This window comes from Paenibacillus sp. MCAF9 (assembly GCF_052114265.1).
Classification (GTDB): Bacteria; Bacillota; Bacilli; order Paenibacillales; family Paenibacillaceae; genus Pristimantibacillus.
The window spans coordinates 1-57,671 of the sequence record NZ_JBFREL010000020.1; the positions used below are offsets into that span (position 1 = coordinate 1).

48 protein-coding genes, 1 pseudogene and 1 other annotated feature (1 of these 50 running past the window's edge) are annotated in these 57,671 nt (G+C 44.8%); of the genes and pseudogenes, 10 read left to right on the top strand and 39 right to left on the bottom strand.

Translation table 11 applies throughout. From position 1 onward, the window contains the following. Positions 1–373 precede the first annotated feature (373 nt). From tyrS to AB4Z45_RS23375, 14 genes and pseudogenes are all read right to left on the bottom strand, one after another. Positions 374–1,663 carry a tyrosine--tRNA ligase gene (tyrS, locus tag AB4Z45_RS23310; RefSeq protein ID WP_441911926.1) on the bottom strand — a complete coding sequence of 430 codons (1,290 nt, stop codon included), beginning with the start codon at positions 1,661–1,663 and terminating at the stop codon, positions 374–376. Positions 1,664–1,736: 73 nt separating this feature from the next. Continuing rightward, positions 1,737–2,801, bottom strand: a complete 1,065-nt coding sequence (locus AB4Z45_RS23315; protein WP_441911928.1) for a hypothetical protein — start codon at positions 2,799–2,801, stop codon at positions 1,737–1,739. Between the two features lie 189 nt (positions 2,802–2,990). Continuing rightward, the gene (locus tag AB4Z45_RS23320) at positions 2,991–4,670 is read right to left on the bottom strand and encodes a glutamine--tRNA ligase/YqeY domain fusion protein (RefSeq protein ID WP_441911930.1); all 1,680 of its coding nucleotides are present in this window, start codon (positions 4,668–4,670) and stop codon (positions 2,991–2,993) included. Positions 4,671–4,860: 190 nt separating this feature from the next. Then, positions 4,861–5,114, bottom strand: a binding site (T-box leader). Between the two features lie 73 nt (positions 5,115–5,187). Beyond that, positions 5,188–5,514 carry a YnfA family protein gene (locus AB4Z45_RS23325; RefSeq protein ID WP_076267312.1) on the bottom strand — a complete coding sequence of 109 codons (327 nt, stop codon included), beginning with the start codon at positions 5,512–5,514 and terminating at the stop codon, positions 5,188–5,190. Positions 5,515–5,556: 42 nt separating this feature from the next. Next, positions 5,557–6,039 (bottom strand): SRPBCC family protein, encoded by a 483-nt coding sequence (locus tag AB4Z45_RS23330; RefSeq protein WP_441911931.1) that lies wholly within the window; start codon positions 6,037–6,039, stop codon positions 5,557–5,559. Positions 6,040–6,060: 21 nt separating this feature from the next. After that, entirely contained in the window at positions 6,061–6,315 is a 255-nt protein-coding gene (locus AB4Z45_RS23335) for a hypothetical protein (RefSeq protein WP_441911933.1), read from the bottom strand. A gap of 183 nt (positions 6,316–6,498) precedes the next feature. Next, a pseudogene (locus tag AB4Z45_RS23340) lies at positions 6,499–7,646 on the bottom strand (Gfo/Idh/MocA family protein). After that, on the bottom strand, positions 7,647–8,054 hold the full coding sequence (locus AB4Z45_RS23345; protein WP_441911935.1) for a VOC family protein: 408 nt from the start codon (positions 8,052–8,054) through the stop codon (positions 7,647–7,649). Between the two features lie 2 nt (positions 8,055–8,056). After that, entirely contained in the window at positions 8,057–8,488 is a 432-nt protein-coding gene (locus AB4Z45_RS23350) for a VOC family protein (protein WP_441911937.1), read from the bottom strand. Between the two features lie 55 nt (positions 8,489–8,543). After that, positions 8,544–9,023 (bottom strand): VOC family protein, encoded by a 480-nt coding sequence (locus AB4Z45_RS23355; protein WP_441911938.1) that lies wholly within the window; start codon positions 9,021–9,023, stop codon positions 8,544–8,546. A gap of 67 nt (positions 9,024–9,090) precedes the next feature. Further along, a complete protein-coding gene (locus tag AB4Z45_RS23360; protein WP_441911940.1) occupies positions 9,091–9,969 on the bottom strand; it encodes a carbohydrate ABC transporter permease in 879 nt (292 codons plus the stop codon). A gap of 12 nt (positions 9,970–9,981) precedes the next feature. Continuing rightward, positions 9,982–10,872 carry a carbohydrate ABC transporter permease gene (locus tag AB4Z45_RS23365; RefSeq protein WP_441911942.1) on the bottom strand — a complete coding sequence of 297 codons (891 nt, stop codon included), beginning with the start codon at positions 10,870–10,872 and terminating at the stop codon, positions 9,982–9,984. A 128-nt stretch (positions 10,873–11,000) separates the two neighbouring features. Further along, entirely contained in the window at positions 11,001–12,359 is a 1,359-nt protein-coding gene (locus AB4Z45_RS23370) for an ABC transporter substrate-binding protein (RefSeq protein WP_441911943.1), read from the bottom strand. Positions 12,360–12,556: 197 nt separating this feature from the next. After that, positions 12,557–13,597: a LacI family DNA-binding transcriptional regulator gene (locus tag AB4Z45_RS23375; RefSeq protein WP_441911944.1), complete on the bottom strand. Its 1,041-nt coding sequence runs from the start codon at positions 13,595–13,597 to the stop codon at positions 12,557–12,559. 220 nt (positions 13,598–13,817) lie between these two features. On the opposite strand from AB4Z45_RS23375, the gene AB4Z45_RS23380 reads away from it, so the two are divergent. Together AB4Z45_RS23380 and AB4Z45_RS23385 are read left to right on the top strand one after the other, a co-directional pair. Continuing rightward, positions 13,818–14,651 (top strand): sugar phosphate isomerase/epimerase family protein, encoded by an 834-nt coding sequence (locus AB4Z45_RS23380; RefSeq protein ID WP_441911945.1) that lies wholly within the window; start codon positions 13,818–13,820, stop codon positions 14,649–14,651. A 14-nt stretch (positions 14,652–14,665) separates the two neighbouring features. Continuing rightward, positions 14,666–15,136 carry a heme-degrading domain-containing protein gene (locus AB4Z45_RS23385; protein WP_441911947.1) on the top strand — a complete coding sequence of 157 codons (471 nt, stop codon included), beginning with the start codon at positions 14,666–14,668 and terminating at the stop codon, positions 15,134–15,136. An 85-nt stretch (positions 15,137–15,221) separates the two neighbouring features. On the opposite strand, the gene thrC is transcribed toward AB4Z45_RS23385, so the two are convergent. From thrC to AB4Z45_RS23410, 5 genes are all read right to left on the bottom strand, one after another. Then, complete coding sequence (gene thrC, locus AB4Z45_RS23390) at positions 15,222–16,616, bottom strand: threonine synthase (protein ID WP_441911948.1); 1,395 nt, start codon at positions 16,614–16,616, stop codon at positions 15,222–15,224. Between the two features lie 219 nt (positions 16,617–16,835). Beyond that, positions 16,836–21,527 (bottom strand): S-layer homology domain-containing protein, encoded by a 4,692-nt coding sequence (locus AB4Z45_RS23395; protein WP_441911950.1) that lies wholly within the window; start codon positions 21,525–21,527, stop codon positions 16,836–16,838. Between the two features lie 268 nt (positions 21,528–21,795). Beyond that, positions 21,796–22,332: a DUF2812 domain-containing protein gene (locus AB4Z45_RS23400; RefSeq protein WP_441911952.1), complete on the bottom strand. Its 537-nt coding sequence runs from the start codon at positions 22,330–22,332 to the stop codon at positions 21,796–21,798. Continuing rightward, a complete protein-coding gene (locus AB4Z45_RS23405) occupies positions 22,325–22,651 on the bottom strand; it encodes a PadR family transcriptional regulator (RefSeq protein WP_441911953.1) in 327 nt (108 codons plus the stop codon). The genes AB4Z45_RS23400 and AB4Z45_RS23405 overlap by 8 nt, the downstream gene beginning before the upstream one ends. A gap of 194 nt (positions 22,652–22,845) precedes the next feature. After that, a complete protein-coding gene (locus tag AB4Z45_RS23410) occupies positions 22,846–23,502 on the bottom strand; it encodes a pentapeptide repeat-containing protein (RefSeq protein WP_441911955.1) in 657 nt (218 codons plus the stop codon). Positions 23,503–23,770: 268 nt separating this feature from the next. Here AB4Z45_RS23410 and AB4Z45_RS23415 point away from each other — a divergent pair, with 268 nt between their 5' ends. The 5 genes from AB4Z45_RS23415 to AB4Z45_RS23435 all read left to right on the top strand — a co-directional run bounded on the left by AB4Z45_RS23415 (position 23,771) and on the right by AB4Z45_RS23435 (position 29,643). Next, positions 23,771–25,045, top strand: coding sequence for a hypothetical protein (locus AB4Z45_RS23415; RefSeq protein ID WP_441911956.1), 1,275 nt, complete (start codon positions 23,771–23,773; stop codon positions 25,043–25,045). A 319-nt stretch (positions 25,046–25,364) separates the two neighbouring features. Next, positions 25,365–25,889: a DUF4358 domain-containing protein gene (locus AB4Z45_RS23420; RefSeq protein ID WP_076267328.1), complete on the top strand. Its 525-nt coding sequence runs from the start codon at positions 25,365–25,367 to the stop codon at positions 25,887–25,889. A gap of 5 nt (positions 25,890–25,894) precedes the next feature. Further along, the gene (locus AB4Z45_RS23425) at positions 25,895–27,283 is read left to right on the top strand and encodes an MBOAT family O-acyltransferase (protein WP_441911958.1); all 1,389 of its coding nucleotides are present in this window, start codon (positions 25,895–25,897) and stop codon (positions 27,281–27,283) included. A gap of 21 nt (positions 27,284–27,304) precedes the next feature. Then, positions 27,305–28,453 carry a DHHW family protein gene (locus AB4Z45_RS23430; RefSeq protein ID WP_441911959.1) on the top strand — a complete coding sequence of 383 codons (1,149 nt, stop codon included), beginning with the start codon at positions 27,305–27,307 and terminating at the stop codon, positions 28,451–28,453. A gap of 521 nt (positions 28,454–28,974) precedes the next feature. Further along, positions 28,975–29,643, top strand: a complete 669-nt coding sequence (locus AB4Z45_RS23435) for a hypothetical protein (RefSeq protein ID WP_441911960.1) — start codon at positions 28,975–28,977, stop codon at positions 29,641–29,643. Between the two features lie 90 nt (positions 29,644–29,733). Here AB4Z45_RS23435 and AB4Z45_RS23440 read toward each other — a convergent pair whose 3' ends face one another. The 8 genes from AB4Z45_RS23440 to AB4Z45_RS23475 form a co-directional block, all read right to left on the bottom strand. Then, a complete protein-coding gene (locus tag AB4Z45_RS23440) occupies positions 29,734–30,672 on the bottom strand; it encodes a magnesium transporter CorA family protein (RefSeq protein ID WP_441911962.1) in 939 nt (312 codons plus the stop codon). An 18-nt stretch (positions 30,673–30,690) separates the two neighbouring features. Beyond that, positions 30,691–30,831 carry a hypothetical protein gene (locus tag AB4Z45_RS23445; RefSeq protein ID WP_441911964.1) on the bottom strand — a complete coding sequence of 47 codons (141 nt, stop codon included), beginning with the start codon at positions 30,829–30,831 and terminating at the stop codon, positions 30,691–30,693. Positions 30,832–31,030: 199 nt separating this feature from the next. Then, a complete protein-coding gene (locus AB4Z45_RS23450) occupies positions 31,031–31,906 on the bottom strand; it encodes an NAD-dependent epimerase/dehydratase family protein (RefSeq protein WP_441911966.1) in 876 nt (291 codons plus the stop codon). A 327-nt stretch (positions 31,907–32,233) separates the two neighbouring features. Continuing rightward, positions 32,234–32,869 carry an HAD-IA family hydrolase gene (locus tag AB4Z45_RS23455; protein WP_441911968.1) on the bottom strand — a complete coding sequence of 212 codons (636 nt, stop codon included), beginning with the start codon at positions 32,867–32,869 and terminating at the stop codon, positions 32,234–32,236. Between the two features lie 15 nt (positions 32,870–32,884). Beyond that, positions 32,885–33,799, bottom strand: coding sequence for a PhzF family phenazine biosynthesis isomerase (locus tag AB4Z45_RS23460; RefSeq protein ID WP_441911969.1), 915 nt, complete (start codon positions 33,797–33,799; stop codon positions 32,885–32,887). A gap of 66 nt (positions 33,800–33,865) precedes the next feature. Continuing rightward, positions 33,866–34,396: a hypothetical protein gene (locus tag AB4Z45_RS23465; RefSeq protein ID WP_441911970.1), complete on the bottom strand. Its 531-nt coding sequence runs from the start codon at positions 34,394–34,396 to the stop codon at positions 33,866–33,868. Between the two features lie 60 nt (positions 34,397–34,456). After that, a complete protein-coding gene (locus tag AB4Z45_RS23470; protein WP_441911971.1) occupies positions 34,457–35,332 on the bottom strand; it encodes a DUF72 domain-containing protein in 876 nt (291 codons plus the stop codon). Positions 35,333–35,376: 44 nt separating this feature from the next. Then, entirely contained in the window at positions 35,377–36,990 is a 1,614-nt protein-coding gene (locus AB4Z45_RS23475; protein ID WP_441911972.1) for a sensor domain-containing diguanylate cyclase, read from the bottom strand. Between the two features lie 443 nt (positions 36,991–37,433). Between AB4Z45_RS23475 and AB4Z45_RS23480 the strand changes: the two genes are divergently transcribed. Next, entirely contained in the window at positions 37,434–38,789 is a 1,356-nt protein-coding gene (locus AB4Z45_RS23480; protein WP_441911974.1) for a dipeptidase, read from the top strand. A 399-nt stretch (positions 38,790–39,188) separates the two neighbouring features. Here AB4Z45_RS23480 and AB4Z45_RS23485 read toward each other — a convergent pair whose 3' ends face one another. The 7 genes from AB4Z45_RS23485 to AB4Z45_RS23515 form a co-directional block, all read right to left on the bottom strand. Next, positions 39,189–39,641 carry a disulfide oxidoreductase gene (locus AB4Z45_RS23485; RefSeq protein ID WP_430063411.1) on the bottom strand — a complete coding sequence of 151 codons (453 nt, stop codon included), beginning with the start codon at positions 39,639–39,641 and terminating at the stop codon, positions 39,189–39,191. Positions 39,642–40,571: 930 nt separating this feature from the next. Then, positions 40,572–42,224, bottom strand: a complete 1,653-nt coding sequence (locus AB4Z45_RS23490) for an extracellular solute-binding protein (RefSeq protein WP_441911976.1) — start codon at positions 42,222–42,224, stop codon at positions 40,572–40,574. Positions 42,225–42,296: 72 nt separating this feature from the next. Next, positions 42,297–43,199 (bottom strand): carbohydrate ABC transporter permease, encoded by a 903-nt coding sequence (locus AB4Z45_RS23495; RefSeq protein ID WP_441911977.1) that lies wholly within the window; start codon positions 43,197–43,199, stop codon positions 42,297–42,299. Between the two features lie 43 nt (positions 43,200–43,242). Beyond that, positions 43,243–44,106, bottom strand: coding sequence for an ABC transporter permease (locus AB4Z45_RS23500; RefSeq protein WP_083681842.1), 864 nt, complete (start codon positions 44,104–44,106; stop codon positions 43,243–43,245). Positions 44,107–44,232: 126 nt separating this feature from the next. After that, complete coding sequence (locus tag AB4Z45_RS23505; protein WP_441885103.1) at positions 44,233–45,117, bottom strand: carbohydrate ABC transporter permease; 885 nt, start codon at positions 45,115–45,117, stop codon at positions 44,233–44,235. Positions 45,118–45,172: 55 nt separating this feature from the next. Beyond that, the gene (locus tag AB4Z45_RS23510) at positions 45,173–46,057 is read right to left on the bottom strand and encodes a carbohydrate ABC transporter permease (protein ID WP_441885101.1); all 885 of its coding nucleotides are present in this window, start codon (positions 46,055–46,057) and stop codon (positions 45,173–45,175) included. A gap of 82 nt (positions 46,058–46,139) precedes the next feature. Next, complete coding sequence (locus tag AB4Z45_RS23515) at positions 46,140–47,498, bottom strand: ABC transporter substrate-binding protein (protein WP_441911979.1); 1,359 nt, start codon at positions 47,496–47,498, stop codon at positions 46,140–46,142. A gap of 191 nt (positions 47,499–47,689) precedes the next feature. Here AB4Z45_RS23515 and AB4Z45_RS23520 point away from each other — a divergent pair, with 191 nt between their 5' ends. Both AB4Z45_RS23520 and AB4Z45_RS23525 read left to right on the top strand, forming a co-directional pair. Next, the gene (locus AB4Z45_RS23520; protein WP_441911981.1) at positions 47,690–49,513 is read left to right on the top strand and encodes a sensor histidine kinase; all 1,824 of its coding nucleotides are present in this window, start codon (positions 47,690–47,692) and stop codon (positions 49,511–49,513) included. Beyond that, entirely contained in the window at positions 49,503–51,131 is a 1,629-nt protein-coding gene (locus AB4Z45_RS23525) for a response regulator transcription factor (protein WP_441911983.1), read from the top strand. Before AB4Z45_RS23520 ends, AB4Z45_RS23525 begins: the two co-directional genes overlap by 11 nt. Before the next feature lie 168 nt (positions 51,132–51,299). Here AB4Z45_RS23525 and gucD read toward each other — a convergent pair whose 3' ends face one another. The 5 genes in view from gucD to AB4Z45_RS23550 are tightly spaced (at most 49 nt apart) and all read right to left on the bottom strand, a layout consistent with a single transcriptional unit that may run on beyond the window. Beyond that, positions 51,300–52,757 (bottom strand): alpha-ketoglutaric semialdehyde dehydrogenase GucD, encoded by a 1,458-nt coding sequence (gucD, locus tag AB4Z45_RS23530; protein WP_441911985.1) that lies wholly within the window; start codon positions 52,755–52,757, stop codon positions 51,300–51,302. Positions 52,758–52,790: 33 nt separating this feature from the next. Further along, the gene (locus tag AB4Z45_RS23535) at positions 52,791–53,723 is read right to left on the bottom strand and encodes a hypothetical protein (protein WP_441911986.1); all 933 of its coding nucleotides are present in this window, start codon (positions 53,721–53,723) and stop codon (positions 52,791–52,793) included. 49 nt (positions 53,724–53,772) lie between these two features. Continuing rightward, entirely contained in the window at positions 53,773–55,494 is a 1,722-nt protein-coding gene (locus tag AB4Z45_RS23540; RefSeq protein ID WP_441911988.1) for a dihydroxy-acid dehydratase, read from the bottom strand. Positions 55,495–55,496: 2 nt separating this feature from the next. Further along, on the bottom strand, positions 55,497–56,474 hold the full coding sequence (locus AB4Z45_RS23545) for an aldose 1-epimerase (RefSeq protein ID WP_441911990.1): 978 nt from the start codon (positions 56,472–56,474) through the stop codon (positions 55,497–55,499). A gap of 14 nt (positions 56,475–56,488) precedes the next feature. Further along, a protein-coding gene (locus AB4Z45_RS23550) for a family 4 glycosyl hydrolase (protein ID WP_441911992.1) crosses the window boundary here: on the bottom strand, positions 56,489–57,671 show its 3' portion. Its footprint extends 164 nt past the window's final position; only the last 1,183 of its 1,347 coding nucleotides appear in the window; its start codon lies beyond the right edge, outside the window — the gene reads right to left on this strand; it ends in the stop codon at positions 56,489–56,491.

Consider the following 57,671-nt stretch of genomic DNA (forward strand, 5'->3'; position numbering starts at 1 on the left):
GGATGAAAAGTGGTCCGTCGGCAAGAAATATATTGAAATGACAGTGTACCATGAATGGCGTAAGAAAAAACCAAAAACAACGCAAGAACCTACTCTTGATGAGTAGGCTTTCTGTTCGAGGATTTTACACACAACTTTGGACTTGACCTCATATCAATTTTGTTTGTTAAAAACAGGTGCACTTTTGCACTTATTTACTCTACGCTAACGGTTAACGCACATCACTAGGATAGCCAAACGCTGGTCGCGGAGATTGATGTTGGATGATAGCCACACGTTGGTCTCGGAGAGCGTAAACTCGATTTCCTAAAGTAGATATAACATTCAAAAGAAAACCAGACTTCCATTATCGGAAGTCTGGCTTCGTTTTGTCCTATTCAAATCGAATCAAGAAGTAATTTTTCTTGCCGCGGCGCAGCACGACAAATTTGTCATAGAGCCTTTGCTCCGAGCCGATGATGGATTCTACATCCGTGTTTTTCGTGCCATTAATCGAAATCGAGCCGCTCGTAATATCTTGTTTCGCTTGGCGGCGAGATGGTGCAGCTCCAGATTCGATCAGAAGATCCATAAGCGCAATCTCTTCTCTATTCGTAAGCACCGTTGTAGGCATGTCCTGCAAAGCTTCAATTAGCTCAGCTTCACTCAGCTGATTTACATCGCCGGAGAAAAATGCCTGCGTAATTTTCTCTGCGCTCTCGAGCGCTTCTTGTCCATGAACAAGGCGAGTAATTTCACGCGCCAATTCACGCTGCGCCACCCGCTTCTCTGGGTGCGACTGAAGCTCTGTCTCCAAAGCTTCGATTTCTGCACGAGAGAGGAATGTGAAATACTTCAAAAATTTGATCGTATCGTTATCTTCAGTATTGATCCAGAACTGATAGAACTGGTACGCCGATGTCTTCGAACGATCCAGCCAAATGGCGCCAGATTCGGATTTACCGAATTTCTTGCCGTCGCTTTTGGTAACGAGAGGCATCGTCATGCCGTAAGCGTCGCCACCGCCCATTTTGCCAATCAAATCAAGGCCTGCTGTAATATTGCCCCATTGATCACTGCCGCCAATTTGCAAGGAACAGCCATGCTCTTGATGAAGCTTATGGAAGTCATACGCCTGCAAAATCATATAGCTGAACTCGGTAAACGAGATGCCTGATGAAAGACGGGAATCGACCGAATCCTTCGCCAGCATGTAGTTTACAGTAAAGTTTTTGCCTACATCACGTAAAAAAGTAATGACATCCAGCGGCGCAATCCAATCGTAGTTGCTTACGAGCTTAGCCGCATGATCTGCAGCATCGAAATCAAGAAAGCGGGAAAGCTGACGCTTCAAGCTCTCTGTCCACTCGGATACTGTATCCGCAGTGTTAAGCGAGCGTTCCGTCGAGCGGCCGCTTGGATCGCCAATTAAGCCTGTTCCGCCGCCAACTAAAGCAAGTGGAATATGGCCAGCCTGCTGGAAACGACGCAAGCACAAGATTGGAAGCAAGCTGCCGATGTGCAGGCTGTCCGCTGTAGGGTCGAATCCGCAATACAGCACGACGCGTTCACTCGTAAGCTTCTTATGTAATTCCTCGCGGTTAGTAAATTGCTGTACTAGCCCTCGGTATTCTAGATCAGCCAATAGATCTTCATGATTAATGGTTAATGCTTCGTTTGTCATTTAACTCTCTCTCCTCTAATGTTTCCTACAGTTTACGTTGATTTCGAGTTTTTTAAAAGATGTGGATGTACGATTACATGGTTTTGGTCATTTCTCTACGTCTACGAATCGTTCTTCTAATTAAAATATCACAAATAAGCAGCCCTACGCCAACAACAAAGTCGACAAACCCTACAAAAATAGCATTAAACGGATAACCGCCCATTTTCGAGATATAATATACCGTAAAAGCAAAAATCCCAAGTGCACTGATCGTAAATAAAAAACTTTTTCTAAAAAACAGCGCAAGCGCTGCAGCAATTACCGTTAATGCGGCGACTGTTCCCAGCACCAAGAGATTATGATCCTTCTCTATATTCGTTGGATACAACAATCGTTTGGGATACGTGTAAGAAAAATACCAGTCCTTGCTGGGCAGTTCATTAAAAACAGCTTTGAATGTTTTGGAGTCCATTTGTTCCATTGCTAAATTCGAATGAAGCGCAGCACCGGGTTCGCTTAGCCGTATTTCCAGCTCGACATGCGGCTCGCCCTCCCAGAAAGCTGCTGGGGTCAAATAATAAAGATGGGAAAAAATCGTCGTAATCACACCTTTATTATACATCCCCCCATTTTCAATATAGTTGATGACAATATTTTTCGTTTCCTTCGGCTCAAAAGATAAAAGGAACCTCGCTCCTTGTGCTGGCCCAATTTCCGCTGAGTAATTGGATAAACGCAGCTCCTTGCCGCTTACTGGATCAATGACCGTATTTTTCAATAGGGTATTCTGCCAATTAACCGTCTTAACATTCGGATCCATGATCGCATTAATCTCTTTATTTCCCTCTGATACCATAAAGGCCTCACTTGCAGGCGTTACAAATAAAACCTCCAAGTCCTTGGCGGAATCGGATGTATTGTGAAGTTCATACTGAACCGTTACTTCCGCATGGCTTTTGTACCGTTCGATATCACGGAAGGTAAACACAACCTTCTCGCGAACCAAACTCACTTGCGATTGATCATCCAGCTCCAGCCTGCCATAACCCTCCGCAGGATTATGCAGCGGTCCCCCGTTGGCACTTGCTGCTTCTGGTAAAAGCATAAATAATAGGACAGCGGTCAAAATCAATGGTCGAAGCTTATGCAGGAACATTCCATCACCTCGTTCTCCGATTGTTGAGCTTCACAAGCAAAAACGCCTTCAGCGTCCTCTGGATGCTGAAGTAGCTTTGACGATGAAATATAAGATAAGTAGGATCACAGATTTACTTTCTTATATTTAAAAAAAGTAGCCTCCATATGTATTATTTTACCACATGAGAGGCTTCATCTTGTTATCGCTCTATTTTTTCTTCCACGTATCCTTAAGCGGTACGATGCGGTTGAAGACTAGCTTCGTATCCGCTGTATGTTTATTGTCCACGCAAAAATAACCATGCCGAACGAATTGGAGCTTATCCTCTGGCTGCGGAAGATCCTCAAAAGGCTCAATCCTGCAATCTTTCACGATTTGCAGTGAGCTCGGATTAATGACGCTGTCCCAAGCTATATCGGTATCCTTCGGGATTTCATTACCCCGCAGCAGACTCTCATAAAGGTGGACATCCACCTTAGCCGCGTGACTCTCCGAAACCCAGTGGATCGTCCCCTTCACCTTCCGGCCGGTAAAGCCCGTTCCGCTTTTCGTTTCGGAATCGTAAGTGCAGCGAAGCTCAATGATCTCATCTGTGGCTTTATCTTTAATGACTTCCTCACATCTAATGAAGTAGGCACCGATCAGCCGTACTTCAGCTCCGGGCGCTAATCTGTGAAATCCTTTGGACGGCTGCTCCATAAAATCATCTTTCTCTATAAATAGCGTTCTAGAGAAGGTGACCTTGCGTTTGCCAAGCGTGTCATTCTCGCTATTGTTATCAATGGACAACAGCTCGGTTTGGCCCTCCGGATAATTAGTAATAACCACTTTCAGTGGATGGATGACGGCCATTACGCCTTTGACCTTCGCCTTCAAATCCTGTCTTGCCGCATGCTCCAGCATCGCGATATCAACGGAATTTTGCGCTCTAATCATGCCGATCTCATCGATAAAATTTCTAATGCTCTCGGGCGTAAAGCCTCTTCGCCTGAGTCCACGGATCGTTGGCAGCCTTGGATCATCCCAGCCGTCGACAAAGCCGCCCTCAACGAGCTGTCTCAAATATCGCTTGCTCGTCACGACACCTGTTAGATTCAGCCTGCCGAATTCCCTTTGCCTTGGCGGCTGAGCAAATTCCAGCTCCTCCAATACCCATTCGTACAAAGGACGATGGTCCTTGAACTCAATGGAGCATAACGAGTAGGTAATGCCCTCGATGGCATCTTGAATCGGATGCGCAAAATCGTACATCGGATAAATGCACCACTTATTTCCTGTCCGGTAATGCTCAGCATGGATAATGCGATAAATAACGGGATCTCTTAAATTAATATTAGGCGCACTCATATCAATTTTGGCACGCAATACTTTGGAAGCGGCCTTAAAATCACCATTTTTCATTTTCGCAAACTGCTCTAAATTTTCATCAATGGAGCGATTTCGGTAAGGGCTATCCTTGCCCGGCTCCGTAAGCGTCCCCCGATATTCCGTAACTTCTTCTGGCGATAATTCACAAACATAAGCCTTTCCTTTACTTATGAGCGCAACTGCAGCATCATATATCGCATCCGAATAATCCGAACCATAATAAATATGGCTGCCCGGACTATAGCCAAGCCAATTGATATCTTCGATAATGGCATTCACATATTCGATGTCCTCCTTCAGAGGATTCGTATCGTCAAATCGCAAATGAAACTTCCCATTATACTTCTGCGCAATCGTATAGTTCGTATGGATGGCATAGGCGCTTCCGATATGCAGGTATCCATTAGGCTCAGGCGGAAACCGCGTACACATCTCCCGTGTAAACACGCCTGCTTGAAGATCCTCATTAATGATTTTGTATAAAAAATGATCCGTGTTCGGCTCTAATTCGCTGCTCATTGTAAAACCTCCAATTTAGGGTTGCTATCGATACCTTGATTTTTCATGTCCCAAGCAAAAACGCCTTCGGCGTCCTTTAGACGCTGAAGTAGCTTTGACGGTGAAATATAAGCCCTTTATAAGCTAACAAACTTATAAATTCTTATATTTCAAAAAACAAAAAAAAAATCCCACCCCCAAGACTTCGCGTCTTGGGGACGAAATTTTTCGCGGTACCACCCCAGATTCGTTAATATGTCGCCATATCAACCTCTTCAAGTACGGCACCAAAGGATGCTTATACTCTAGCTCTATAACAGGAGCTCCTGTCACAGCATCCCCTTGCTCAGGTTCCGATGTGATGCTCAGAGACTTGTTTCGATAAACCATTCCTTGCCCCTTTTCAGCTGCCGGAGCTCTCTGTGAAAGAATGTGTTTATGTACTCTTCTCGTCATCGCCTTTTTCAATATTTCATATATGTTAACAAATCGTTCCCTGAATTGTAAATGGTTATTCTACACAGCAAGCTAGACCATACTAATGCCTTGGCGCCCACAGTATAACTGAAACACCGACCAAGCAAATAGCAGCACCTATCCAGTCGTATAAATCAGGTGTTTTTTTATCAACCAGCCAGCCCCACAATACGGCCATCACTATAAAAACGCCCCCGTACGCCGCATAGACCCTCCCGAACGAAGGAAAGGATTGAAATGTAGCAATAACACCATATAGCGCTAAAGCTACGCCTCCAACCATTCCCCAATACATCGGCTTGCCTTCACGCAGCCATAACCAAATCAGGTATCCCCCACCAATTTCAGCTAACCCTGCTAATAAAAATACCAATATTCCTGTAATCATCTCTTTCACATCCAATAACGCAAGCTGATTGAATACTTATTTCTAAGAATGAGGCAAATTTTCAAAAGCTTGTACATATTTATCGTATTTCGTTTTCCATACGTCCTTGCGAGAGGCAATGGTTTTTCCGTCCAGCAATGCCTCGATAACATCCAAACATACATCCCAGCCTGCAATATCTCTAGGGGTATGCGCTGTAATTTGGGCAAGCTTCTCGATCAAAACCAAGCGGCAGCCCTCTGGCTCTGCATATAATTCAAAACGAACGATATCCTCAGCCCACGTAAACTCCAAAACCGATAACGCTTTGAGCCTGGTGATGGCCATCTCTTCAAAATGTCCATTCTGCATATCAAATTTTATTAATCCGCCTTCACGCAGGTCCGCGACACGCAGTTCGGGGAACCACTGCGCCAGCTTCTCGTTGTCAGTCAGCATTGACCAGACGCTCTCCACAGCATGCTTCAAATTGCGCTCGAAACGGACCGAATATCCATTCTCAGCTTGGGTAATGGATGCCAACATGTCTACTCACCTCGTCCTTATTTATTCCTGATTGTATTTTTTCTCAAAAATAGACCATCGAATCAAAGAAAGAGTAACACCCACGACAACTGAAATAAAAATAATAGGCGCCATTTCGATTTGATCTACACTTTTACGACCAAGTACAATGAGTACTCCCTGAATAATTAAAACGTAAATCAATAAATAAAGCACCCATCTAATAGCATACGACAGCTTGCCCTTTGTTCTTATCTTGCTCCATTTCTCGCGATTGAATTTGTTGAAGTCATTCACAGGTTATCCCTCACCCAATTACATATTTCTAGTGGTACATACTCCCGAAATAGGATTCAGCACCTTATTTAATATGGCGATTATAACATAAGTATAATCAAAAATAGGCTGCAGCAAGAAGAATAATCCTTCTTCACTACAGCCTAACACGTCAACCGACTATTCATTTTTTGTTATATGAAGCTACGAAAACAACAAAGAATCGCTAATTGCAGGTACATCCATCCACTGTCTCGACTCGGCAGAACGCTCAACAGCTTCAATAACAAGCTGATTTCTATAGCCGTCCTCGAAATTCGGAGCAGGATTAATCCCGCTGTGCAGCCCTTCCATGAACGTCGCCATCATATTAATAAAGGTATGCTCGTAGCCGATAATATGACCAGCCGGCCAATAGTTTCCGGCGAAAGGGTGTACCTGCTCTGTACAATGAATTGTGCGAAAGCCCTGAATGCCTTCTGGATCTTCCTCCAGAAACAATTCAAGAAGATTCATATGCTCCATATCCCATCGTATCGACCCTTTTGACCCGTTTATTTCAAATCGATGTCCATTGCGGTTGCCCTTGGCAAATCTGCTCGCTTCGAAGACACCGACCGCGCCATTTGCAAATTTAGCTAGAAAAGAGGAGGCATCATCAACATCAACACAGCCTCTTTCCCCCATCTTGCCCTCCAGAGGCCGCTCTTTCACAAAGGTATGAAGCAAGCCTGTTACTTCGGAAATTTCACCGATTAGGAATCTCGAGAGGTCAACTACATGCGACATCAGGTCACCGTGCGCTCCTGACCCGCTTTGCTCCTTGCGGAGACGCCACCTTATCGGAATATTCGGATCTGCCAGCCAATCCTGCAAATACTCGCCTCGAAAATGATAGATATCCCCTAGCCTGCCCTCATCGATCAGCTTCTTAGCTAGCTGTATCGCAGGCGCAAAACGATAATTATGGCATATCATATGCATAACGCCTGCTTTTTTTACCGCCTGCAGCATCTCCGCTGCTTGGCTTGCACTGACCGCGAGCGGCTTCTCGCAAATGACATGCTTGCCCGCTTCTGCCGCAGCGATTGCGATCTCAGCATGAAGATGATTAGGGGCTCCGATGTCAATGACATCAATATCCTGTCGTTCTAGCAGCTTTCTCCAATCTGTCTCCCAGGAGAGCCACCCCATCTTATAGGCCGCCGCGCTGAATTCCGTCCTGCGATTGCCTGCAGCACTGGCTCTACCGGCGTATCGAAGTAGAATGGCAGGTCGCGATAGGCGTGGCTATGCGCTTTCCCCATAAACTTATAACCAATCATGCCAATTCTAGCTGTCTTCTTCATCATTTAGCTTCTACTTTGCGGCGAGCGCGGATCAAGCTGCATAAATTCGATAGGGAAGCCGTCAGGGTCCTTCGCCCAGCATTGCAGGTTGAGGTCTTTGCCTTGTTTGGGCTCACTGTCCAGCTTAATGCCATGTTTTTTCAAATGGTTAGCGATTTCATAAATATCATCGACCTCGAAGCAAATATGTGTCGAGCCCGCATTTTTTGGATTGCTGATATATTCACGCGTGCCGCCATAAAACAATTCAATAAATTGGCCATCGGCCACCTTCAAATAATTAATCCATGGCTTGCCTTCATCATCGTCCAGCTTGAAAGCTTGCTCGAAGCCCAGTACCCCACTATAGAAATGAAGCGATTTGTCCATATCCGATACAACAAATGCGATATGCGCGTTACCTTTTAACATCGTTATGCCTCCTTTTTCGCACTGCTTTTGGCATGCGGGGAATCGGGATGAATCTGCACAAACTCAACCGCATTTCCATCGGGGTCATGTATCCAGCAGTTATGATTTAAATCCTTGCCATGTCCAGGCTTGTCGTCATTCATTAGTCCATGCTCATAGAAGCGCTTCGCAAGCTCCTCGATATTATCGGTTTCGAAGCAGAAGTGGTGATATCCAATTAAGTTCGGCGCATAGCGGTTTTCCGGCACCTTTACCCCGTCATAAAACAATTCCAAAAATTGTCCGTCCGACACCTTCAAATAAACAATCCATGGCTTATTATCGTCATCATGAATTTCAAACGCTTTGGTCAATCCAGCAATGTCGCAGTAAAAGTGCAAAGACTTTTCCATGTCTGTGACACGAATCGCATTGTGAGCAATACCTTTTATCATATGAATCCTCCTCAAAATCTATTTTTTAAGACTCCGCTTGTGCGATATGCTTCGCTTAATTTTGTTTTGGACCAAGCTCCTGAAGCCCCAAAGTTACGCCCAGCATGTTCTCCGAGTCAAAATAGGAATAACGTCCGGAGCCATACTCTCCTTTATGAGTAAGCGGCGCACCCTGCTGCTGCATGAAATCGATATGCTGTTCAAAGCCATTGATCGTAAAAGCAATAAAGTGAACGCCTTGCCCATGCTTTTGCTTATATTCATTCCAAGGGCTAGGCTCATCCAGCGGCTCTAGCAGCTCTACGGTTACCGGACCCAGCTGCAAATTTGCAAATTTTGTCCGCGTGTCACGATATTCGCCGCGGTACCACGTATAATTGTCATCCGTATGCTCTGTGCTTGGCTCCTCTAGCTTCGGCTCTTGAATTTCTGGCAGCGGCAGGTTGAATAAACGGCAATAATGGTTGACTGCCTCTTCAATGTTATCTACAACGAGCCCTATTTTGGTTAGGTTGGAATTCTGAATATGATTCACATGCGCACATCCTTTTCCGAAAAATTAGTTATTTAATCGTCATCTAGCAACTCACTCTATTAAACTATTAGTCATTGCTCCCCAAGCGGTTGCTAACCTTGAATAGAACCAGCGTAAAGACTAGTGCTATAACAAGCAGTACCCATGCCATAGCCGAAGCGTATCCCATTTTCGCATACTGGAAGGCGTTCTGATAAAGGTAAAGGGAATAGAACATCGTTGAGCCATTCGGCCCGCCCTGCGTAATAATGAAAGATTCCGCAAACGATTGAAAGGTGCCGATAATGCCGGTAATGACATTAAAGAGAATGACTGGCCTGAGCATAGGCAATGTAATAGAAAACATCTTTTGCATCGAATTTGCGCCATCGATTGATGCAGCTTCATATAGCGATTCTGGAATGCCTTGTAGTCCGGCAAGATAAATAATGATCGATCCGCCAGCACCCCATAGCCCCATAAGGATAAAAGCAGGCTTCGACCAGCTTGGACTGGCAAACCACCCGGGACCATCAATGCCAATCCAGCCAAGTACTGTATTTACCACACCAGAATCCGGCTGCAGCACCCACACCCAAAGAATCGACAGGATAACAAACGGAACGAGCGTTGGCAGGAAAAAGATCACCCGGAAAAAGGCCATGCCTTTAACCTTCTTATTATTAAGAAGAATCGATATAAATACGGTACATGCCGTTATGACAGTGAGACCTATAAATACCATATACAAGGTATTCTTAAGCACGGTATAAAACATATCATCACCGGTAAAGAGCGTCTTATAATTCTCCAGACCAACAAAGACAGGCGGATTGATGATATCGTAGTCGGTTAATGAATAATAGAACGAGCTGATTAACGGGTAAGCAGTGAAAAACAAGAATCCAACAATCCACGGTGAAATAAAGAGCAAACCGTTGACCAAATCTTTTCTCATCATATTCATCTTCATACACTCCTAACCTTTGATCCCCGAGAAGGCGATCCCTTGAATGAAATACTTCTGGAGAACAAAGAAGATAACGAGCACCGGCAGTGTCATGCTGATGCCAATTGCCATTAGAAGCGGCCAACGTGGATCATTAACGGACATGATCTGCTGGATACCGAGTGAAAGCGTATAAAGCTTGTTATCACTTAAAAATACGAGAGGGCCAATGAAATCACCCCAAGCGTGTGTGAAGGAGAAGATCATGACTGTTGTAATTACAGGCAGCGATAAAGGAAGAATCATTTGCCAATAAATCCGAAACTCACTTGCCCCGTCGACCTTAGCGGATTGCGAAAGCTCCTTCGGAATGCCCATTAGAAATTGACGCAATAAGAAGATAAAAAACGGGTTTCCAAAAAATACAGGAACAATAAGCGGGAGGAACGTTCCGATCCAACCGAGCTTTTGAAACATAAGAAATAGTGGAATCATCGTCACTTGAAACGGCAGCATCATTGTCGCAAGGACTAAAACGAATACACCGTCTCTCCCCTTCCATTCCACGCGGGAGAAGCCGTAGGCAATCAACGTATTCGATATAACTGCTCCGACGATGCCAAAGCCGGCAATGGTGAGCGTATTTCGTAAATACAGGAAAAACGGAAACTCGCCAAAGGCTGTTGAAAAGTTGGACCATTGCGGCTTGCTAGGAATCCAAACCGGCGGATTTGCAAACAATTCCGTGCTGCTCTTGAGTGAACCGGACAGCAGCCATAGAAAAGGCAGAACAAATGCAATCGTGATCAAGCCCAAAACAAGGTAAACGGCAGCAAGCTCCAAACGCTCCATTCCTTTTTTGGATTTGTGCTTGGCAGGTACAATCGGTTTTCCCTTAAGGTCTGTAGCAGTAGTTCTCAAGTTTATTCACCACCTTGCAAGTATTTACTTCCTACCTGTTATTGCCTTAGAAGCTCCTGCTCCCGGAAGCGGTGCATGCTCAGCTTCATCCGAGAGCGGGTCTTCTGTATTTCACTATTTCTATTTCATTATTTCTTTTTGTCTACTTCCTTTTGCAGCTTCTTCTCTACTTCTTCAAGCAGCGGCTTCGGATCTTTATTGTTATAGATGACATTATCGCGCAGCAGCTTCAGCTCATTGGACATTTCCTTGGCAACTGGCGTTAATGCCGGATGTCCGGAATTTGGTGACGCTGCGACTTCGCGAACGACTTTGTAGACTGCATCATTTTCCTTATCCCACTTAATCGCATCGCTTGGCGCATTGTAGATGGAGATGGAGCGCCAAGTGTTAATATTGTCAGCAAGAATTTCAGGCTGACCTCCAAACAAAATGAATTTCATCGCATTCTCAGGGTTTTTCGCGCCCTTTGGAATCATGAATACATTCGTTCCGAACGTTGTTGCTTTCTCGCGGCCATTTGCCGGAAATGGTATTGCCGCTACGCGATACTCTTGGTCTGGCGCATAAATGCTGAGCGCATTCGCGAACCAGTTGCCGTTGACAGTCATCGCCACTTTACCCGTGAAGAATGGGTGATCCGGGGAAAACGCGCCGCCAAAGCCCGACGTAAATGATTTGATTTTCTCTGGATTGTATTTCTGCGCATACTTGTTCATCCAGTTGTACATATCGCTCAAGTGATCATCATTGAGCTTAACATCGCCTGTTTTATCATCAATGAAATTCGCTCCGAAAACCCAGCCCCACAGAAACGCGTCATCACCGGCGTCGATCCATGGAATAAAACCTAGTCGTTCAACGTTTTTGCCGTTTAACACCGTCAGCTTCTCAGCCGCAGCATCAAGCTCTTCGATTGTTCTCGGCGGATTATCTGGATCAAGTCCTGCTTCTCTGAACATGGCTACATTGTAATAGAGCAAGTTAACGTTGGAATCCTGCGGGTATAAATATGTTTTGTCATCTCGCTTCATTAATGGCAAGAATGAGGGCAGAACGTCCGATTCGTTGAAGCCCATAGCGGAAAGATAATCATCCATTGGCTCAAGAGCACCTTGCGCCGCCAATGAGTAAGCGCTTGCATAATCGGAACTAATAACGACGTCCGGCGGATTTTTTCCAGATATGACGGATACCAGCTTGCCATTTGAAAGGCCGCCATCCGGTGGAACATAGGTGGCATTAATCTTATAGGTTGGATTTTTCGTCTCGAACTCTTCCATTCGCCATTTGTCCCATTTCTCCGAGTCGCCGCCCCAAGGATACCAATAATTAATGTCTCCTCCAGCTGCGGCAGCCCCTTCATTTCCTTTTGTTCCTGCATCATTGCTCGGCTTTGGCGCGGAGCCTGATCCGCCTGAGCAGGCCGTAATTAATAACATCGTGGAAATTATACTACTAACTAATACCGTCATTCCTTTTTTCACCGTAAATACCCCCTTGATAAAAAGTAATAGTCAGTTCAGTCTGCTTCGTATCCATCGTCAAGTTGGAAACCTTGTTTCGATTACACCTTAATCACCCCTTCCAATGTGAACACGTGTTTATTGCGGTTTAAAAAAATGTCTTCCTCGAAGTTGCTCACAAAAACATTTAACACGCGTTTATTAATTAAGAAAAAAATTCACAACCTGCGGCATGAATCCCGAACGACTAAACTGCAATCCAGTGTAATTTGTTTGACTGACGCTTCCGGCTGCTCAATTCTGTCGATGAGCATAGAGGTCAATTGCCCCAGCATGCCGCTAAAATCAATTCGGATTGTTGTTAAAGCCGGATGATGTTTCTCGCTAAGTGCATGATCATCAAAGCCGATCATCGACATATCTGCAGGCACCTGCAATCCCTGTTCCTTTAAAGCTCTAATCGCCCCGAATGCTACACTATCATTAGCCGCAATAATGGCTGTAGGCAGCTCGCTCTTCGTATTAAGAAAATTATGAATCGCTTCATATCCGCTTTCTTCATGAAAGCTGCCCTGTATTACCCAGTCCAGATTGACCTGCAAGCCGCATAATTGCATCGCGTTCACGAAGCCTTCGTATTTCGTAGGACCAGATAGCCGCTTCATATCCCCGTTAATGACACCTATTTTCGTATGACCAAGTCCAACTAGATAGGCGACCGCCTGCTTCATGCCGGAATCATTGTTGAAATTTGAAACGATTCGGTTGGACTTTGGATGCTCTGGCTGCTCCTGATCCACAACGCCGACAATGAAACCCTCCTCAATAAGCTCCTCTATAATAGGCTCATGAGTAGCGGCACCAATAAAGATACCTCCGTCAATCCGGCGCTGGAAAAAAATCTCCTTTACGTTCTTCATTGTCTCGGTATCGTTTGTATCTCGGATGATATGTGTCAGAACATAATATCCATAAGCTGAGGCATCCTCAATTACACTTACGATGAGCATGTTCGTGAGAATATCACTAGATACATGGCCGGGAGCTATCAGAAACAAGCCAATTGTTCGTGCTCGTTTCCCAGCTAGCACTTGAGCCGATACATTAGGAAAATAATTATACTGCTGGATCACCTTCATAACTTTCTCACGCGTCTGTGTTGGAACGTTGGAGTAGTTATTAATAACTCTGCTGACCGTGCTGCGAGATACGCCAGCCAAGCGGGCGACCTCTACACTATTTATGTCTGCCTTTTTCAATTGTTGCTAGCCTCTTTCATGAACGCGCGTTTATGCCATTATCATATACATTTCATAAATTGGCTGTCAATCCCTTTGCAGCAACAAAATTTTATTTTTTCAATGTACTCATCCTCATCAAAAAGATTGATCTTGTATAAACACGTGTTTATGTTATACTTTGCTCAACATAAGTTATTCCTGCTAGCGAGAACATATTCGAACAAAGGACGGGGTTTCGATGAGGCTTGGAGGTCAGGTTTTTCTAGAAAATAAAAATCCTGAAAGTTGGTCAAATGCACTTATACAAGCGGGCTTCCGCGCAACAACCTGCCCCATAGACGGCAATGAAGATATTAGCGAGCTGGATGATTACTTAGCCGCAGCAGCAAAACATGATATTCTAATTTCCGAGGTCGGCGCATGGAGCAACCCTATTAGCCGAAATGAGGAAACAAGGCGCAAAGCGATTGCATACTGCACGCAGCGTCTGGAACTTGCAGAACGAATGGCTGCGCAGTGCTGCGTAAACATTGCCGGCTCACGCGGCGAACAATGGGACGGACCCGATCCCGAAAATTTCAGCGATGAAACCTTTGAGCTCATTGTAGAGACGACGCGTGAAATTATCGATGCGGTTAAACCGGAGAGAACCGTATTTGCCTTGGAAATGATGCCGTGGGTATTCCCAGATTCGGCTGACTCCTATCTTGCCTTGATCAAAGCGATCGATCGCAAAGGCTTTGGCGTACACTTCGATCCCGTCAATATCATCAGCAGCCCTCGGGCCTATTACCAAAATGGCGAGATCATCCGTAATTTTTTTGCAAAGCTTGGGCCCTATATTCGGAATTGCCATGCGAAGGATATTTTGCTGCGCGGCCAATTGACCGTTCATTTGGATGAGGTCATCCCAGGCCAAGGCTTGCTTGATTATCGTACTTTTCTTACCGAGCTGAACAAGCTGCACCCGGATACGACGCTCATTATTGAGCACCTATCCACCAATGAGCAGTATCAGCAAGCTCGGGAGTACATAAGCAAGACGGCTTCAGAGCTTAATATATCGCTGTAAAGGAGATCGGCATAATGAATCACGAACAACTCCTAGATGAAATGAAGCGCGAGGAAGAGGAGCTGCAATTCGACTCCTTCACGAACGAAACCGCGCTGCAAATCGGACTTGGGCTCATTGAGCAGGCCAAATCGGAGAACAAGTCGGTAACGATTGATATCCGAAAAGGTGAACAACAGCTGTTTCACTATGCTTTTCCCGGCACCTCGGCAGACAATGATGACTGGGTCATGCGAAAAGCACGCGTCGTCAATCGTTTCGGAGTCAGCTCCTATCGTATGGAAATCGAGCTGCGCGCTGCCGGTACAACGCTTGCCGAGCGTTATTCGTTATCCCCTTCACTCTACGCTCCTTATAACGGAGCGTATCCCATCTACGCTAGAGGCTTCGGGGTAATCGGAACCATTGCTGTATCCGGATTGCCAGATGATCAAGATCATAAGCTGATCACTTCTGTGCTCCGAAATATACTTAAACGAGCCTAAATATAGGCTCCAATAGAAAAAAGGCAGCAGCGAAAGGATTTCTCCTCTAGCTGCTGCCTTTTCCATCGTATCCAAGCATGAATGATTATGCGTTATAAAATGCTTCTAATTCGCTAACGACCGCTGCAAGCGATCCGTCTACGCGAGTCTGACGCTGTTCTTTGCTGAACAGCGAAGCGATTTGCTCAGGGAATTGCTGCTCGATGCCGCAAAGCTCGATGGCTTCGTTGAACTTAGCCGGATGAGCCGTCGCAAGCGAGATTGTGATTCCTTGTTCATTGCTGTATTTGTCAGCCGCAGCGACGCCGCAAGCTGAATGCGGATCAAGCAGGTAGCCGTTTTCCGCTTCATATTTCTTAATCGTGTTCAGGCACTCTTGACCTTGTACGCCATGCGCGCCAAACTCGGCTTGCACTCTGCTCAGCGCATCGCCGGCAATGACGATTTGCCCTTCAGCTTTGAACTGATCCATCAGACTGCGAATTTGAGCAGCATCCTCCCCAAGCACATAATACAAGTAACGCTCAAAGTTGCTGGCTACTTGAATGTCCATCGATGGGCTGTACGTGCTGCGGAAGTCTCCCGGCTTGTACACGCCCTCAAGAATAAAGCGCTCCAAAATATTGTTCTCATTCGTAGCTAGAATGAGCTTGCCTACAGGAAGTCCCATACGCTTCGCTAGGTAACCTGCAAAAATATCACCGAAGTTGCCTGTCGGTACGCTAAAGTTGACCTGCTTCGCATCCGTCTGCTTCGCCACTTGGAAGTAGGCATAGAAATAGTAAACCGTCTGCGCCAAGATTCGAACAAAGTTGATGGAGTTGATCGCCGCAAGCTGATTGTTAGCCTTAAAATCAAGGTCAGCGAACAAATCCTTAATCATGCGCTGGCAATCGTCAAAGTTGCCATCTACGGATAGATTCAGCACATTGTCGTCTTGAACCGTCGTCATTTGCAGCTCTTGTACTTTACTTACTTTGCCATGTGGATGAAGAATACAAATCTTGATGCCGTCCTTGCCTTTAACGCCCTCTATTGCTGAAGCTCCTGTATCGCCGGAAGTAGCACCGAGTATATGAATTTTTTTATTTTGCTTCGCTGCAACATACGTATAAAGCTGGCCCATGAACTGAAGCGCGATATCTTTAAAAGCAAAGGTAGGACCGTGGAACAGCTCCAGCAAATAAAGATCATCCTTTAGCTTGCGGACAGGCGTTACTTCCGGGTCACGGAAAGTAGCATAGCTCGCGTACACCATATCTTTCAAATCCTGTGCTGGAATCTCATCATTCGTAAAATGCGAGAATATAGCAAGTACAAGCTCTTGATAGCTAAGATTCTGCCATTCCTTTAATGTTTCAGCTGAAATAACTGGAATTTCGCTTGGAACAAGCAGTCCTCCATCGTTGCCTAAGCCCATCATAAACGCATCGATAAACCCTATTTTGCCAACATTTCCTCTTGTACTAATGTACTCCATCTGTAAATAGCCTCCTACATGCGCACAATTATCGTCAAATTTCGTTATCTAAATCATATCATCGTTTTCCATAATAATCGATTGTTTTCACAACAGTATATCATTTTTATCGTCTAACAAGCTAAAACGCATTCGGCGTTCTTTAGAAAAAAATATACTGTCTTATATTTAAATAAACGAAAGACATCCCTTATTTTGGGATGTCTCGCGTTAAACCTGCTATTTGACGAAGTTTGCTACAATCGATGCAATCTCGGCGCGTGTAATCTTTTCCTTTGGCCGGATGGAACCATCCTCATAACCCTTAATAATGCCCGCTTCTGTTAATGCTGCTATAGCTTCTTTAGCCCAGCTGGACACGCCTGGCTCATCCGCAAAGGATGGCTTGGCTGCTCCTGAGGCAACGATTATTTGGTCTTTAACCGCTCTATATAAAATAACGAATGCTTCCTCTCTCGTCATTTCTAGATTCGGCTTGAAGCTGCCATCATCAAAACCAGTTATAATTCCAGCTGCATATAAGCCATTCACATATTTACTATACCAAGCCGTCGGCGTAATATCTCCGAAGCCAGATTCGCTGTTTTCTGCTTTGAGGCCTAACAATCTGTAAATAACAGCTGAAAATTCCGCTCTGCTCATTTCCTGATTAGGCTTAAAGCTGCCATCTGGAAAACCGCCCAAAATGTTTTGGCCCGCCAGCTTGTTAATCGATGTTGCTGCCCAGTGCCCTGCTGTATCCTTGAAATGCGGCTCTGGATCTGGGCTCGGTGTTGAAACCGGACTTGGTGTTGGGTTCGTTCCAGGGTTTGGCGTCGGACTAGGCGTTGGATCAGGACTCGGACTTGGTGTAGGGTCCGGGCTAGGGCTCGGTGTTGGATCTGGAGTTGGGCTAGGCTCTACGCCAGTGTCCTTCTTTTTCTCCACCGTTACGGCAACCTTAGCTGTAAATCCGCCGTCTACCGTCACAACCGTAAGGGTAGCTGTTCCTTCTTTTAGAGCTGTAACAATGCCGTTTGTATCGACCGATGCAATGGCTGCTGCATCGCTGGACCATAACACGGCTTTATTATCCGCATTCAGCGGTGCAACTTCTGCAGTCAATTGCAGCTGCTCTTCTTCCTTCAACGTAACCGCATCCTTGTTCACCGTAATTCCTGTTACATGAACAGCCGTATCCGGCTGCTTTAACACAGTAAACGTGAACGTTCTTGTTACAGTCGATTTTCCATCTGATAGAACAGCGGTCAGTGTTACAATCTGATCTCCATTTTCAAAAACAGGCCGTGCAACAGTACCGCTATTACTAATGATTGACTCATGATCTGATTGCCATGCAATGGTTGCTCCATGCAATCCAGTCGTTGGCAGCTCAAGATCCGTCAGCACTGCATCCTTGCTGCTATTCTCCCCAAGGAAGCTCAGGTCGTCTAATTGATCGGCCGCATGTTGAAGCAGCAGCACCTCCATGCTTGCCAGCTTCTCATTTGCCGCCACATTAAGCTCGCTCACTTCAGAGGCAAGAAGTGCGCCATTATAGATTTGGAAGTCTGCGATCATACCGCCAAAATAAGCGTCTCCCGCATAAAAGGATTTTCCAATAAAACCGCTGATGCCGTTTTTATTGTTAATTTGATCGAGAGTAAAGCCGCCAGCATTACCAGTCGAGACTAGCTGGCCGTCTACATACAGCGACAGCTTGTTGTCTGTACCCGACATTACTGCCGTAACGAGCTTCCAATCATCTGATTGGAGCAGCGGCGCTTTCGTCGCCACTTCATTGCGCCAGCCATTCGTTGCGATACCGAATCGCGCCGTGCTGTCTGCATTATATTTTGGCGTCATATACAAATAATGTGTATCGCCTTGTCCAAGCGCAAACAGCCATTCTGCACTGTTCTTGCCTTTCCAATTGACAAGGGCAGATACCGTGACATCCGTCAGCCCATCCAAAATACCCTGCGGCATTTCAATATAAGAGCTTGTATTGCCGCCAGCAAAGCTGATGGCTCCTGCGGCATCTGTCTTAATCCACTCCGCGTTAGCAGGGTTAACCCATTTGCCATTGTATTTGCCAGTCTGGTCAATGACCGAAGCACCTTCCAGCTTGCTCATGTCATAATGGACAATCAGCTCTTTTGGAGACTCAACAACATCGCCTTTGCTATCCGTTATCATAATCCAGCTAATTTGCGGATCAGAGCTTGTTGCACCTGCATTCGCCGCTCGATGCACCGTCAGCTCCAGCTTTCCGTTATCAACGGCTACATTGCCATAGCTAAGCACATCTTTTGCTGAGGAGAAAACATACCCGCTTGTTTTTACGGTACCGTTCAGCAAAATATCAGCTATCCGTTTGCCGTTTGAATACTGGGACCACGGGTCGTACAAGCCTACATAAACATCGTAGCTTCCATTATCGATGTCGAAGCGGTACGAGAGATCATTGCCGGCATTGCTTTTCAAATAACGCAATCCATCAAAAATATTGCCGCTGCTCGTACCGGATGTCAGCGTATTGTCTCCGATATAACCCCAAGTTTGATTGTTCGCCGGATCGTATTTCTGATCGATAACGTTTCCGTTTAACAAATGATTTTCGCCAATCAATTGAGTAATGTCTTTATAATCTGACGTTTCCGCACCGCCTGCATGAACAAAATAAGTGCTGCCCTCTGGAATGACATACATCTGATGTTCGATTACTTTATTGGAGAGCTCTGTCAGCTTGCCGCTGACGCGCACCGTCCCCGGAATTTTGAATGACGCTTCATTTATGCTCCAGCTCATCGGCGTATCCTTCACCGTTCCATCCGATAAGGTCACTTGTACAGTCGTCGGAAGTACTGGCGCTTTGCCAATTGTTGTACTTGCAGGAAGCGGAGTATTCAATGTCACCTTTCCCATGCTGTCGAGCAAATCAAGCGACCACTCATCATGCCATTGAAGGGCAATTTCATCATTTTGACCAAATTCAATCGGCAGCCAAATATAGCGGGAATTTGCAAGATCGTTTTGATTCCAGCGGTCACCCATATAGATGAATTTACCCGCAGCCGCGTCTACTGTAATCACTTGAGTGCTCTGCGAGCCAAAGGTCGTTGAGCTTCCAGGTGCAACATCGCGCATCGTTTTCCACGGTCCCATCATGCTGTCGGCAACCGTATATTTTCCCACGTTCGGAGCCCAGCCCGTCGCACCGGATGAAATCATGTAATATTTCCCTTGATACTTAAATAGTGCCGGCGCCTCGCGCTGAGCGAGCGGGAATACGCGCACATAGTCCTCGCCATGCACTCCCTTGTACTCCGTATCTCGCTCTACGTTGCCGTCTTTATGCCAACCAACAACATCTGTATACGAATCATTGAGCTTGGAGATGTACATCGTTAAATTTTCTTCACTCGAATAAATCAAATAACCGGTGCCGTCGTCATCCTTGAATAACGTCATATCCCGAGCCATGCCTGGCTGGTTTGGCTGGCCGTTATCAGTTGCTCCCTTAGGCGCTTGATCCATGCGATGGCTCTCCTGATAGACAAAAGGTCCGAGCGGTGAGTCGCTAAGCGCATAGCCGGCTTCTGCTTTCGCATAGTTGGCTGTCGATGTCGCACTTGGGCCATCCGTGTGCATCCACATCACATATTTTTTTGTGTGATCGTTATAAATGACTTTAGGACGTTCAATGATGCGATCCGTACCGATGTCGTTCAAAATATCGGCTTGATCTGTCCGACCAGCATATAGCTCTGAAATAAGCGGATCATTCTCAAAGTCATCTATGGAACCGATCGCTGTCAGGGCGAGTCCATGATCCTCCCAGTTGTACAAATCCTTGGACGCGTAAACCCTTACCCCTCTGGCAGGCAAATAACCATAGGTTTTATCCTCGCCATACCAGTAATAGGTTTGTGTATTCTCATCAAACATCATGCCAGCGCCGTGCGCTTGAATGAGCGCTCCGTTCGTATCTCTCCAAACCGCACCGGGTTTAAAAGAATTGTATGTCTCTTTAACCGCCAGCTCTGATATCGCCTTTGATAATGCTGCGATAGCCGAAATAATCTGCTCCTGAATTGCGAGATCCGTAATATCCGCGCCGCTGCCCACTAGCGATTGCAGAATGGAATCACTCTCTTGAATGACCTCGTTCAGTACTGCGAGACTGAATGGCGTATATTTCGTGTTTGCTGCTTCAGCTCTTGCTGCTGAAATCTTGTCATCTAAATCAGAAAGTGGAACCGTTCTGTTCTGTCTAATGATGAGATAATTAACGAGTGGATCGTTATAGTTTGAGAGCGCAGCTGTTGCCGGCCCTTGTATCCTTACGTTTAACATCCCATCGGTAACGCTGATTTTGCGATAAGTAACCGATTTCTCAGCCCCTTCACCGCCAATTGCAAAATCACCGCCAGAAACGTTATTCCCTTCCAGCAGCAAGTTCACGCTTCTTCCGCTCCACGGATTATTGAAGCCAAAGGTCACGTCATATTCGCCAGCTGGCAGCTCAAAGTCATAAGCCAGCGCCTTATCTCTAACCTGTGTACCGTTATAATATCTTAACGATCCGGATTTGGTCGTTGCATCCCATACGTTTGTGCCGCTCGTTGTCGTCACCAAGCCCCATGATTTAGAGGTTAGGGGATCCATTCCATATACCTGCTCCGTAACCGAGCTATACAAGCCCAGCTTGTCGTTCCCTTCAACCGTCTTCGGGGTTGAATCACCTGCATTAACGAAATATAAAATATAATCGTTATCCTTCAGCTCCTGCTCTGTAAAATCGTCGGTGACAGCTAAAGCTTCCTCTAGCCCTTCACTTGCTGCGTTTACAGGGGCAAGCGAGGTTAGAAAACTTGCTAATAGAGAGAAGCATAGCGCCAAAGACAGCCATTTCTTTCTTTTCAACAATTGAATTCCTCCTTTAGTTTGGGTATCCGCTCTTTATGTATGCGTTTGCAGATCATGCTGCTTAGAACGTCTCCATGAATGTTAGCCTAGGTGTACCGTCTCTTCAACTGAACAATTTAGACAGCAATGAACTTCCATTAGACCGCCTAATTCTCCCGAAAATGAAGCGGTTATGTTCACTCAGGTTTGATTTTTTCACCTGCTCAAAACGGTGTGCACACATGTAAAAAAAGAAAAAAGACTGCCGCGGGCAGTCTCTACTTCTGTGCTATTTATGCAAATCTCGTCTCTTGATAAGCATTCGATTATTGGAAACGATACGAATAATACCATAAACAAACAACCCAACAACAATCATATACAAGCCTAAAATGATCATTGACCATGGATTGAACATTTGTAACGGAAAAATGTTAATCAGTATAATGGGAAACTGTGCGAATAATACGACTGAAAGCAGAGACAAAATTCTTTTGTTGCGATCAATTAGAGAGTCCAGATCGGAGTAGATTTCAGGCCGCACCTCACTGTAGGGCATTCGCCAAATATACCAACCTGCGCTGGAATATACGAGCTCCCAGCCTGCTTCTTTAAACAGCTGCACATAGTTTGGGTCTTTGTTCATCTGATAGTCGAGGCAATATCTTAGCTTCCTAGTCTCACCCTTCTGGAAATGGAAACGAACGACATTGCCGCTTACTTTCCTCAGATGCCATCCTTCAGCTTCCTCTTGCTCAAGCCATCTCTCTATTTTTTCCGAATCCCAGCTTACCCACCATTTCGTCACCCGTTTCTCGTTAATCATGAAGTTTCCCCTCCACTTTTAAACTATTATGATACAACTCTCCGATCCGGTTCATCTCTAGTTTGAGCAAGGTTTTACCGTCATCCGTGATGCGATAAAATTTACGCCTATCCTCTTCAAGCACAACTTCAATTAAGTTGTCTTTTTCCATTCGCGACAGGCTTCCATACAAAGTCCCGGCGCCTAAATGAATTCTGTTGTTCGTCAGTTCATCTACATGCTGCATGATCCCGTAACCATGACGAGTCTCTATAAGCGACAGCAAAATATAAAAAGCCGTTTCCGACATGGGCAAATAATTGCGAAGTAATTTCTCCATTGTGACTCGGCTCCTTTTGTGTGGAACTACCGAAAGTGTATATCACCCCATGTTATACCGAGGCTCGATATATCATGATGCGATTGTATCACGTCACGATATATAAGTAAATCATTCCCATGCAAAAAGAAGACCTCTGCTCGTACGCAGTGGTCTTCTTTGTTACCATTTAGGCGTTGGTATGCTGCTCGCCATTATGTTCCATCATTTACAACAAGCCCAAAAATCGTCGCCATTGTAATCGCCTGTGCTGGCGAGATAATGCAGCGCCGCAAATCCTCTAGCGACGCGCCTAAGCTGTTAAATTCACAGCTGCTAATATCGATGCCGCCAAGCTTCGTCTGTGAAAGCTGCGCTTGATCGATATTTGTTTCATGCAGAAAGAAATTAGCTAATGTCATATTGGACATGTCCGCTTTGGCTAACGAGCTTTTGTCGAATTTAACGCTTTTGGCATTGGTAAAGCGCAGTACGGCATAATCCGCCACACATTGCTCGAACCTTACGTTGCGCAGCATTGAGCCTGTCAAATCCATGCCAAGCAGCTTGCAATTAAGGAATGAGACTCGATGAAATACTGCTTCACTTAGATCGATATTTGATAAATCGCAGTTGTCAAAACGAACATCGGTAAATTCCGCTTTTCGCAGGCTTGTCGCCCGAAACGATACGTTAGTAAACACTACGCGATCAAAACAAGGCTTATAAGCCGATTGATTATGAACACCGCTGTCTTGAATGATGCTGTCGCTAATCTCGATCTCATCCGCCCATTCGTAATCAGGAACGTCTAAAGATTGCAATTCGCTTGATATTTTAGGTGCTTCAATTTTCTCTTTTTTGCTGGACATAAGTATGAGGACCTGCCTTTATTATGAAATAAATTCTATACAACCTCAGCTTCTTTATATTATACACTTTCAAATCCTGATAGGACGAATTCGTTTTTTAAGCAACAAATCTTAAGGATGCGGATTGAACATTATGAAAAAACGGGTAATGAGTTGTATTGTTTGGCATCGCTAATGACTTCTTGTGCTCCCCCATCTATAATGTGATTAAATAAAGTATGCAATAAAGGGGGCTTCACTCCCTTTTTAGACGGAATAGAGGTGTGTTATGAAATACGAGATGTCGCTGGAGCAGCGCGATAACATAATGGGAACGCTCACGGAGGAGCAACGTCATTTTTTGCACCATGAGCTCGTTAGAGGCAGAAGAACGTTGTTCGCACGACAGCTTGCCCGAAAAAAATGCCAGTTCATTCCCGAGGACGCTGAATTCGAGGATATTGAATCGTTTATTGAAGAATGGGACTATATCGGGTTCACCGATAGCGGTGAAGTGTCTCCTCATACAAAATGTGAATGCGGCCGTTCCTTGCGCTACCAGCATCAGGTGCTTCATCTCCCTACCAATACGATTCGCTACTTCGGTATCGAGCATTTACAGCTGCATACCGGAATTGATGCGAAAGCGATATCGGATATTATGAAAGGCTTCGACATCCTCGATGGCGAGATGAATGAAATGTTATGCAAATATAGAGATGGCTGGCAGCTCGATCAGCATCTTTTTTTGCCGCTGCCATCTGAGCTTGAAGTACCTGCCGACATTCAAGCACATATCGATGCCAATCTTCCGCTGCTGGAGAGACAGCTGTCCCGTATCCGCAGAAGACTGCATGAACTGGACCTAGCGAGCAGGAAGAAGCGAATAGCAGCCGCTTTAACCTTCTATGATCAATCGTCTTCAGAAGACGATGAACAGCAAATACCGGAGACCCCGAACCTGCATAGCGACTACCGTTCTGACAAGGACATCATGGAAAACAGCAATCAGCCTGTTGACCCACCAAACCATTCGCAAGGCTCCTTCGATTTTGGAGATAACGAAGTAACGCAAGGCGTACTCAGCTTTGACAATACCGATGATGGCCAAGGTGCGTTTGTATTTGATGAAATCGAAAACAGTCAAGGCGCCTTCGTCTTTGATGAGATTGAGGAGAGCCAAGGCGCGTTTGTGTTCGATGAGCCTCCGGTGAACCAAGATGCGTTTGCATTCGAGGAGGCTGGCAAAAAATTAGGCGCTGCCGCAATGCGAGAATCTGAGCTAAGCAGCTCGAATGCCAAGACTACAAGCCCGTTTTATTTGTCGCAGCCGGCTCAACGCGTCGTTGATGATGCTCTCAAGTATGGACGTATCAGCACATTAGCGATCTCTAACTTCTTAATTGAACAGAAGCTTGTACAAGATATACGAATGTCTACTGGAAAACCTGGCATCTACATTGCAGTGGCAGCCTATTTGGACAAGCTTTCAGCTGCAGGCCAATGTGAGCTCGTACTCGGCAATTCCGAGGATCGCGTTTATTCGAATTCGAAGACTTCGTAATTGCTTTTTGTACCAAGCAAGCGTTCATCCAGCTTTCATTTTAAATCGAATTTCTATTTTTGAGTCCACTCTATCGACCTCGTTTTATTGTGAGAGCTTGACCATCGATATATCGCAAAGAATTGCTGCTTCATGGTCAAGCCTCTCCTCTATGGCAAAAACTCCGCGTAATCACTCATTTTTCTCGTAAAATAAATAATCATAATCTTATGAATTATTAACGTTATTTTTTACCATAATAATTAAACCTGCAACATAAACTTAATATTTTCCGTTTTTAAACTTGATAACAAAAATGACACCGAGGAGATTGATTACGATGAAAAAAAGATATTTCGCATTTATGCTTGTCATTGCATTAGGTTTGGTGCTGACGGCATGCTCAGGTTCGAACTCAAATTCAGGAGCTAATTCCAATACATCAGGCAACAAAGAAGAGCAATTCGTAACAACAAAAACGACAAAAGAGATGGTTGACGGCATGTTGGCCAAAATTGAACAACCCGCGTTAGCAGAAATGACAGGCGACATGGTGAAACAAATGTATTACTTCGATCCATCTATTCTGGAAGAATATACAATTATGTCACCGTTAATGAATGTTAAAACAAATGAAATAGCAGTTTTCAAAGTGAAGGATGCTAAAGATATTGCTGCTGTTGAGGACGGAATCAAGAAACGTGCTGCAGATGTTCAAAAATCGTTTGAAACTTATTTGCCGGATCAGTACGAAAACGCCAAAAACTACAAGCTTGTAGCGAAAGGCAATCACGTCTTTTTCGTCATTTCTGAACAAGCGGATAAATTTGTAACTGAATTCGATTCCTTCTTCGCTAAAAAATAAGCAATATGGTATTCAGCAGTCTACTTTTTCTATTTCTATTTCTGCCTGCTGTATTGCTGCTGTATTTCGTGTCTCCGTGGCGAATTAAAAACTTTGTTTTGTTCGCCACAAGCCTCGTATTCTACGCATGGGGCGAGCCCGTGTACATCGCAATTATGCTGCTCTCGACGGTTACTGACTACAGCTTCGGACTTGCTCTTAGCAACCCGAAGCGGAGCAGTCTGCAGCGGAAATGGATTGTCGTCGCCTCTGTCGTCGTAAACTTAACCTTGCTTGGTTACTTTAAATACGCTGATTTTCTCATTAACAATGTGAATGCACTATTAGGTACACAAATACCATTAACTGAACTGGCGTTGCCAATCGGTATCTCCTTTTATACTTTTCAATCGATGTCCTACATTATTGATGTTTATAGAGGTACAGCAAAGGCACAACGCAACTGGATTGATTTCGGTACGTTTGTCGCTTTGTTCCCTCAATTGGTCGCAGGACCAATTGTTCAATACTCTACAATTGCGGAGCAATTGCGTCATCGCACAGTGAACATCGAGCTGTTCGCCGAGGGCGTTAGACGATTTATTATCGGTTTAGCGAAAAAGGTGCTGCTTGCCAACAATATCGGATTGTTATGGAATACGATATCAAGCACAGGAGCAGATACGATGCCTGCCTTGACCGCTTGGCTCGGCATTATCGCCTTTGCTTTTCAAATTTATTTTGATTTCAGCGGTTATTCCGATATGGCCATTGGGCTTGGCATGATGTTTGGTTTCCGTTTTAATGAAAACTTCAATCGTCCTTATACGGCACAAAGCATTACTGATTTTTGGCGCCGCTGGCATATATCGCTCAGCACCTGGTTCCGCGACTATGTGTACATACCGCTTGGCGGCAACCGCAAAGGTCCGTGGATACAGCTTCGCAACATTATGATCGTATGGCTTCTGACCGGCTTCTGGCATGGAGCCAGCTGGAACTTTTTACTTTGGGGCTTATACTTCGGCGTCGTTCTTGTGTTCGAGAAATGGTTTGGACTAAAGCTGCTGCAGCGAATGCCAGCTTGGGTTAGGCATATGTATGCGCTGCTGCTTATTTTAATCGGTTGGGTATTCTTTGCCTTTGACGATTTAGGTAATATGGGTACTTACTTTGCTGCGATGTTTGGCGCCAATGACCAGCCATTATGGAATAATGAAACTTTATATTTATTGTACACAAATGCGATTTTACTCGTATTATTAGTGCTCGCATCCTTGCCTAAGCGCAAGCTCAAGGAAAACAGAAGTATGCGACCCGTTTTACAGCTTGGCTGGCATGCTTTGTTGTTCTTTATGTCCGTTGCTTACTTGGTTGATGCGACGTTTAACCCATTTCTTTACTTCCGTTTCTAATGTAAAAGGAGGCTGGCGGTTTTGAGCAAGAAGACGGACCACGTTTTTGTGTGGGGCTTCGTCGGTGTCCTATTTGCTATGTCGTTATTATTTTTTTTACTGCCCGTACAAGCATTCTCGGACGTTGAGAATCGCACGCTCCAGAAGTCACCTGAGCTGACTTGGGATAATCTTTGGTCTAAGAAGTTTGCCGATGATACGGAAAACTACGTAACCGATCATTTTCCTTTCCGAACCAACTGGGTATGGACGAAGTCTGTATTTGAGCAGCTTCGCCTGCAGCAGGAAAATAACGGCATCTACAAAGGCTCTGACGGCTATCTGTTCGAGAAATTTAATGAACCGAACGATAAAGATATAGAAGAATACACTGCTGCGGTGAATAAGTTTGTACAAAACCATCCAAACGCCAACATCACCTTTATGCTTGCTCCTACCTCCATTGGCCTGTATCCGGAACGGCTGCCATGGCTGGCTGATGCTTACCCGCAAACGAAGGTAAACAGCTTTATTGCCGATCAGGTTAAAGGGAGCTTGTCGTTTATCGACGGATTCGAATTTCTGAAGCCTGAAGCCGGCAGCAGCAGGCCGCTTTATTACAAAACAGACCACCACTGGACGACTTATGGCGCCTATCTAGCCTATGTTACTTACGCGGAGAAAATGGGCTGGACGCCAATGGCCGAAAAGGATTTCGACATCGAGACCGTTACCAGCTCTTTTCTAGGCAGCTATCATACTCGCGGTCAGTTCAGCGGTTTAACACCTGATTCCATTGAAGCCTACAAAGCTAAAAACGGAATTAAAACAGACATGTACGTGGCTGATACGGACAAAACCTTTACGACCATGTATGATTCGAGCTATTTGGAAAAGAAGGATAAATACTCGTATTTTCTTGGCGGCGTGCACGCTTTAATGACGCTTCACAGCGAGCTTCCTCCGAAGCAAATCGATAAGAAGAAGCTGCTTGTCATTAAAGATTCATATGCACACAGCTTCCTTCCTTTCCTGACGCAACATGTCGAGGATATCCATGTGATCGACATTCGCTACTATAACGGCAACATTAGCGACTATATGGAAGCCAACGGGATTGAAGATGTGCTGCTGCTGTTTAATACAACGACCTTCATTGCGGAACGCAATTTATTGAAGCTGAAGTATTAATGGTGAGTGGAAGTTCAAACAAATGATTCGCAAAACAAAGGAGCAGCCGAGATGGCTTCTCCTTTGTTTATTTGGCGTTCCTATCTGAGGTAACTTAGCAGCTGCTAAGCCGTTTAACAGGAAATACTCCCGCTAATTAAAACGATTATTTGCTCTCAAAGCCACTAGATGGAAAACTCCTGTTATTTTCAGCATATCCTCATCAAATGGGCCTATTTGACGAATATAGCAGGAGAAATTCCCGCTAATGAGGCAAAAATCCATTTATTTATCGAATTAACGGGAGGTTTTCCTTTAAGCAAGCTTTGGTCTCATACACTCAAAGCAAGGTTGAATTAACATTCCTAGTGAAATGAGCCTCACCTAAAAAAAGGGAAATGAATAAAACGAAGCGAATTTAATGTTAGAATCCAAATGTTTGGAGGTATAACAAGTGAAAATGAACGCAAATTTCAATTTTTGCTGTCTGAAACCAAGAATGATCCGTCCTTATTCATTTTAAATTTAGGGAGGATCTGTACATGAGTAAACAAAAAAGATTAATTATTATTGACGGTATTCCTGGCTCTGGAAAAACGACAACAGCTAAATCCATTTTAGATAAACTAAATTCAAAGCAAGTAGCAGCACGGTGTTTTTTAGAAGAGGAAGCAATGCATCCCCTGCTCTTACAAGGACCGGAGTTCAGTTCTTTCACAAATGAAGCAGAAGCAGATCAGTTCATTCAGCTTCTCACCACTCGTTATCTTGACTTTGTTCAAGCTGAGCTAAACAGTGCCCATGAAGTCATTATTATTGAAAGTGTGTTTCTTCAAGACACCATTAGTGTCGCTCATCTCATGGGCATGGATAAACAGAAGCTTCTCGCTTTCTCTTCTTCCCTACAGCAGATACTGGCACCACTGGCACCACTGGCACCTAGCCTTATTTACTATTATCAAGCGGATGTTGAGAAACAATGGCGTTTTATTTGCAGCGTAAGAGGAAATGAATGGGGTCCTGTCTCCCTGCATACAGATGAGGATTTCAAACAAGCTGCAGAGGTGTGGTCACGGAGTCAGTCCTTTGTCCGTGCGATTGTTAATGCGTGGGACATCCCAAAACTAATCATTGAGAATAAAGACTATCTCTGGGATGAATATCACCAGCAGATTAGTGAATTCATTGATTCGCTGCTTCCAGTTCATTAAATAAGCTCATTTAATTCCAAAAGAGGCTGTTCTAAACGTAAATAAATCTACGTTTAGAACAGCCTCTACTTCATTTTAAGCAGCTATAGTTTAGAAGAACCTCTTCTTCCAGAAGATAACGGCAGTGACACTCGATAAAATAACGGAAATCGTCATCGCGATAAAAAAGGCATGAGGGTAATCCTGAAACGGAATTTTAACGTTCATCCCATAGAAGCTTGCGACCATCGTAGGCAGCGATAAAATAATCGTAATCGATGTCAAAAACTTCATAACAATATTCAGATTGTTGGAAATGACCGAAGCGAAAGCATCCATCATACCGCTTAGTATCGTCGTATGCGTTTCAGACATTTCAATAGCCTGTTGGTTTTCTACAATGACATCCTCTAGCAATTCTTGGTCATCCTCATACATTTTCATGTATTTGCTTTTCAACATTTTCTGCATGACGATGTTGTTTGACTTTAATGAGGTTGTAAAATAGACCAAGCTTTTCTCCATATTCAATAAGGAAAAAAGTTCTTTATTTTTCATCGACTGATGCAATTTTTTCTCTATTTCGTCTGTCATTTTAATAATTTGCTTAAGGTACTTCAAATATGAAGTCGCTATCAAATATAAAATTTGAAATGAAAATCTAGTTTTTTTGTACGTGTAAAATTGCTTTATTTTATTTTGTGCAAAAACGTGGAAAATCGGGTTGTCTTTCAGGCATACTGTAATAAAACAATCGTCCGCTATAATCATCCCTAGTGGAATCGTATCGTACATGGGAATACCCTTGTCATCCGTCGAAACCAATGGCAGATTTACAACGATAAGCACATTGCTATTATCATTTTCAATCCTTGATCGTTCTTCTTCATCTAATGGGTCCTTTATAAAATCCAAAGGAATTTGTGCTTTAGCAGCTACTAGATTCATTTCTTGCTCCGTTGGCGCTACAAGATGGACCCAGCATCCAGAAGGAATCTCATCGGTTTCTTTCAGTATTCCTTGTTCGTCAGTAATATAAATATTCAACATAGTTACAACCTCCTCAAATTATTGAGGAAGCCAGAAATGCCCCTGCCATACAAAAGAGTTGACCTTCAGTTCAGTAATCAATCTTCTGAAGATTGGTTTGTTCATGACTTCCCCTTGCAACAAGCTTGGCTCAGGTTCGGCGCTACTTCGACTATCCATTACAGAACTCAACTCCTTTTTTTCGCTATGGTTAAGCACGCTCATTATAATACGCCAAATAAATGAAAATGTCATGAAATTAAAAAAATCATAAAAAAAGATGGCCCCGCGCTTGCAGGGACCACCTCTTTTACGCCTAAATATGGAATTGGCTTATTCAAGCACTATCCTCAGACAGCGCTGCTTTTCACTATTCAACCTATTCATTTAACGCCGTAATTTCCGAAGGAACCCATAGATTAGCAACGTCGATCCCTTTTTCATCTCTGCTCTTTAAGTCTCTCAAAAATTCAAGAAAACCGTATGTCGGTTTCCATCCAAGCATCTTCTCTGCCTCCGATAGATCATGCTGCTCAACTTGTTTTGGCAGCGTCAACTCATACTTCTTCAACAGGCGGCTCGCACCCGGCACTTGTGTCTCACACCATTCTGCGCCAAGCTCGCTGAAGTTTTGAACAACCTCTTGCGGCATATGATGATTGGTATGTACAATCGTGCGAAATAGCCCAATCTTCTTTTCCAAAGCTGCTTTGACCGATGCCACTGTAGCTGCCGCCACATCCCGTCTATCTACCCCATTGCGAAGTAATCGTTCCCCAAACTCTAAATATGGCCGAGGAATAAATTCATGATAACGCAGCATTGCAATCGATGCGCCTGTCATTTCATGATAAGCCTTGCAGAGGTCTTCCCCGATGACTTTGCTTACTCCATAAACCGAGCCCCATCCGAAGGCCATCGAGGAGGCATAGACAATCGCTTTTATACCAGCTTGCTTGCATGCTTCTAATAGATAAAAAGTACCATCGACATTAACAGAAAAAATAGTTTCATCACTAACTGGCGGATTGTGTGCACAGTGCCATGCTGCTAGGTGAACAACGGCATCCATGCCCTCCACCGCACGCTGTACATCGCCTGGCGTCCTAATGTCACATCTAACAAACTCAAGCTTCAAATCATCAGACTGAGGGGGCATAACGTCTGCCATCCGAACGGTATAACCAGCTTGAGCCAAAGCTTTGCATACGGCTTGACCTCCATTGCCCGCAGCTCCTGTCACAACAACTTTCATTTCGTTCACCTCGTCAGTTTTATCGTAATTTAAAATGGTATAGCTTGGTTGGTTAATATTATGATAACGCTTCCACAAATATCGGAATCATTTGTTTATTCATCTGCTTAAGCCTTGCAAGTCTAATAATAGTACATCGATATATAAATATGAAGTACGCAATTTCTTTTTACTTAGTAACCTAAAAGTAACCTATGGATATACATGGCAGTAAGCATGCAAATCAGAGGAGATTCTCATCTCCCCCTAGTTTAATGCCCGTTGGATTGGACGATTCTCATACTTGAATTTCCTTATCTTGTTTAAAATATTCAATAATTTTTCTTTCTATTTTATTAAGATCCCCCTAATTTCATGCGGTTGATCGACTAAATAATTTGGATCCTCTCCCAGCAATGATTCTTTTGTATCCAATCCCCAAGACACTGCAATGACATCGATTTCGCATTTCTTGCATGCAATAATATCTCTTGTTTCATCACCAATATAAATTACATCTTCACGATTTAAATGATTATCTTTCAAATATTTTTTTAGCGTTTGATGTTTTCCGAATAGTCCATTTGACGATCGAACTTCATGGATACGCTTGAAATTTTGAGTATGTAAAAAATCAGAGACATTCGCTGCAGAGTTCGATGTAATGATTGCGATTTTATAACCTTTATTTTGAAGAGCATTTACCACTTCTCTCATCTGATCAATAAATAATATCGAGTTAAGATGCTGTTTATAGCGCTCCTTAAATTCCTTTCCTATTTTTCTAATCAAAAGGAACTTATACATCGGAACGTTTAAAGCTTTAAACCGTTCTTTTAATGATAAATGGTTTAATAATTTGTATTCTTCATGATTTACTTTTTTAAAATTATATTTTACTGCCAATTCGTTATAAACCATCATTATTTCCGACGTTGAATCTACTAGTGTGCCGTCAAAATCAAATATTATATGTTTATACATCTATTAAATGCACTTTCAATCTATCACTGCTGCTTTAGGTAGTTTTACCTCAAATTCATTAACATAAATAGCGTTGCCAGTAATCTCGATATCGAGCTGATCATTATTCCTCGTTACCGATACACCAACTCTGCCATTGCGGCCAATCTCTTGCCCTTGTTCAACGACAAGATGAATTGATTTTTCCGAGTTGTTATCTATGTACTTCGCATAGTATGCTCCCATTACACCAGAAGCCGTACCTGTTACGGGATCTTCAATCGTTCCTGAAAATGGCGATGAGAAATGACGGGCATGCATCTGTGCATTCACATCGTATGTTTCTAAACAAAACGGATGGATGGACGCCCTTGGCATTTCTTTTAAAATATGTGGAAACAACGAATTGTTTGGCTTCATTTTACTGAAAGTACTTAGGCTTTTTATAGGAATTAATAAGGTCCACGCACCGGTACTTCCATACAAAGTGGGGAGCTCCGTCTCGATCTCACTTTCATCGATGCCCATAGAATGAGCCAGCTCCAATAAAGAACCATCGAATGGCTGAAATTGAGGAGAGGCTTGCCGCATCGTAATAAGAGGTTCACCATTTGCATCAAAATCAATTTTTATCGGCAATACTCCAGCTTTTGTTTCAATCGTGAATGCTGAAGGATGATCCAGCAGCCCTTTTGTTTGCAGCGCATAAATGGTTGCCATCGTTGCATGACCACAAAGATTTATTTCATGGCCTGGCGTAAAATAACGAATTCGAAGATCAGCCTTATCCGATTTCAGCGGAAATGCCGTCTCATTGAAGCCTACTTTTTCTGCAATGGTCAGCATCTGCTCTTCGGAAAGATCATCACCATTAAATACAACTCCCGCAGGGTTTCCCATGTTTCGAATATTGCTGAATGCGTCATAGTGATACACATTGATCGTTCTCATAAACAGTCCCCCCGCCTACTCAGCGTACTCAATTTTTATTAAAGCGGAAAATGAAATTGTACTCACTTATTGTAGAGAATCGGAATCAAACCATTTGGTTATACTTTTCGTTTTCGTAAAACCTAAATATTTGTACGTGATCGTTACATTCTGTATGGGTTGATGTTCATAGCGAATTCGGAGACCGTATTGCATTGGAGTATGTTCTTTTTTCTCTAGTGCTGCTTGAATCTCACTCCGAGAAAGCGCTGGATAAATAGAAGAGACCGATAGTTTCATAAACTGAGTAGCCGGATCTGAATTCGGAAGGACCTGCACCATATGAGTAGAATCATAAGAGATGCCCAGTTGAACGTCATCTGAGCGATCTTCACCATTCACTCTGACCTGCTTAATGTCTATTTTCTGAAACCCTTCATTGCTGAGCTCAACGACATACTCTTCTACCTTTCCATCATGATTATTGATTCGTTGAAGTCCGTTATTTACTAACGGGTCCGTTATTCGATACCAAATAATTACGGATAAAACCAATGCGATAAGAATGAACAAGCTGAAACTCACAACTGCTTTCTTCACGCTCCATCTCTGGTTCATATCAAGCCTCCTATTACATTAATTGGATTATTTTGTATTAACTGAATTATATTCGTCAATCTAAAATAAATCCAACTGCTCGATAATCGGGGGCGGCGGCTCATTCGGACTTTCGCCGTTCGGGCGAGTCAGTCCCAGTATCTCCATCATCCGCTTCGCATTGTCTGCTGCGTCCCCTCCGGAATTGTTATTAAAAATGACGTAGATATGCTCGCTCTGCTGCTCCAGCAGCCGCAGCTTATTCGCCCAATCTTGCAGCTCTTCCTCGCTATAGCGATATAAATACCGAACTTCGCGCCAATTCGGCGCACTAGCTTGATTCCAGCCAGACACATTGCGTCCATGGAACCTGACAATAGTTGATTGTGCATCGGTTGCTGTGAGAACGATCGGTATGGAGCCTATTCCTGCCTGCGGCTCATCACAAACACTGTGCATCCACTGCTCCTGCCTCATGAAATCCAGCGTTTTCTCACAGTACTCCTGTGTAAACCAGCTTTGATGACGGAATTCCAGCGCGCAAGGAATGCCATTCATTCTTGCTTTCGTCTCCCGCAGAATTCGCACATTGGCTGCTGTACAATCAAACCACGGCGGATACTGGAATAAGGCTGCTGTCAATCGGCCTGACTCCATCACGGGCTCCAGCATTTGCCGGAATGCACCGAACATTTCATTTGTCTCCGAAGCCGGCACGGTAGGCCCGCGCTGATGTCCGGTCATCCCTTGATAAGCTTTAACGACGAAGTGAAGGGATTCCGGCGTATCTGCCAGCCATTTGCTGAATCGCTCTTTAGATTGTATGGCATAAAAAGTGCTGTCTACCTCTACTACCGGAAAATGTTTTGCATATTGCCGCAGCTTGCTGCCTGCTTTGCTAACTGGAACATACAGCTGGTCATGATCGCCCCATCCTGCAAGGCCTATTGAAATCATATCTTCACCCTCTTAAATACATTCATTCATGGCGTGCTCTTAATCTAATTATTTCTATTAAATGAATACAAATACTCATTTTTCACTTCCGCAATCATCGTCCGGTTTCTTCCCGTATTCTTAGCCTTATACAAGGCTTGATCTGCCAGTACAAACAGCTCATCCGCATTTCTTGATTGTGATGGAAAATGAGCAATGCCAAGTGAAATGGTAATCCTATGCTTTAAGTGATTCTCACTGTTTTCCATCGATTCCCGAATGCGTTCAGCAACCTCATAAGCATCCTGCACATTAGTATAGGGCAGCAGAACAACAAACTCCTCGCCTCCATAGCGGCTGCATAAGTCTCCTGGCCTTATCGTAGCCATGACGATTTTCGACAAATGCTGAAGTACTCTGTCCCCTTCTTGATGTCCGTACGTATCATTAACCAGCTTGAATCGATCAATATCCAGTACGATGATGGAATAGTTTTTTTGCTCCTCTATCCATTGCTTCATCGTTTTTTCTAAGCTTCTTCGGTTGCTTAAGCCCGTTAATGCATCCGTCATTGCCGCCTGGGTTAGCTGATCTGTTTTCAATTGTATGCCATTCAAAGCAAGCACTACCGTTTTGGTTAGCACATCCGCTTCGCGATTCCAGTGCTGATCCATCGTAAGGAGCTTTTGTTCCTTGTTCCCCATGTTGCCCACGATATTGGCAAGCATAACAAATGGCCTTGCTAGTCGGTGAGCAAACCAAATCGTAGCGAGCATTAATAGAATAAATGGTAAAAGCGAATAAAGCAAAATCTGACGGATTTGGATATTAAGTTGTGCTTTAATCGTACTCATTTCGGAATATACTACAATTCCCCATTTATTTTCCGGCACATAGGAATACCCAGCCAATAAAGAAATCCCATCTGTTTTCGTAAGTGTATACCCGCTTTTTCCTTGCATGAGCTGCTGAACAATCGGATAGGAGCTAATATTTTTGCCAATTTGAATGATATTAGGATCGTAAAGAAGACTTCCATCAGAGCCTACAACATATAAGCTCGATCCGCTTTCATTAAGACCGTAATTTCCAAAAATCATGTTTAGGACATTATCTTTTTGCAAATAGATACTCCCGCCAATAAAACCGCGATAGATTCCTTTTTCGTCATATAAAGGCTCACTGATAAATACGATAAGCTGTTTCGTAGATGGGCTCATGAATGGTTTTGATATATATGGTTTTTTACCTTTAAATGCCTCAATTGCTGCATCCGTAACAATTTTCTCCCCTGGATCCCCTATTGAAGAAGGAGAAATATTCCTAATTACACCTGATTCATCTACGATCATAATCGAGTTAAAATAGTTGCTGCTTTTACGGATGAGATCAAGATAGTCCGCATCTGCCGCATTAACCACTGAATAAAAAGCAGCAGCATTTTTGAGGCTGCTGCGCATCGATATAAAGAGAGAATCCATCGTTTGACTCATTTTAGAAGCGGTTGAAAGATTTAGAGTTAGCGTTGTTTCATATAATGATTGTTTCTTGTATTCATAAGATACAAAAAGCAATATCGATAACGTAAGTAGAACTGAAATCGATACTAAACCGATTAAAAGCGTAGCCAGACTGATTTTATTTTTCTTTTTCTCTGTAATTTTGCGCAGTATATACATACCACTCACCCCTTAACAAGTCCGAAATTCCATAAAAATATAAGTTGCTATATTACGAATAGTTACCTCCTTATCGTTCTTAAGCCTAATATTACCATGTAGTGACAAAATCGTCTTTCATTTGTCAAATATCGACAGCAACCCATTGAAAGAAAAAGAAAGCCACGTTTCGAAAACGTGGCTTAACCTTTATATCAGCAAATATTAAATTATAACTGTCGTTTCGCCTTGCTTTTGTGAATAAGATTGATCTTCTCATCCTACCCTAGTTACCCTGCTTTTTCACTCGTCCAATTAATCCGTGCAAGCGCGGATAACAGATTGCTTTCCACTATTTTTGCAGCCTGCTGCCCGCAATACACGAATTAAATTTTGCAGCTGTTTTACTTATTCGCTTGTAGACGTATACTTAGTCTATACCAAACGTAAGGAGCAACTATCCAATGAGCTATGAATCCTATTTTCAGAACCTAAGAGAACAACATTTGGATGAGCTGAAGCAGTTTTTGACGATCCCAAGTATTTCAGCTTTATCCACTCATAAAAATGGCATGAACGAAGCAGCCAAATGGGTTGCAGCCAAATTAGAGAAGGCTGGTCTTGAGAATGTGGAGATCCATCCTACCGCTGGGCATCCCATCGTGTACGCCGAGCATATCCATGCACCAGGCAAACCGACAGTACTTATCTATGGCCATTATGATGTGCAGCCTGTAGATCCGCTTAACCTTTGGGAGACTCCTCCTTTTGAGCCAACCATCCGCGATGGCAAATTATATGCTCGTGGTGCAACCGATGATAAAGGCCAGCTTTTCCTGCATGTAAAGGCGGTTGAGGCGCTTCTAAACCAAGAAAATGCGCTTCCAGTCAACGTTAAGTTTTGTATTGAAGGCGAGGAGGAAATTTCAAGCCCTAATCTGCCGACCTTTATGGAGACGAATGCGGATAAGCTGAAAGCTGACGTCATTGTCATCTCAGATACATCGCTTCTTGAAAAAGGAAAACCAGCTATTTCTACTGGGCTGCGCGGACTGTGCTCCCTTGAAGTAACGATACTTACTGCCAATACCGATCTGCATTCGGGTTCATTCGGCGGCGGCGTTCCGAACGCTCTTCACGCCATGATTTCCTTGCTGAGCTCGTTGCATGATGATCAAGGCAGAGTTTCAATCGAAGGTTTCTATGAAGGTGTGCCAGAGCTTTCCGCTGCTATGCGTGAAGAGTTCCTAAAGCAAAATCATAATGAAGAAGAATTAAGAAAAAAACTTGATCTTGACGCCCTGTACGGGGAAGAAGGATATTCCTTTGTTGAACGAACAGGTGCAAGGCCAACTCTTGAACTAAATGGCGTTTATGGCGGGTTTCAAGGCGAAGGTTCGAAAACGGTTATTCCAAAAGAAGCTCACGCCAAAATCACTTGTCGTCTAGTTGGCGATCAGGACCCGGCTCAAATATTAGAACGCATTGTAACTCATCTAGAATCGCATGTTCAGTCCGGTGCCAAGCTAATTATAAAACGCGGCGAAAAAGCTCGTGCCTTCGACATGGACCCATCCAATCCAATGCTCCAAAAGGCAGCCGATGCTTACGAAAAAGTATATGGCACTCGCGCGCTCTTCACAAAGGATGGCGGCTCGATTCCAATTGTCGAGACATTCTCCCGTGTATTGGGCGCTCCTGTCGTCATGATGGGCTTCGGGCTTCCAGACGAAAATCTGCATGCTCCTAATGAGCATTTCAACCTTGAGAACTTTGACAAGGGACTTCTGACGATTGTTGAGTTTTTGAAACAACTTTAAGCCGAGGCGTAAACGGAGCTGTACTAAGCGTAGATTGATCTACGCTTGGAACAGCTCCTTCTTTTTTTAATGGAGCTTAGGCAGAACGATGTCCTCCCCTTATCATCCATATAGCTAACGAACCTAGTAGGTCTTAATTAAACCATTTGTTATGGATTAAAATTGTAACGAACTCCAGAATCTTTATTTTGAAAAAATTGACTCATGACACCCTATAAATCAACCTATAGTGTTAATACGGTTCGTTAAAATGAAAGAAAAGTAGTTTTCATCATAATGAGCATAATACAGTCCGTTAGAGAAATGATCATGCGACGATATGCGTTTAGCTTTATAACCAATGGCAATAAAGGCAGCTGTGCCACTCAATTTTTTGAGCTGCTCAGCTGCCTTTATTAATTATGACTGTTTATTAAGCTTCTTCAAGCGAAGCAGCGCCGTCAATATGATCAAAAACGCCACGAGAGCCAGCATTGGAATGGTAATAAATCCAAACCAGTTCAAATAATCCCCCTGACAAGAAACGGGGCCGCATGCGGCAAGCGGAGAATCATGAGGCAGCTTTTGCAGCACCGTATGATAAAGCGAGAAGCCTCCACCAATTACAACTAAAGGCAGTGCGTACGATACGATGCCTTCATCCCCCTTAGAGTAGGCTATGCCTAGTATTAGTGCCAATGGATACATGAATATTCGCTGGAACCAGCATAAGCTGCATGGCGCAAAATGCATAACCTCACTCAAATACAAGCTTCCCGCCGTCGCCAAAACTGCTGCAGCCCAAGCCACAAACAACCAAAATGATTTTTTCTTAGCCAAATCCTCTTCCACATCATTCGCCTCGGCTTCCATAGGTTATATTACTTTTTTTCTATCTACTATTCTCCCTCGATAGGGAGGGTAAAAACATGACTCGAAAGGGCTATTGCATATGAATTATATTTGTGAATTGTTAGCATCAATGCGTGCTTACAGCTTCTTTTCGGCCTTGGCGAACGTGCGAATCACTGCTGTAAGAACCTGTGCGTGCTTACAGCCACAAAGTAACCTCAGGTTGTCCAGTTTAAGAACGTGTGCGTACTTACAGCTTCATTCCGGCGTTGGTGAATGTGCAAACCACTGCTGTAAGAACCTATTTGCGCTTACAGCTGCAAAGTAACCTTAGTGTGTCCGGTGTAAGAACGTATACGTGCTTACAGCTTCTTTTCGGCGTTGGCGAACGTGCAAACCACTGCTGTAAGAACCTATTTGCACTTACAGCCACAAAGTAACCTTAGTTTGTCTGGTGTAAGAACGTATGCGTGCTTACAGCTTCTTTTCGGCGTCGGTGAACATGCGAACCACAGCTATAGGAACCTATTTGCGCTTACAGCTGCAAAGTAACCTCAGTTTGTCCAGTGTAAGAGCGTATACGTGCTTACAGCTTCATTTCGGCGTTGGATAACGTGCGAACCTCTGCTGTAAGAACCTATTTGCGCTTACAGCTGCAAAGTAACCTCAGTTTGTCCGGTGTAAGAACGTATGCGTGCTTAAAGCTTCTTTTCGGCGTCGGCGAACGTGCGAATCACTGCTGTAAGAACCTATTTGCGCTTACAGCTGCAAAGTAACCTCAGTTTGTCCAGTTTAAGAACGTATACGTGCTTACAGCTTCATTCCGGTGTCGGCGAACGTGCAAATCACTGCTATAGGAACCTATTTGCGCTTACAACAACAAAAAGAAGGCCGCTCTCAGGTAAAATCCTACCTAGAAGCAGCCCTCCTGAGCTCGCTCATTTACAACAATTACTTGCCGTTAATCAAAGCAAGGTTTTCTTGCCATCTTGCTGTACGGTATTCGTTAACTTTATCGAAGCCAAGCGAGGTTGTAGTCTTTTTCGCTTCCTCGATCAAGCTAAGCACCTCTGCATCGCTTTTCGCGAACAGAATTTTTCCGAAATACTCGTTCGCTGTTTCCGTCACCTGCTGATTAATGATTCCTTCATCCGTCTCTGGAGCCGGATCAATGTTATTGAATTGCGTCATATTCATTGATGTTTTCCATGCAATGTTAAGCTGTGCCAACGAACCCCAGTTGCGTTGTTCTTCCGGCAGCGTTTGCTCGATCTTTTGCTTGCTCGTATCTACAAAGGTTGCGTTTCCTGCCCATACATAGGCTTCCAGCTTATCTTTGTCCTTCTCTTCTTGCGGCGTGCTGAACCATTTATCATTCGGAATCGGTGCGCCATCCGCATCAAATTCATCCCAGTACAAGCCTTTTGGCCCGAAGAACATGATACGAGTGCCTTCCTCGCCTGTCATCCAATCCAAATACGCAAAAATACCTTCTGGGTTTTTAGCGCTTGTTGTAATGACGTTAACGTTCCAGCCTAGCGCGTTATAACCGTTTGGATAAATTTTGTTTTTATCCAATCCTGATTTAGCAATTGGCCAAATAAATTCATAACCTGCATTTGGATCTTTTGCTTTTAATGCGTTATGGCCTTCGCGTCCCACATTAGTCGCATTACCGCCAACAAATACAGCTACTCTGCCCGTTGCAAGCTTCTCTTTTACCTGATCATCCTTTTGAGTCATTGCATCCTGTGTCATAAGGCCTTCTCTAAATAGCTTGCTTGCGAACAGCATCGTTTCTTTCCAAGCTTCGTTGTTGTAAATCGTATCAAACTTATCCCCATTAGGATATGCTTTCATCGAATGGAACGCACCGTTTGCACCCTCCTGGAAGCTAGGGAACATGACCTCAACGCCCGAGCCGTTTCCGCCTACCTCTAATGGAATCACGTCCGGATATTTATCTTTGACCTGCTTTAAGTAAGCATACAAATCATCGATTGTTTCAAGCTTCGGTGAGCCAAGGTCTGCGTAAATTTTCTTGTTCACAAACCAGCCGCCGTTCCCCGTAGGCGCTGCTGTATACCAGTTCGGGAATTGATAGATTTTGCCGTCGCTCGAGCGGAGCATGTTTAGCGTCTCTTCGCCTGCCCATTTCTTCAGGTTCGGATATTTGTCGATATAATCATCCAGCGGAACGAGTGCTCCCGCAGCTCTCAGTCGTTCTACTTCAGGTCCCCGGTCCATCATAATTGCACCCGGAAGCTCCTTCGACGCAATCATCGTGCTCAGCTTTTGCGCTGCAGCGCCGCCAGATTGAATAGGCTCTACAGTTACTTTTAGATTATCTTGTACCCATTTACTATTCGGATTAGCACCCCACGGCTCCGTAGTCCACCAATCATAATGAACATAATAAGAAAAGTTTACCGGTGTTTCTCCCAAAACAAATCCATTGCCAGTCTCTGTTTTATTCGTGCCTTCCTTACCTGTATTGCCCGAATTGCTTGATTTTCCGCCGTCGTTGCTGGAGCAGCCAGCTAGAAGCACAGTACCGGCAAGACCAGCGGTCATAAGCACAGTTAACAGCTTTTTTCCTTTCATGTTCGTAAACCTCCCAATTTTTAATATATATACTCATACCCAACACCTAAGCGCTAAGGTCGAATACCCGCATTACTCCTTTAAGGAGCCGATCATTACGCCTTTTACGAAAAAACGCTGTACGAACGGATACACCAAAACGATAGGAATCGTCGCTACCATCATCGTAGCCATCGTTAAGGATTTGCTCGTCACACTCTGCATTCTGCTTAACGCATCTGAGGCGGCACCGCTTCCTTGTGAAGCGATCGAGAGCTGCTCGCTCATCGTGTTGGAGTTCATAATTTGCTGCAGTAACGTTTGAATTGGATATAGCTTAGCGTCATTAATGAAAATAGTAGCTGTAAACCAGTCATTCCAGTGATAGACAGCCGTAAATAGTGAAAGCGTTGCCAAAACAGGCCCAGATAAAGGCAATACGATTTTGAAAAAGATCCCAAACGTACTGGCTCCATCGATCTTGGCAGATTCCTCTAGTCCATCAGGCAGCCCCATAAAGAAGGTACGGAATATAATCATATTCCACACGCTTACCGCTGTCGGAATGACCATAACCCAGAACGTATCCATTAAGCCAAGCTCGCGGTTCAGCAGGTAAAAGGGAATAAGTCCCCCGCTGAAATACATCGTAATAATCGCAAAGATCATATAATACTTTTTGCCGATAACGCCTTTAACGGACAAGCCATAAGCGAAGATGGCCGTTAAGAAAATAGAGATCAACGTCCCGACAATGGTACGGGACACCGAGATTAGGAACGCATCAATAATCCGGTTATTTTGAAATACGATTCTATAATTATCAATCGTGAACACCCTTGGCCATAACGTTATTCCGCCTTTTGCCGTGTCGAGCCCTTCGTTAAAGGAGATCACCGCGGAGTTCCAGAACGGGTACAGCGTAGCGAGCCCAAGTAGCACTAGTAAAATATAAATCCAAACCTGCAAAACTTTATCGCTGCTGCTCAGCTTCACTAGGCTTCACCACTTTTCTGAATATTGATAGAAGTTCGCTGAATTACCATAGGCTTGAACCTGCTCTCCTAGCCATGTAGTTTGCCATCGTCAGCAAGCCTACACTTATAATCGCTTTAAACAGACCAACAGCGGCCGCATACGAGAAGCGGTTATTAATAATGCCTACCCGGTAAGCATACGTATCGATGACGTCCGCCACATCTCGGAGCATTGCACTCCTGCCGAGCAAGAGCAAATCATCAAACCCTGCATTCAATAAGCTTCCGATGTTCAGAATTAGAAAAATAATAATAACCGGAGTAATCGATGGAAGCGTTATCAAAAATATTTGTTTAAATTTGCTGGCACCATCAATAGAAGCCGCTTCATACAAGCTGGGATTCACGCCTGCGATAGCTGCTAAATAAACAATCGTTGCAAATCCGATTTCCTTCCACAAATTCGTCGTCACGATAATTCCCCAGAAATATTCGGGCAAAGACAAGAAATTAATCGGTTTATCAATAAGCCCAAGCGCTTGCAGTGAAATATTTAAGCTGCCATTATCCACGGACAATATGGAGATCGTAAAACCAGACACGATAACCCATGACAAGAAGTGAGGCAAATAACTGATCGTTTGAATGATTCTTTTGAAAGCCATGTTTCTTACTTCGTTTAGCATCAGGGCAAGCAGAATCGGAGCCGGAAAGTTAATGACCAGCTTAAGCAAGCTGATCACAATCGTATTCCGAATGACTCTATAAAAATCCGGCGAGTTAAAAAACATTTCGAAATGTTTAAAACCCGCCCATGTGCTGCCAAAAAAACCTTTAAATAAGCTGTAGTCCTGAAATGCCATCAAGACACCGTACATCGGAAAATAATTAAAAACGAGTATAAAGATCAGTGCTGGAAATATCATGAGCTGTACTTGCCATTGCGCCAGAAACCGCCGCCACAGCGGTTTCTCTCTTCGCGAGCTCTTTACTGCTGCATTTGCCGTAACAGGTGTTTGCACGCTACCTCAGCCTCCTTATACTCTCCTCATTTAACCCTTAACTGCACCAGCCGTAATTCCGCGTGACATTTGCTCTGTAAACAACAAATAGATGATAACTGTCGGCAAAGCGATGATGGTCATTACCGCGAACTGTGCGCCATAATTGGATGAGTACTGACCGGTAAACTTCATAATGGAAAATGGCAGCGTCTTGAAGGTTTCGGATGTTAGAAATGTATTGGCCATAATGAATTCATTCCACCAGCTGATGAAGTTCATAATACAAACCGTCGCAATGGCAGGTTTCGTCATCGGCATAATAATTCGGAAAATAACGCCATAGACCGAACAGCCGTCCATAACCGCCGACTCCTCTATGCTCTTCGGAATGGTTTCAAGAAAACCCGAAATAATGAGCAAACTTATTGGCAGCGAAAAAGCAATGTAAGGTAGGATCAAGGACAAAGGATTGTCAATGAGATTCAGCTTGTCGAACAAAATAAAGTTCGGCAGCAAGGTCGCATGAATCGGTACGATCATACCGAGCATAATGAACGCCATCGCAGGACCGCGCAGCTTCCATTCCATCCGAGTGAACGCATAGCCGAGCATAAGCGCTAGAAAAGCAGCAACCAAGATGGTTACGGTCGTAATAAAAACACTGTTTAATAGAAACTTTGGAACGCTCCCGTAATTGAATGCATTCACATAGTTATTCCATTCAAATGTTTTGGGCCATTTTAATATGCCGCTGCCAAAAAAATCTCCGCTCTTCAGAAAGGAATAATTGATGAGCCAAATGAGCGGAAAAATTTGCAGAAGCGCTACGACCCATAAAACGAGATGAAGAATGACCTTTAATGCGGGCGATGCGGCGTCCTTCTTCTTGCCGTTTTTCGCTTGGCGATTGGTCTTAGCTGCAAGAGCTTCCACGGGCATGCCTCCTAAAATAATTCATATACCAAATGTCCATATACAAGGGTGAGTATTAAAACTCACCAACATCTTTTTTGAACGCTTTGTTCATCGCTACCGTAATAATGAGACAAATGATAACGAACACAACGGATATTGCGTTTCCATAGCCGTACAGCGATGAGGAAAACGCCGTTTTATATAGGTAATTACCAATAAATTGTGTCGTATTGGCAGGTCCTCCGTTCGTCATGAGGAATACGGTTTCCATCTGCTTCAAGCAAGCCGTAACCGCGATGACGACAGCAACTCGAACCATTGGCGAGAGAAGTGGAATAATAACGCGCGTATACAGCTTCACTCTTCCAGCTCCATCAAGCTCTGCCGCCTCATATAGATCCTTTGGTATGCCTTGAAGTCCGGCGTAATAAAGCAGAAGCGCATAACCAAAGCCTTGCCACATGACCACAACGATAATGCACCAAATGGCAATATTTGAATCGCCCAGCCAATCCTGCTTCCAGGTGCTTAGACCAACGCCTTCAAGCAATTTATTTAACATCCCAAAATTCGGATGAAATACGCTTACCCACATTTTCGAAGTAACAACGATTGAAATCACTGCTGGTATAAAAAAGATAGCCCGAAACCATTTCTCTAGCTTTCCTGCATGCATTACAAATATGGAGAACAAAAGCGCAATCGGGTGTTGAATCAGAAGCGTAGCTGCAAGCAGCAGTAGGGCATTAAGCAATGAACGCCAAAAAACGCTGTCATGAAACAAAATCTTTTGGTAATTCTCGAGTCCAACGAACTCGTAAGCACCGATTCCTGTCCAATTCGTCGTACCGTAATATGCACTCATAATGATAGGAAAGCAAACCATGAAGAGAAACAGCATAAAACCCGGTGCGACTAGCCAAAAAATGGTGATGCGATTGCTCATCAGTTTGTGCATGGTTCTCCCCGCTCTCTCTTTGGTAGAAGGCGGGGCAGACCGAATGAATTCGGCTGCCCCATCAGCTAACTAACTCATTTGTTTACTTCAGAACACCGACAGCTGCGTCCATTTCTGTTAAGAACTGCTCAGGTGTAATTTGTTTTCCAAACAGCTTTTGGTGAGCTTCCATTACTTTTGTCTTGAATTCATCCGTACCGTTATCATGTACCGGTGTACCGCTGGAAGAAGTCATTGCGCTGAAAATGCCAACCAATTGTTTTTGAAGCGCTGTTTCGTTGCCTGTCAGGAATTGATCAAACTTCTGAGCCGGAGTGCCTGATCCTGTTTGCCATACTTGCTTCGCCCAGTTCTCAGGCTTGAAGAAATATTGCAAGAAAGCGACTGCTGCTTCAGGGTGCTTCGATGTTTTCGATACGGAGTAACCGCCGCCATACCATGCAGCTACATCTGTTGCTTTACCTTTGTCAGAAGCCGGGTAAGAGATCGCTCCTACGTTATTGCGGAAATCTTCAGGGAAGTTCTCGTCTGTTGCAAGACCTGCTTCCCAGTTACCCATCACGAACATTGCCGCTTGGCCTTGCCCGAACAAGTTGCGGGAAGTGCCGTAATCTGCTGTCATGAATCCATCTGCAAGTGCTTTGTTCTCTGCCAGTGCAGCGATGTCTTGTGCTGCTGCAAGGAAGTCAGCGTCGCCTGAGAATTTAGCTTCACCCTTCAATACCGCATCCATTTTGTCAAAATTGCCTGTGTGGCGCTGTGCTGCATACTCGAACCAGATTGGCAGAGACCAGCCTTCCATTGCGTTCGTTGCAAGCGGGTTAATACCTTTTGCTCTCAGCTGTTTGGATACTTCAAGCAATTCTGCCGTTGTTGTTGGAACCGTTAAGTTATTGTCGTCAAAAATTTTCTTATTATAGTAGATAACCAAGAAATCTGTACCGCGCGGCAATCCGTATAGCTTGCCGTCTTGGGAGAATCCATCTTTTGCACCTGGTACAAAGTTGCTGCTCTCAAAATCTGCTTCATTTAACTCAAGCAGCATGTTGTTGTCGATCAAAGGTTTAATAAAAGATGTTTGGCCCCACGCCTGGATAATGTCAGGTACTGCATCTGTTGATGCATATACTTTAATTTTCGCTTTATAAGGCTCATCTTGAAGCGCTTCTACTTCTATTTTCACATTTGGATTTTCTGCCATATAACTATCAATGATTGCTTGCTCGATTTTACCTGCTCCATTAGAGCGGTCAGCCAGCGCTGTGAAAAACTTAAGTGTTACCTGCTCCGGCTCCTTCTCTTTCGGCGCTTCCGTTTCTTTTGCTGCATTCGTTGGACTATTCGTCGCTTCGCTGCCTCCGTTTTTCCCATTATTGCCGGAGCATGCTGCTACTGTAAAAACCATCATTATTGCTACTAGCGAAATCCATATTTTTCTCATCGCTACCCCACCTTTTTTTATTTGAGCAGGCGTTCCCTGATCTGTCCCCATTATAACGTGTTATATCTGCGACAAAATATGAGCCAAATTTAAGAATAGATGCCTCATTTTTTGGATCATTCCCAAAATCAGCCTAACTGGATTTATTTCTTGGTATACTGAAGTCACAAATCTGAATGCTACAGGTGAACATGATGCGATCCTTTTTTACTCCCTTTCGACATATTACGCTGCAACGGAAACTGCTTACCTTAGTCATTCCCCTTCTGATTGCAACCGTTGGGATTACCGGGCTGTATTCTTATTACATTGCCTCCGGAGAAGTGGTCGATAAGCTTCATCAATCTCAAATGAACATGGCGATCAAGACAAAGGATCAACTCGACTATTTTGCCAAAAACACGTTAAGCTTCTCTAATTACTTGTTTCTAAATCCGACCGTTCAAAGCATGGTTATGAATGGCGACACGCAGCAGCGCCGTGATCAAGTGTTCAAAAATTTGCTGCCGCTTATGGTTACCGGCGAAACGATCCAATCGCTAGTGCTTTATCCCTCTACGAAGGATGATGTGCCCGCTCAGCCGTTTGCGATTACACAGACCGGTATTGCAAGCGCTATCAGCCTTGAGCGTTTTATGAAAACGCGTTACTATGAGAGGCTCACTAATACAGAATCAGGACAAATATGGGATATGTTTTACCCTTCGGATGGTATTCTGCTTGGTGACACCCATCACAAGATCGTTTTAGTGAAGCCGTACAAAAACTTTTACAACTATGTTCGAAGCGGCCTTTTAATTATAGGGATGGACGCAGATAAGCTAAGCAAATCCTTATATCATGACGATGAGGAAGCTACACAGTTTGTAATGAATGATCAAGGCACCATACTCGCCTCAACTGATTTGCGCATGATTGGCAAACCGATAACAATGCTTCCTGTGTTCGATCAGATGAATACAGCTGCCATTGAACCCGCAGAAGGATTAGCGCTGCTTAAGGAAAATGAACATTATATCGTTTCAGATTCCTTATCGGATATTACCGGCTGGCGTACTGTCGTTATCCAAGATCGCAGCAAGCTGGTGCTCGAATTAAAGCATATCGGCTCCGTCACCTTCTCGATCATGGCGATCGTTACGCTCATCACGATTATTGTCTCTTGGGTCATTGCCCGCATTATTACGAATCCGATGAAAAAGCTGATGTTCTCCATGAGGGCGCTCCAAACGGGGGATTTTACGCAGAGGGTACACTTCAACGGCAACGATGAGATCGGCAGACTCGGCCATTTGTACAATACGATGGTTGGACGAATTAAAACCTTAATTGATGACGTATATGCTTCACGTCTGAAGCAGAAGGAAGCCGAGCTGAAGGCGCTGCAATCGCAAATTAATCCACATTTTCTATACAACACTTTAAATATGATAAACTGGAGCGCCGTGCAGAAGGGGGATAAAGAAATATCCGAGATGGTCCTCTCACTCTCCCAAGTGTTCCGACTAAGCCTGAATAGCGGCAACGATTTTGTAGAGCTGAAGCATGAGATCGAGCTAGTACGAAACTATTTATTTTTGCAAAAGAAACGATTTACGACGAGGTTTAATTTTGAGATTGATTTGGAGCCCTCAATTGAGCACTTACGTATGCCTAAGCTGCTCCTGCAGCCGCTCGTCGAGAATGCGATTATCCATGCCATCGAGCCCTCAGGCGGAAATGGACATATTCACATCAAGGCTTATACAGAGGACTCGCTTATTATTCTAGAAGTCACCGATAACGGACCTGGCATGCCGGAGAAACAGGTACATCTTCTTAATCAACCAACCGTAGAGGAGCCGATGCGCAACTTGCAAACGGATGACGCTCACTCTGGGATGGCACTGGCTAACATCAAGGAGAGGCTCGCTTTATTTTATGAACAGGCAGAATTCGAGATCGTAAGCAAGGAAGGCTTAGGCACAAGGGTGCAACTGCGAATTAAACAAGGAGGCAATGGAAATGGTGCTTAAAATGATCGTTGCAGAGGATGAGCAATCGTTCCGAGAAGGCATTCTTACACTTGTCGACTGGAAGCTGTATGGCATTGAGATTGCCGGAGAAGCGGAGAATGGCAAACAGGCTTTGGAAATGATTCATAACAATCCCCCTGATTTGCTGCTGACCGATATCCGTATGCCTTTTCTAAATGGTCTTGACCTTATTCGTGAAGCCAAAGCAGCCGGCCATGAATTTCATTCTGTGCTGCTTACCGGCTACAATGAGTTTGAGTATGCCAAGGAAGCGATCAAGCTTGGCGTTTCGGACTACCTCTTAAAGCCTTGTATGCCGCATGATATTATTCGTGTAATTATGGACTTAAAGCAAAAAATTGAACAATCCGAAAATGAAGATAAAGCTTTAAATGCCCTTAACCGCAGCTGGAACCGCAACCTTCATCTGCTGAAAAATCAGATTTTATCGCAATGGGTTCAGCATCCGCTCATGCCTCTGGAGGATCGGTCCAGCGTAATGAGCGAAGTGGACATGACGCTTTCGTGCGGCCCCATTCAAGTCGGTCTGATCCGCATTGACTCCAACAAGGCGCAGAGCGTTACCGCATCCAAACGTGATTTAGAGCTTATACGTTATGCGCTGCTGAATATTGCAGGTGAAACCCTTCGGCCGTTGTACGATGGCAAGCTTGAAGTGTTTCGCCATGGCGACGAGATGTTATGGATCGGAAATTATCCGGAAAACACGACCAACGAGGCGATTGAAGGTGCTATGAAGGAGCTCCAGCTTAATCTTGAAGCTTATCTGAAGCTCTCGATCAGCATATCAATCAGCTCTGCTGCTGCTTCGGTTGATTATGCGCATATCGGTTACCAGCAAGCGATTGAAGCGATGGAAGCCAGATTCTATCAAGGAAGAGGCGGCATATTTTTTCATGCCGAGGCTGGTAAGCAGACCGCTGCCAAAAGCTCCATTCTAGACGATGCCTATTTGCTTCGACTCGAGAAAGACCTGCTTCTCGCCTTGCAGAACGAGCATTATGAGCAGGCAGTCGATGCCATTGAAGCGAGCATGTCGCATATTCGGAACAATTCGAGCTATTCCAAAGCTGAGGTTCATCTGCGCTCCACAAGTCTTATTCTAGAGCTGCAAAAATTCGCCCAAGAGCGCAAAGTTGCCTCTATCGAATGGCAGGACAGCTTCGTGAACTGGATCGAGCAAATCCCTAACATGGAGACGCTTGATGACTGCTCCGTCGTTCTGCAAAAAATTGTGCAAAGCATCGTCGAGGCTGTATCGAACCAGAAGTCACTGCATCGTACTGTGCATGCTACCATTGAGCTGATTAAGCAAAAGTACAATACAAATCTCACACTAGAGCTTGCTGCCAAGGAAACCTTCGTCAGCAATTCCTATTTAAGCTCATTGTTCAAGCAAGAGCTTGGCGTTAACTTCCTTGACTATTTGCATCAATACCGCGTAGAGCAATCGAAGGAGCTGCTGCGCCAAAGCTATAAAATTTATGCGGTTTCCAAGCTGGTCGGCTATCAGGAGGAACGTCACTTTAGCTCAACTTTTAAGAAGTGGACCGGGCTTACGCCTCGGCAATATCAAAAAAACTACAATGCGGGTTGACTCAAGCCGTGTGCCGCATATCAAAAAAACTACGACGGCAAGAGGCCACTGAAAATCATGAAAATTAAAGTTAATACATTCTCCTCTACTATCGATTTCAAGCTGTGAAAGTTAAAAAGTCCCAGTGAGCTCTTGCCTCACTGGGACTTACTTGTTTTCCTATTTACATTAAGCTTTCAAAAAAACGGTTTTAATTGAGGTGAAAAATTCGATTGCCGCTTGCCCCTGCTCTCTCGAATGCGAGCTGGATTGCTTCATTCCGCCAAATGGTGCTTGCAGCTCCACACCTGCCGTTTCCGCATTTATGCGTACCAAGCCTGCATCCATATCAGAGATAAAGGTTAGTATATGGCTAATATTTTGTGTATAAATAGAGGCACTCAGTCCATATTCCACGTCATTGGCCAGCGATAAGGCCTCCTTCAAGTCCACAAAAGGTATGAGCGCCAGTACCGGACCAAAAATTTCCTCCTTGGCAATCGTCATATCCACGGTTACCTTTTCGAAGACGGTCGGTTGCACGTAATAGCCATTCGACAATTCCTCATCCTCCGGTATGCTTCCGCCATAGAGGAGGCTTGCTCCTTCCGCGATTCCCTTATTAATGTAGGAAAGAACGGTATTACGCTGCTTTTCATTGGCACAAGGCCCCATCCATGTGGTGGAATCCTTCCCATTTCCCAGCTTCAATTGTTTAACTTGATCCAGCAGCTTCGCCCGGAACGCTTCATAAATAGAGGCTTGCACGAGGACCCTGCTCGTAGCTGTACATTTTTGTCCAGTAGATTTCAGTCCACCGCTAATCGCTGCTTCTACGGCAAGATCGAGGTTAGCATCTTCAGCGACGATAAGCGGATTTTTTCCGCCCATCTCCAACTGATACTTGGCTCCACGCGAAAGAGCCGCTTGGCCAATCTGCTTCCCTACTTTATTGGACCCTGTAAAGGTAATACCTTGAATATTGGAATGATTGGCAATACCGCCACCAATTAGAGCACCGTCACCTGTGACCATATTGACAACGCCAGGTGGAAAACCCGCTTCTTCAAAACATGCAAAGAGCTTAGCTGCCGTAATCGACGTTTCAATGGCTGGCTTAATGACAATCGTATTGCCATAAATAAGCGCCGGCGCCATTTTCCACATCGGGATCGCAACCGGAAAATTCCACGGCGTTATGACACCTACGACACCTAGAGGCACTCGAGTGGTGAACATGATCGCCTCATGATCAGTTGAAGGAATAACGTCACCTGTCTTCCGCATGCCTTCCCCGGCATAATAACGAAGAATGGCAACTCCACGAGCCGTTTCACCTTTACATTCCGCAAGGGTCTTGCCCATCTCGCGCATCATAGTTCCAGCTATATCTTCCAGTCTTGCTTCCAAAAGGTTGGCTGCCTTGAACAGATAATCGCCCCGCGCTGCGCCCGAGAGCCGGCGCCATGCTTCTTTGGCACGATTAGCAGCGCTCACCGCAAGCTCAAGATCCGCTTCATTGGAATCCTGCACATATCCGACGATCTCAGACGAATTCGCAGGATTAATGCTTTCCGTCAACCTTCCGGTTGCGGATACGCTCCATTTTCCATCAATAAAGTTTAAATAAGTCTGCTCTATAGTCATTTCTCTATTCACTCCATCCCTTGGGTTATCGCTTTAGCTCACTGAAGGAATTCCCAACCCCTCGGCAAAATTGTCGGATTGAATGGCAGACGAATGATACCTGTCGAGAACTTGAATGCCCAAATGAGCTCTGCGCACCTTCTCCCTGCACTGGGCGATGGCCAGCTCCTTGTTATGAATCCCCGCCGGATACACGCTAACAGCATTCCGAAGCCCGAATTTCAGATAAACCGGTGAAGCGATTCTTACAATTTCCGGAATTTCATAGTTGCGGATAAAACCGCCCAAGTCATCCGGCGACTCAATATAGAGATCAATCGGAGCATCAACCACGGTTCGAATCGATGACAGCTGTGGAAGTGTAATATCGCCAGGCAAATTCAAAGTAGTGCCGCCAAGCTCCGTAAAAATCCGAGCATTTACCGGGTTGGTCGGACTCATCAGCGCTGAAATCTTAACGACCAAATTGGCTGGCAGCTGTCCCTTGATTTTCGCTTGATTGATCAGCCATAATAAGCCTTCATCCGCCACAAGAACGCTTCGAATGCCTAATTCAGCCGCACGAAATATTTCTTCCAATCCATAGAGCAGCTGATCCATTCCTGCATGCCGCCCGCCAAGCAGCTTTCCGCTGCTGCTAAGAGACATGGCTCCGATATCAAAGCTCATGCGAGGCCCAACGAAGAGGCATACCTCCATCCCTTCCGCCCTGCCCATTTGAACCATATCGTTAATTTCGGAATCGCTTAACAGCATAATTCCGCTGCCCTGAGAGACGCGGTTGACCGTTAGTCCCCATTGTTTGGCTTCTGCAATAACGCTCTCCATTATTGCAGGACCCTCTACCGAAGGGATTTCCACACGGTAATGGGCTCCATCTTCAAATCTTTTAGCACTTGTCGCGAGCTGATACTGCTCTTTGTCCGGCAGGCCCAGACTAGCCGCAAAGGCTTGAGCTTTGTTCATCGTTGTTTCCCCCTCGAAGCATTCCATGTATGTGAATGACTAACTCCTACTAACCTCTTCCGACGGTTGGTTCTATAAATTTAGCTTCCTCTTTGGAATTTGGACGCAGAAAACCAAGGTCGCAGCCTTGGTCGGCTTGCAATACATGATCCGCATGCAGCTTCATAAAGCCTCGCTTATGCGTACGAACAGGCGACCAATCACGCAGACGCTCACGCATTTCCACATCCGTCAGCTCTACGCTAATCGTACCGTGATCCAGATCGACCACAATCCAGTCCCCGCTTCGAATGGCAGCGATAGGCCCTCCAAGCTGGGCTTCCGGCGAAACATGCAAAATATTCGTTCCGAAGCTAGTTCCGCTCATTCGGGCGTCGCTGATTCGTACCATATCCCGAATTCCCTGCTTTAGCAGCTTCTTCGGAATCGGCAGCGCTCCCCATTCGGGCATCCCTGCTCCCACCGGTCCGCAGTTTCGCAGGACTAACACGGAGGTCTCATTGACCTCCAGCTGTTCGCTATCTATGGTTTCATTCATCTCTTCATAGCTATCGAATACTATGGCTTGGCCTCTATGCCGGTGACTGATTAAGGAACTAGCCGCTCGTTTCAGAACAGCTCCCGCAGGAGCAAGATTGCCTGTTAGTATGGCAATGCCCGCTTCCGATTTGAATGGCTCGGCCACCGAATAAATAACCGTATCCTTATAGGCTGGATAATCGCGATAACATTCTTCAAGCGTTGTTCCAAGCGCGCTAAGACAAGTCGCATCCAGCTCGGGCAGCAGTCTGCTGATAACCGCTCCAAGCCCGCCTGCTTCAAAAAAATCATCCATGCTATGCTCTCCGCTCGGCTGGAGATTGACCAAAAGCGGGATGCCCTTAGATTTTTCTTCATAGCGCTTCAAAGGGATATGAATTCCGAGCCGCCCTGCAATTGCAGTCAAGTGGATAACCGCATTGGTAGAGCCGCCAAGCGCTGCAAGCAGCTTGATGGCATTATCAAATGCAGCTTCCGTCATTAGAAGAGCCGGAGTCAGCTCTTCCCTAACCATCGCAACAATTCGTTTGCCCGTTTCTTCGGCTGCCCATTTACGGCTGGCATGCGTGGCCGGAATCGTGGAGGTGCCTGGCAGCATCATGCCGAGAATCTCCGATAGGCATTTCATCGTAGAGGAGGTACCCATGACGGGACATCCGCCCTGCGTGCATGAAATACATTTTTCCAGCTCGCTCCATTCCTCGTCTGTCAGAAGGCCTGCATTGTAATCATCCATCAGCTTCCAAAGATCCGTCCCATAATTCACTTTCTTCCCGCGAAAGGAACCCGACGCCCGGTGTCCGGCAGCAAGCTGCAGCGAAGGAATATTGCTGCTCGCTGCACCCATAAGCTGGGCGGGTGTTGTCTTATCGCATTCGCAAAGCAGCACTGCACCGTCAATGGGCAATGCCCGAATGGATTCCTCAACGTCCATCGCCATCAAATTGCGATAAGGCAGATCGGAAGGCTTCATAAAATCAGCAGGCGTCGTGATTGTATGCATCTCCAGCGGGTATCCTCCGGCAAGCAGCACTCCGCGTTTGACAAATTCGACTAATTCTTTATGGGGCGCATTGCAGCTATTCAAATCACTCCAGGAGTTGAAGATGCCAATAATCGGCTTGCCTACAAATGATTCGGGAACATGCCCATTAGCCCTCATGGCCGACAGATGCTGGAATCGCGTTTCCTTCGACGGGTGTTTAAACCATCGGTCACTACGCAAAGACATGCTCAAATCACCTCTTCAATCCGAATTCGTGTTGTTGTTGTCACTTGCTCGCCAGGCTGAAGAACCCGGAAGCCCGTCAGCTTCTGCGGAAGCTGCAAGTTTGGTGCATTCGTTATCCAGGTATAAGGCTCTGGGCACAGATAACCCTGCCGGGCATCATGGTTGTAAACCACCCAATGCTTAAATTGCTCGTCCGCGCTGTACACAACGCGAATGCCGGAATTCAGATCGGTCAGCACCGCTTCATTTGCTCCCGATTCTGCTGTCTGAAAGGCATCGTCAAGCGCGTGCTCGACTAAACTTTTCCCCTCGCGCAGCTCCTCCAAATAAGGAATATCCACTAGTTCGCCCGTTGGCAAGAAGCGTTCGTCCAGCAACCACTGCTTATCCGCATTCAGAGAAAATCGGCACTTCGCCAGATCCCCTGAGGGATCAAAAGGATAATTAAACGTCGTATGGTAACCGAGTCCCCAAGGAAATGGCGCGGCATCCCGGCTGCTGATTGTCGCTTTAATCGTGAGCGTTGTCCGCTCCAAGATGTAACTCATTTGAATACTAAATAAATGTGGAAACCGAGCTAAAATCGCTTCATGCTCATCGGAATGAATGATCGTCTCCAGTACGATCCTCTCTCCCTCTGCCTCTGCCCGTAAAAGCTTCCATGGCGCATCAAATAATAAGCCATGGGTATGATTGTGTTCAGCAGCATCATTAATATCAAACTGATAGTCCCTGCCATTAAATGCAAACCTGCCATCGGCAATGCGATTGGGAGGAAAGAGGATCGGCAGGCCATACAAGATAGGATCTGCCTTGTACTTCTCCTGACTTTCCGGAAATCGCAGCAATTCAAGATCTTTATTTTTTAATCGCAAAGATAATAGGTTGCTTCCCCAAGCCGGTACCAGCGTGAACGCCAGCTCCTCATTCTGTACCCTTATTGCCGTTTCCCCATAAAGCTCAAACTGTTCGATAGCCAATTCTGCCTGCCTCCTTAATTAAAGTGCTGTCTCATCGCAGCAAGGCTGGGCAGTTCAAGAATATCATCCAGCAGCGCACGAGCCTGTTTCTCGGAACGGGTCCACGGATCCATCATAATTAACTGGACAAGATCTTCAAAGTTCCCGCTATCATAGGCCTGCAGCTCAATCTCTACGGGTGCGACACGATCGCGAAGCGCAAAGTTAATCAGAGGCTTAGGCAAGCCTTTGGTCTTAATGCCTTGAACGCCGATTCCACTGACGTAACAAGGAATTTCCACCTGAAAATCGAGCGGGATGCCCGGCACGTAGTTGCTGTCATTCAATATATTAAGGATCATCACTCTAGGCACATCACATGCTATCGCTTCAATAAAAGGAATCATCGGTTCTGACGAATGCACCGGCGGGAAATGATCCATCACTGCTTCTGTCGTATTTTCGGAAACCTTCCGGATTCTCTCTACGCCAGCTGCACCTCCCGCGAAGTAAAGATCCCGCCACCAAGCCTCAGGGTCTTCCTTATAGAGTTGCTCCGTCTCTTGATCCGCATGGTGCCAAGCCGGCCAAGAGCCGCCGCCCGGATTTCCCGTATCGCCAATGGGAAATACGCCGAATTTCTTATAGAGATCAAGCGCTTTGGGACCTAACCAGTCGCAGGTAGCGCAGTTCTCAATATAAGCAGCCGATTTTTCTTCGATCCAACGATCCAAAATAGGAAATGCATTTTCCCCTTTGTATCGGAACTCGGTCAGCCAAATAAAGTGATTCACGCCTGGAATCTCATACGTAATATGATTCGGGTCAAGTCCGATCACCTCAGCCACAGCTTTTACCCCGTTAGAACCATGGCAGAAGCCTGCCAGCTTGGCTTGTGGATACTTGCGCTGCAAGTAGGTTACGCCCGCCATGACCGGGTTGGACACGAGCATATACCAAGCGTCCGGACAAATTTCCAAAATATCCAGCATAACCGATTCCATCAGGCGCAGCTGATCGAAATTAATCCAGAAGCCTTCGTCATGCATCACATGCAGGCTCCCGCCAAACCGATAACCGTGCTTCCGGGCAATATCCCATCCGTCCTTCAAACGCTGATGGCCTCCGACCAGCGCAGCAAGCACGACGAAGTCAGCACCGCGTAGCGATTCTCTACGATCCGTCGTCTTCTCCAGCACCAGATGGATATTAGCTTCT

What these genes read in the sequence shown, in the direction of transcription:
- tyrS (WP_441911926.1), bottom strand. Translation starts at nt 1,663, where the DNA reads ATGACAAACGAAGCATTAACCATTAATCATGAAGATCTATTGGCTGAT.
- AB4Z45_RS23315 (WP_441911928.1), bottom strand. Translation starts at nt 2,801, where the DNA reads ATGTTCCTGCATAAGCTTCGACCATTGATTTTGACCGCTGTCCTATTA.
- AB4Z45_RS23320 (WP_441911930.1), bottom strand. Translation starts at nt 4,670, where the DNA reads ATGAGCAGCGAATTAGAGCCGAACACGGATCATTTTTTATACAAAATC.
- AB4Z45_RS23325 (WP_076267312.1), bottom strand. Translation starts at nt 5,514, where the DNA reads ATGATTACAGGAATATTGGTATTTTTATTAGCAGGGTTAGCTGAAATT.
- AB4Z45_RS23330 (WP_441911931.1), bottom strand. Translation starts at nt 6,039, where the DNA reads ATGTTGGCATCCATTACCCAAGCTGAGAATGGATATTCGGTCCGTTTC.
- AB4Z45_RS23345 (WP_441911935.1), bottom strand. Translation starts at nt 8,054, where the DNA reads ATGTTAAAAGGTAACGCGCATATCGCATTTGTTGTATCGGATATGGAC.
- AB4Z45_RS23350 (WP_441911937.1), bottom strand. Translation starts at nt 8,488, where the DNA reads ATGATAAAAGGTATTGCTCACAATGCGATTCGTGTCACAGACATGGAA.
- AB4Z45_RS23360 (WP_441911940.1), bottom strand. Translation starts at nt 9,969, where the DNA reads ATGAATATGATGAGAAAAGATTTGGTCAACGGTTTGCTCTTTATTTCA.
- AB4Z45_RS23380 (WP_441911945.1), top strand. Translation starts at nt 13,818, where the DNA reads ATGAGGCTTGGAGGTCAGGTTTTTCTAGAAAATAAAAATCCTGAAAGT.
- AB4Z45_RS23385 (WP_441911947.1), top strand. Translation starts at nt 14,666, where the DNA reads ATGAATCACGAACAACTCCTAGATGAAATGAAGCGCGAGGAAGAGGAG.
- thrC (WP_441911948.1), bottom strand. Translation starts at nt 16,616, where the DNA reads ATGGAGTACATTAGTACAAGAGGAAATGTTGGCAAAATAGGGTTTATC.
- AB4Z45_RS23400 (WP_441911952.1), bottom strand. Translation starts at nt 22,332, where the DNA reads ATGATTAACGAGAAACGGGTGACGAAATGGTGGGTAAGCTGGGATTCG.
- AB4Z45_RS23405 (WP_441911953.1), bottom strand. Translation starts at nt 22,651, where the DNA reads ATGGAGAAATTACTTCGCAATTATTTGCCCATGTCGGAAACGGCTTTT.
- AB4Z45_RS23410 (WP_441911955.1), bottom strand. Translation starts at nt 23,502, where the DNA reads ATGTCCAGCAAAAAAGAGAAAATTGAAGCACCTAAAATATCAAGCGAA.
- AB4Z45_RS23415 (WP_441911956.1), top strand. Translation starts at nt 23,771, where the DNA reads ATGAAATACGAGATGTCGCTGGAGCAGCGCGATAACATAATGGGAACG.
- AB4Z45_RS23420 (WP_076267328.1), top strand. Translation starts at nt 25,365, where the DNA reads ATGAAAAAAAGATATTTCGCATTTATGCTTGTCATTGCATTAGGTTTG.
- AB4Z45_RS23425 (WP_441911958.1), top strand. Translation starts at nt 25,895, where the DNA reads ATGGTATTCAGCAGTCTACTTTTTCTATTTCTATTTCTGCCTGCTGTA.
- AB4Z45_RS23435 (WP_441911960.1), top strand. Translation starts at nt 28,975, where the DNA reads ATGAGTAAACAAAAAAGATTAATTATTATTGACGGTATTCCTGGCTCT.
- AB4Z45_RS23440 (WP_441911962.1), bottom strand. Translation starts at nt 30,672, where the DNA reads ATGTTGAATATTTATATTACTGACGAACAAGGAATACTGAAAGAAACC.
- AB4Z45_RS23445 (WP_441911964.1), bottom strand. Translation starts at nt 30,831, where the DNA reads ATGGATAGTCGAAGTAGCGCCGAACCTGAGCCAAGCTTGTTGCAAGGG.
- AB4Z45_RS23450 (WP_441911966.1), bottom strand. Translation starts at nt 31,906, where the DNA reads ATGAAAGTTGTTGTGACAGGAGCTGCGGGCAATGGAGGTCAAGCCGTA.
- AB4Z45_RS23455 (WP_441911968.1), bottom strand. Translation starts at nt 32,869, where the DNA reads ATGTATAAACATATAATATTTGATTTTGACGGCACACTAGTAGATTCA.
- AB4Z45_RS23460 (WP_441911969.1), bottom strand. Translation starts at nt 33,799, where the DNA reads ATGAGAACGATCAATGTGTATCACTATGACGCATTCAGCAATATTCGA.
- AB4Z45_RS23465 (WP_441911970.1), bottom strand. Translation starts at nt 34,396, where the DNA reads ATGAACCAGAGATGGAGCGTGAAGAAAGCAGTTGTGAGTTTCAGCTTG.
- AB4Z45_RS23470 (WP_441911971.1), bottom strand. Translation starts at nt 35,332, where the DNA reads ATGATTTCAATAGGCCTTGCAGGATGGGGCGATCATGACCAGCTGTAT.
- AB4Z45_RS23475 (WP_441911972.1), bottom strand. Translation starts at nt 36,990, where the DNA reads ATGTATATACTGCGCAAAATTACAGAGAAAAAGAAAAATAAAATCAGT.
- AB4Z45_RS23480 (WP_441911974.1), top strand. Translation starts at nt 37,434, where the DNA reads ATGAGCTATGAATCCTATTTTCAGAACCTAAGAGAACAACATTTGGAT.
- AB4Z45_RS23485 (WP_430063411.1), bottom strand. Translation starts at nt 39,641, where the DNA reads ATGGAAGCCGAGGCGAATGATGTGGAAGAGGATTTGGCTAAGAAAAAA.
- AB4Z45_RS23490 (WP_441911976.1), bottom strand. Translation starts at nt 42,224, where the DNA reads ATGAAAGGAAAAAAGCTGTTAACTGTGCTTATGACCGCTGGTCTTGCC.
- AB4Z45_RS23500 (WP_083681842.1), bottom strand. Translation starts at nt 44,106, where the DNA reads ATGATATTTCCAGCACTGATCTTTATACTCGTTTTTAATTATTTTCCG.
- AB4Z45_RS23510 (WP_441885101.1), bottom strand. Translation starts at nt 46,057, where the DNA reads ATGCACAAACTGATGAGCAATCGCATCACCATTTTTTGGCTAGTCGCA.
- AB4Z45_RS23515 (WP_441911979.1), bottom strand. Translation starts at nt 47,498, where the DNA reads ATGAGAAAAATATGGATTTCGCTAGTAGCAATAATGATGGTTTTTACA.
- AB4Z45_RS23520 (WP_441911981.1), top strand. Translation starts at nt 47,690, where the DNA reads ATGATGCGATCCTTTTTTACTCCCTTTCGACATATTACGCTGCAACGG.
- AB4Z45_RS23525 (WP_441911983.1), top strand. Translation starts at nt 49,503, where the DNA reads ATGGTGCTTAAAATGATCGTTGCAGAGGATGAGCAATCGTTCCGAGAA.
- gucD (WP_441911985.1), bottom strand. Translation starts at nt 52,757, where the DNA reads ATGACTATAGAGCAGACTTATTTAAACTTTATTGATGGAAAATGGAGC.
- AB4Z45_RS23535 (WP_441911986.1), bottom strand. Translation starts at nt 53,723, where the DNA reads ATGAACAAAGCTCAAGCCTTTGCGGCTAGTCTGGGCCTGCCGGACAAA.
- AB4Z45_RS23540 (WP_441911988.1), bottom strand. Translation starts at nt 55,494, where the DNA reads ATGTCTTTGCGTAGTGACCGATGGTTTAAACACCCGTCGAAGGAAACG.